The organism is Rhodomicrobium sp. R_RK_3 (assembly GCF_002198715.1).
In the GTDB taxonomy this organism is placed as follows: Bacteria; Pseudomonadota; Alphaproteobacteria; order Rhizobiales; family Rhodomicrobiaceae; genus R-RK-3.
This window is the reverse complement of sequence record NZ_MWLK01000037.1, coordinates 55,322-112,992: the sequence shown is the minus strand read 5'-3', so window position 1 is coordinate 112,992 and position 57,671 is coordinate 55,322. Positions and strand designations below refer to the sequence as shown.

Annotated in this window: 49 protein-coding genes (2 of these 49 running past the window's edge); 22 read left to right on the top strand and 27 right to left on the bottom strand. The window is 65.4% G+C overall.

All coding sequences use genetic code 11. The features are described 5' to 3' along the window. The 9 genes from BLEFHOIH_RS24045 to dapF all read right to left on the bottom strand — a co-directional run. Positions 1-103: the beginning of an ABC transporter ATP-binding protein gene (locus BLEFHOIH_RS24045; RefSeq protein WP_088348593.1), read on the bottom strand. It extends 1,451 nt beyond the left edge of the window; the window shows 103 of its 1,554 coding nt (coding positions 1-103); it begins with the start codon at positions 101-103; its stop codon lies off the left edge, out of view. Between the two features lie 12 nt (positions 104-115). After that, positions 116-1,066: a BMP family protein gene (locus BLEFHOIH_RS24040; RefSeq protein WP_245297181.1), complete on the bottom strand. Its 951-nt coding sequence runs from the start codon at positions 1,064-1,066 to the stop codon at positions 116-118. Between the two features lie 343 nt (positions 1,067-1,409). Beyond that, entirely contained in the window at positions 1,410-2,471 is a 1,062-nt protein-coding gene (gene nadA / locus BLEFHOIH_RS24035) for a quinolinate synthase NadA (protein ID WP_088348591.1), read from the bottom strand. Positions 2,472-2,628: 157 nt separating this feature from the next. Further along, the gene (locus tag BLEFHOIH_RS24030; protein ID WP_088348590.1) at positions 2,629-3,165 is read right to left on the bottom strand and encodes a MarR family winged helix-turn-helix transcriptional regulator; all 537 of its coding nucleotides are present in this window, start codon (positions 3,163-3,165) and stop codon (positions 2,629-2,631) included. A gap of 177 nt (positions 3,166-3,342) precedes the next feature. Beyond that, positions 3,343-3,903 (bottom strand): septation protein A, encoded by a 561-nt coding sequence (locus BLEFHOIH_RS24025; protein WP_088348589.1) that lies wholly within the window; start codon positions 3,901-3,903, stop codon positions 3,343-3,345. 23 nt (positions 3,904-3,926) lie between these two features. Further along, positions 3,927-4,577 (bottom strand): inner membrane-spanning protein YciB, encoded by a 651-nt coding sequence (locus BLEFHOIH_RS24020; RefSeq protein ID WP_088348588.1) that lies wholly within the window; start codon positions 4,575-4,577, stop codon positions 3,927-3,929. Positions 4,578-4,722: 145 nt separating this feature from the next. Continuing rightward, positions 4,723-5,793, bottom strand: a complete 1,071-nt coding sequence (ftsY, locus tag BLEFHOIH_RS24015; RefSeq protein ID WP_088348587.1) for a signal recognition particle-docking protein FtsY — start codon at positions 5,791-5,793, stop codon at positions 4,723-4,725. Beyond that, the gene (gene mtaB / locus BLEFHOIH_RS24010; RefSeq protein WP_088348586.1) at positions 5,790-7,049 is read right to left on the bottom strand and encodes a tRNA (N(6)-L-threonylcarbamoyladenosine(37)-C(2))-methylthiotransferase MtaB; all 1,260 of its coding nucleotides are present in this window, start codon (positions 7,047-7,049) and stop codon (positions 5,790-5,792) included. The genes ftsY and mtaB overlap by 4 nt, the downstream gene beginning before the upstream one ends. An 18-nt stretch (positions 7,050-7,067) precedes the next feature. Further along, positions 7,068-7,931: a diaminopimelate epimerase gene (gene dapF / locus BLEFHOIH_RS24005; RefSeq protein WP_088348585.1), complete on the bottom strand. Its 864-nt coding sequence runs from the start codon at positions 7,929-7,931 to the stop codon at positions 7,068-7,070. A 131-nt stretch (positions 7,932-8,062) separates the two neighbouring features. Between dapF and BLEFHOIH_RS24000 the strand changes: the two genes are divergently transcribed. Together BLEFHOIH_RS24000 and BLEFHOIH_RS23995 are read left to right on the top strand one after the other, a co-directional pair. Then, positions 8,063-8,287, top strand: a complete 225-nt coding sequence (locus tag BLEFHOIH_RS24000) for a hypothetical protein (protein WP_088348584.1) — start codon at positions 8,063-8,065, stop codon at positions 8,285-8,287. 451 nt (positions 8,288-8,738) lie between these two features. After that, complete coding sequence (locus tag BLEFHOIH_RS23995; RefSeq protein ID WP_170937355.1) at positions 8,739-12,929, top strand: CheR family methyltransferase; 4,191 nt, start codon at positions 8,739-8,741, stop codon at positions 12,927-12,929. A gap of 20 nt (positions 12,930-12,949) precedes the next feature. Here BLEFHOIH_RS23995 and BLEFHOIH_RS23990 read toward each other — a convergent pair whose 3' ends face one another. After that, positions 12,950-13,441, bottom strand: coding sequence for a pyridoxamine 5'-phosphate oxidase family protein (locus BLEFHOIH_RS23990; protein ID WP_170937354.1), 492 nt, complete (start codon positions 13,439-13,441; stop codon positions 12,950-12,952). Between the two features lie 139 nt (positions 13,442-13,580). Here BLEFHOIH_RS23990 and nthA point away from each other — a divergent pair, with 139 nt between their 5' ends. The 3 genes from nthA to BLEFHOIH_RS23975 are packed head-to-tail and all read left to right on the top strand — an operon-like array spanning position 13,581 to position 15,248. Then, positions 13,581-14,225, top strand: coding sequence for a nitrile hydratase subunit alpha (nthA, locus tag BLEFHOIH_RS23985; protein ID WP_088348581.1), 645 nt, complete (start codon positions 13,581-13,583; stop codon positions 14,223-14,225). Beyond that, positions 14,222-14,881 carry a nitrile hydratase subunit beta gene (nthB, locus tag BLEFHOIH_RS23980; RefSeq protein ID WP_088348580.1) on the top strand — a complete coding sequence of 220 codons (660 nt, stop codon included), beginning with the start codon at positions 14,222-14,224 and terminating at the stop codon, positions 14,879-14,881. Before nthA ends, nthB begins: the two co-directional genes overlap by 4 nt. Continuing rightward, complete coding sequence (locus BLEFHOIH_RS23975) at positions 14,868-15,248, top strand: nitrile hydratase accessory protein (protein WP_170937353.1); 381 nt, start codon at positions 14,868-14,870, stop codon at positions 15,246-15,248. The genes nthB and BLEFHOIH_RS23975 overlap by 14 nt, the downstream gene beginning before the upstream one ends. 264 nt (positions 15,249-15,512) lie before the next feature. On the opposite strand, the gene BLEFHOIH_RS23970 is transcribed toward BLEFHOIH_RS23975, so the two are convergent. The 5 genes from BLEFHOIH_RS23970 to ybaL all read right to left on the bottom strand — a co-directional run bounded on the left by BLEFHOIH_RS23970 (position 15,513) and on the right by ybaL (position 19,852). Continuing rightward, positions 15,513-16,214 (bottom strand): SDR family NAD(P)-dependent oxidoreductase, encoded by a 702-nt coding sequence (locus BLEFHOIH_RS23970; protein WP_088348578.1) that lies wholly within the window; start codon positions 16,212-16,214, stop codon positions 15,513-15,515. Between the two features lie 12 nt (positions 16,215-16,226). Continuing rightward, positions 16,227-16,511 (bottom strand): DUF6510 family protein, encoded by a 285-nt coding sequence (locus tag BLEFHOIH_RS23965; RefSeq protein ID WP_088348577.1) that lies wholly within the window; start codon positions 16,509-16,511, stop codon positions 16,227-16,229. Between the two features lies 1 nt (position 16,512). Continuing rightward, the gene (locus BLEFHOIH_RS23960) at positions 16,513-17,277 is read right to left on the bottom strand and encodes a ferredoxin reductase (protein ID WP_245297174.1); all 765 of its coding nucleotides are present in this window, start codon (positions 17,275-17,277) and stop codon (positions 16,513-16,515) included. Continuing rightward, positions 17,270-17,890 carry a molybdopterin-dependent oxidoreductase gene (locus tag BLEFHOIH_RS23955; protein WP_088348576.1) on the bottom strand — a complete coding sequence of 207 codons (621 nt, stop codon included), beginning with the start codon at positions 17,888-17,890 and terminating at the stop codon, positions 17,270-17,272. Before BLEFHOIH_RS23955 ends, BLEFHOIH_RS23960 begins: the two co-directional genes overlap by 8 nt. A gap of 183 nt (positions 17,891-18,073) precedes the next feature. After that, positions 18,074-19,852: a YbaL family putative K(+) efflux transporter gene (gene ybaL, locus BLEFHOIH_RS23950; RefSeq protein WP_088348575.1), complete on the bottom strand. Its 1,779-nt coding sequence runs from the start codon at positions 19,850-19,852 to the stop codon at positions 18,074-18,076. Positions 19,853-20,360: 508 nt separating this feature from the next. Here ybaL and BLEFHOIH_RS23945 point away from each other — a divergent pair. The 9 genes from BLEFHOIH_RS23945 (at position 20,361) to xsc (ending at position 31,201) form a co-directional block, all read left to right on the top strand. Further along, positions 20,361-21,326 (top strand): tripartite tricarboxylate transporter substrate binding protein, encoded by a 966-nt coding sequence (locus BLEFHOIH_RS23945; protein WP_088348574.1) that lies wholly within the window; start codon positions 20,361-20,363, stop codon positions 21,324-21,326. Between the two features lie 46 nt (positions 21,327-21,372). Continuing rightward, on the top strand, positions 21,373-21,897 hold the full coding sequence (locus tag BLEFHOIH_RS23940; RefSeq protein WP_088348573.1) for a tripartite tricarboxylate transporter TctB family protein: 525 nt from the start codon (positions 21,373-21,375) through the stop codon (positions 21,895-21,897). A gap of 42 nt (positions 21,898-21,939) precedes the next feature. Then, entirely contained in the window at positions 21,940-23,472 is a 1,533-nt protein-coding gene (locus BLEFHOIH_RS23935) for a tripartite tricarboxylate transporter permease (RefSeq protein WP_245297173.1), read from the top strand. Then, positions 23,469-24,881, top strand: coding sequence for an aldehyde dehydrogenase family protein (locus tag BLEFHOIH_RS23930; protein WP_245297172.1), 1,413 nt, complete (start codon positions 23,469-23,471; stop codon positions 24,879-24,881). Before BLEFHOIH_RS23935 ends, BLEFHOIH_RS23930 begins: the two co-directional genes overlap by 4 nt. Then, a complete protein-coding gene (locus BLEFHOIH_RS23925) occupies positions 24,878-26,005 on the top strand; it encodes an ATP-grasp domain-containing protein (RefSeq protein WP_088348572.1) in 1,128 nt (375 codons plus the stop codon). Before BLEFHOIH_RS23930 ends, BLEFHOIH_RS23925 begins: the two co-directional genes overlap by 4 nt. Continuing rightward, entirely contained in the window at positions 26,002-26,883 is an 882-nt protein-coding gene (locus tag BLEFHOIH_RS23920; protein ID WP_088348571.1) for a CoA-binding protein, read from the top strand. The genes BLEFHOIH_RS23925 and BLEFHOIH_RS23920 overlap by 4 nt, the downstream gene beginning before the upstream one ends. A 255-nt stretch (positions 26,884-27,138) precedes the next feature. Further along, positions 27,139-28,323, top strand: coding sequence for a TAXI family TRAP transporter solute-binding subunit (locus tag BLEFHOIH_RS23915; protein ID WP_088348570.1), 1,185 nt, complete (start codon positions 27,139-27,141; stop codon positions 28,321-28,323). 186 nt (positions 28,324-28,509) lie between these two features. Further along, positions 28,510-29,313 carry a hypothetical protein gene (locus BLEFHOIH_RS23910; RefSeq protein ID WP_088348569.1) on the top strand — a complete coding sequence of 268 codons (804 nt, stop codon included), beginning with the start codon at positions 28,510-28,512 and terminating at the stop codon, positions 29,311-29,313. 115 nt (positions 29,314-29,428) lie between these two features. Then, a complete protein-coding gene (xsc, locus tag BLEFHOIH_RS23905; protein ID WP_210191673.1) occupies positions 29,429-31,201 on the top strand; it encodes a sulfoacetaldehyde acetyltransferase in 1,773 nt (590 codons plus the stop codon). Positions 31,202-31,360: 159 nt separating this feature from the next. On the opposite strand, the gene BLEFHOIH_RS23900 is transcribed toward xsc, so the two are convergent. From BLEFHOIH_RS23900 to BLEFHOIH_RS23890, 3 genes are all read right to left on the bottom strand, one after another. Further along, on the bottom strand, positions 31,361-34,966 hold the full coding sequence (locus BLEFHOIH_RS23900) for a hydantoinase B/oxoprolinase family protein (protein WP_088348568.1): 3,606 nt from the start codon (positions 34,964-34,966) through the stop codon (positions 31,361-31,363). Between the two features lie 236 nt (positions 34,967-35,202). Continuing rightward, on the bottom strand, positions 35,203-35,820 hold the full coding sequence (locus tag BLEFHOIH_RS23895) for a histidine phosphatase family protein (protein WP_088348567.1): 618 nt from the start codon (positions 35,818-35,820) through the stop codon (positions 35,203-35,205). Continuing rightward, positions 35,817-36,845: a class I fructose-bisphosphate aldolase gene (locus tag BLEFHOIH_RS23890; RefSeq protein WP_210191630.1), complete on the bottom strand. Its 1,029-nt coding sequence runs from the start codon at positions 36,843-36,845 to the stop codon at positions 35,817-35,819. Before BLEFHOIH_RS23890 ends, BLEFHOIH_RS23895 begins: the two co-directional genes overlap by 4 nt. A gap of 476 nt (positions 36,846-37,321) precedes the next feature. On the opposite strand from BLEFHOIH_RS23890, the gene BLEFHOIH_RS23885 reads away from it, so the two are divergent. Both BLEFHOIH_RS23885 and BLEFHOIH_RS23880 read left to right on the top strand, forming a co-directional pair. Beyond that, a complete protein-coding gene (locus BLEFHOIH_RS23885) occupies positions 37,322-38,020 on the top strand; it encodes an HAD family phosphatase (RefSeq protein ID WP_088348565.1) in 699 nt (232 codons plus the stop codon). After that, complete coding sequence (locus BLEFHOIH_RS23880; protein WP_088348564.1) at positions 38,017-40,377, top strand: glycosyl hydrolase family 65 protein; 2,361 nt, start codon at positions 38,017-38,019, stop codon at positions 40,375-40,377. The genes BLEFHOIH_RS23885 and BLEFHOIH_RS23880 overlap by 4 nt, the downstream gene beginning before the upstream one ends. A 28-nt stretch (positions 40,378-40,405) precedes the next feature. Here the strand turns inward: BLEFHOIH_RS23880 and lpdA are convergent, their stop codons facing one another. From lpdA to mdh, 8 genes are all read right to left on the bottom strand, one after another. Next, positions 40,406-41,815, bottom strand: a complete 1,410-nt coding sequence (gene lpdA, locus BLEFHOIH_RS23875; protein WP_088348563.1) for a dihydrolipoyl dehydrogenase — start codon at positions 41,813-41,815, stop codon at positions 40,406-40,408. 122 nt (positions 41,816-41,937) lie between these two features. After that, positions 41,938-43,215 (bottom strand): 2-oxoglutarate dehydrogenase complex dihydrolipoyllysine-residue succinyltransferase, encoded by a 1,278-nt coding sequence (odhB, locus tag BLEFHOIH_RS23870; protein ID WP_088348562.1) that lies wholly within the window; start codon positions 43,213-43,215, stop codon positions 41,938-41,940. 66 nt (positions 43,216-43,281) lie between these two features. After that, positions 43,282-46,233 carry a 2-oxoglutarate dehydrogenase E1 component gene (locus BLEFHOIH_RS23865; RefSeq protein WP_088348561.1) on the bottom strand — a complete coding sequence of 984 codons (2,952 nt, stop codon included), beginning with the start codon at positions 46,231-46,233 and terminating at the stop codon, positions 43,282-43,284. Positions 46,234-46,345: 112 nt separating this feature from the next. Further along, positions 46,346-47,221 (bottom strand): succinate--CoA ligase subunit alpha, encoded by an 876-nt coding sequence (gene sucD, locus BLEFHOIH_RS23860; protein ID WP_088348560.1) that lies wholly within the window; start codon positions 47,219-47,221, stop codon positions 46,346-46,348. Positions 47,222-47,234: 13 nt separating this feature from the next. Then, positions 47,235-47,666, bottom strand: a complete 432-nt coding sequence (locus tag BLEFHOIH_RS23855; RefSeq protein WP_245297171.1) for a PIN domain-containing protein — start codon at positions 47,664-47,666, stop codon at positions 47,235-47,237. Continuing rightward, positions 47,635-47,982, bottom strand: coding sequence for a DUF6364 family protein (locus tag BLEFHOIH_RS26455; RefSeq protein ID WP_125461877.1), 348 nt, complete (start codon positions 47,980-47,982; stop codon positions 47,635-47,637). Before BLEFHOIH_RS26455 ends, BLEFHOIH_RS23855 begins: the two co-directional genes overlap by 32 nt. Further along, positions 47,979-49,181 carry an ADP-forming succinate--CoA ligase subunit beta gene (gene sucC, locus BLEFHOIH_RS23850; RefSeq protein WP_088348558.1) on the bottom strand — a complete coding sequence of 401 codons (1,203 nt, stop codon included), beginning with the start codon at positions 49,179-49,181 and terminating at the stop codon, positions 47,979-47,981. Before sucC ends, BLEFHOIH_RS26455 begins: the two co-directional genes overlap by 4 nt. Positions 49,182-49,272: 91 nt before the next feature. After that, positions 49,273-50,247: a malate dehydrogenase gene (mdh, locus tag BLEFHOIH_RS23845; protein WP_088348557.1), complete on the bottom strand. Its 975-nt coding sequence runs from the start codon at positions 50,245-50,247 to the stop codon at positions 49,273-49,275. Between the two features lie 311 nt (positions 50,248-50,558). Between mdh and BLEFHOIH_RS23840 the strand changes: the two genes are divergently transcribed. After that, positions 50,559-51,326: a DUF1194 domain-containing protein gene (locus tag BLEFHOIH_RS23840; RefSeq protein ID WP_088348556.1), complete on the top strand. Its 768-nt coding sequence runs from the start codon at positions 50,559-50,561 to the stop codon at positions 51,324-51,326. A gap of 45 nt (positions 51,327-51,371) precedes the next feature. Here the strand turns inward: BLEFHOIH_RS23840 and BLEFHOIH_RS23835 are convergent, their stop codons facing one another. After that, positions 51,372-52,649, bottom strand: a complete 1,278-nt coding sequence (locus BLEFHOIH_RS23835) for a peptidoglycan-binding protein (protein WP_170937352.1) — start codon at positions 52,647-52,649, stop codon at positions 51,372-51,374. 208 nt (positions 52,650-52,857) lie between these two features. Here BLEFHOIH_RS23835 and BLEFHOIH_RS23830 point away from each other — a divergent pair, with 208 nt between their 5' ends. From BLEFHOIH_RS23830 to BLEFHOIH_RS23810, 5 genes are all read left to right on the top strand, one after another. Then, complete coding sequence (locus tag BLEFHOIH_RS23830) at positions 52,858-54,405, top strand: Do family serine endopeptidase (protein ID WP_245297170.1); 1,548 nt, start codon at positions 52,858-52,860, stop codon at positions 54,403-54,405. A gap of 169 nt (positions 54,406-54,574) precedes the next feature. Beyond that, complete coding sequence (locus tag BLEFHOIH_RS23825; RefSeq protein ID WP_088348553.1) at positions 54,575-55,255, top strand: response regulator transcription factor; 681 nt, start codon at positions 54,575-54,577, stop codon at positions 55,253-55,255. Next, positions 55,239-56,657 carry an ATP-binding protein gene (locus BLEFHOIH_RS23820; protein ID WP_088348552.1) on the top strand — a complete coding sequence of 473 codons (1,419 nt, stop codon included), beginning with the start codon at positions 55,239-55,241 and terminating at the stop codon, positions 56,655-56,657. Before BLEFHOIH_RS23825 ends, BLEFHOIH_RS23820 begins: the two co-directional genes overlap by 17 nt. Before the next feature lie 163 nt (positions 56,658-56,820). Then, positions 56,821-57,423 (top strand): energy-coupling factor transporter transmembrane protein EcfT, encoded by a 603-nt coding sequence (locus tag BLEFHOIH_RS23815; protein WP_088348551.1) that lies wholly within the window; start codon positions 56,821-56,823, stop codon positions 57,421-57,423. Positions 57,424-57,438: 15 nt separating this feature from the next. Beyond that, a protein-coding gene (locus BLEFHOIH_RS23810) for a biotin transporter BioY (protein ID WP_088348550.1) crosses the window boundary here: on the top strand, positions 57,439-57,671 show its beginning. 334 nt of this gene lie beyond the right edge of the window; the window shows 233 of its 567 coding nt (coding positions 1-233); its start codon is at positions 57,439-57,441; its stop codon lies off the right edge, out of view.

Sequence of the window (57,671 nt, the reverse complement as noted above, 5' to 3'; positions counted from 1 at the left end):
TCTCTCCCGCGGCCACGTCGAGATCGATGCCGTCATTGGCAATGAGGTCGCCGAAGCGCATGCCGATGCCACGGAGGCGCAGGAGTGGTGGTGCGAGCGCCATCCGTGCGCTCGGCTAAGCGGTGGATTTCGGCGGCGCGTCGTTGATGTTTACGCGGAAGGCGCCGTCCAAAATCTCTTTCTCCTTGGCCTTGACCAGATCGAGCACCTCTTTCGGCACCAGCTTTTCATCGACGGCGAGGCCCGCCCCGCCATGCGCCATGTAGCTGTAGGGGCCGTAATCGGCGGGCTCGAAGCTGCCGCCGCTCACCGCCTTCAGCACCCGGTCGATGGTCGGCTCCATGTGCCAGAGGGCCGAGGCGAGGATGACGCCGGGATATTGCGCCGAGGTGTCGATGACGTTGCCGATGGCCTTGACGCCGCGTTCCTTGGCCGCGTCCGAGACGCCGAAGCGCTCGGCATAGAGAATATCGGCCTTCTTATCGACCATGGCGAAAGCGGACTCCTTCGCCTTCGGCGGGTCGTACCAGGAGTTGATGAAGGTGACGAGGAATTTGACGTCGGGATTGACCGAGGTCGCGCCCTCGATGAAGGCGTTCATCAGCCGGCTGACCTCCGGGATGGCGTAGCCGCCGACCATGCCGATGACGTTCGACTTGGTGGTCTTGCCCGCGATCATGCCGGTGAGATAGGACGGCTCGTGGATGTAATTGTCGAACACCGAATAGTTCGGCTTGGTCGGCCCGAAGGACGAGCCCATCAGGAATGCGATTTTGGGAAAATCCGCCGCGACATTGCGGGCGGCGCGTTCCACGGCGAAGGACTCCCCGACGATCAGATCGCTGCCTTCGGTCGCGAACTGGCGCATGACGCGCTCATAGTCGGTATTGGCGGTGTTTTCCGACCATTTATAGGTGATCTCGCCGCGATCCTTGGCGGCATTCAGCGCCTTGTGGATGCGCGACACCCATTGCTGCTCGACCGGCACGGTGTAGACGGCCGCGACCTTGATCGGCTTTGCGCCCTGCGCCGATGCCGGGCGTCCGGCGGCGAGAGCGAGGGCCATGCCGCCGCCAAGCTGAAGGACGCGGCGGCGGCCGATCAGACCGATGCCGCTGGCTCTGCTCTGCTTATCCATGGCTCTCCCCTGCCCTGATGCCGATGGCGGAGTGTAGCTTGACGGATTTCCCCATTCAAGCGCGCGCGCTGCCGCTTTTTCAGACTAAGTGCCTGATATTTAAGCTAAACAAAATACGGCAACTCGGCAGGCTGTGCCGGTGTCATCCCCGCGAATGCGGGGATCCCGTAAAGGCAGAACTCGCCGCTCGGCATGGCCTGAACGCGGTTGCTGCGGAATACCGGATTTCCGCTTTCGCGGGAATGGCAACGGTCGTCCGGCGAGCCCGCGCCTAGTTCGTCAGGTTGATCATCCGCTCTACCGCCCGGCGCGCCCTCTCAGCGATCACGGGGTCGACGATAACTTCCTCTTCCATGGTCAGGAGCGAGTCCAGGATCTTGGGCAGGGTAATCCGCTTCATATGCGGGCAAAAATTGCAGGGGCGGATGAACTGCACGCCGGGCGTTTCGGCCTCGACATTGTGGCTCATCGAGCATTCCGTCACCAAGAGCACCTTGGGCGGGTGATGGTCCTTGACCCAGCCGATCATGCCTTGGGTCGAGCCGGTGAAATCGGCCTCGCCGATCACGTCGGGCGCGCATTCGGGATGGGCGATGATCTTCAGGCCGGGGTGCGCCTCACGGAAACCACGCAGCTCGGCCCCGGTGAAGCGCTCATGCACTTCGCAGTGCCCGTGCCAGGCGATGATCTTCACCTTGGTCTGGGTCGCTACGTATTTCGCCAGATATTCGTCCGGGATCATGATAACCGCCGGCACGCCCAGGCTCTCGACCACCTTCACCGCGTTGGACGAGGTGCAGCAAATGTCGCTCTCGGCCTTCACCTCGGCGGAGGTGTTGACATAGGTGACGATCGGCACGCCGGGATAGGCTTCGCGCAGCATCCGCACATCGGCGCCGGTGATCGAGGCGGCGAGCGAACATCCCGCGCGGCTGTCCGGGATCAGCACCGTCTTGTTCGGGTTGAGGATCTTTGAGGTCTCGGCCATGAAATGCACGCCGCATTGCACGATGACGTCGGCATCGGTCTTGGCGGCTTCCTTGGCGAGTTGCAGCGAGTCGCCGACGACGTCGGAAATGCAGTGGAAGATTTCCGGCGTCATGTAGTTATGCGCCAGAATCGAGGCGTTGCGCACGACCTTAAGATCGTTGATCGCCTTGACGTAGGGCGCGAAGGCCGGCCACTCGACCGGCGGGATGACCGACGATACGCGCTCGTAAAGATGCGCCGTCTCGCGGGCGACCTCCTTCGTATATTCCAGGCCGGGCCTCGGCAGGGGCTGCCGCGCATCTTCGGGGATGCGCCGGGCTAGGTTCAGGCTGAAGGTCCCCATGTCGTCCTCCGCTGCTCGCCCTCGGCGAGCGATTTATTATGCTCCAACTGAGCATATCTTGGGACTAAGCGGGCCCCATGCATATACTCAGTCTGACCATAAGATAAGGTAAGTGAGGGGGGATTGCTAGACCCCCACCAGTAAAATGAGTTGCGACCTAAGCGTCGCCCGGCTCGCCCTCGCCGGAGAGCGTCTGCACCATCTGCGCCAGCACGCCGAGGACCAGCGCCCGGTGCTCGCTCGGGATGGCCGCGACGATGCGCCGGTCCACCTCTTCCGCAAAGGGGCGGATTTTCTTCAGCATGTTGCTGCCCTTACGGGTGAGGCGCACAGCATAGGCGCGGGCATCCTCGGCGGTGCGCTCGCGTTCGACGAGGTCCTTCTCCAGCATCCGGCGGACGATGTCGGCCAGCGTCGAGCGGTCAATGCCGGTCTTTTGCACCAGCCCGGTCTGGCTGATGCCCTCATCGGCCTCGATCGCCGCGAGAATGGCAAATTGACGCGGAGTCAACAGGCCGGGCGGCGCGATGCGGGTGAAAATGTCCCCGGCGCATTGCTCGGCCCGGTGCAGAAGATGCGTCGCGGAGCCTTCGAAACGGGGAATCGGGGTGGCGGTTTTCGAGGCCGTGGTGGATTTGGCGCTCTTGCCCTTGGCCGGGGCCTTACTCGGCGGCTTGGTGCTGCGTGTGCTCATGAACAATGGACAAAGGGTCTTACGGTTACGGGAAGGCGGAGCCCCGTCGAAAAGCTCCGCGCGGCGGCAGGCAGCGTCGCGCAAGAGATGCGCGGGCGCAGCCATGCAACCCCCGCAAAACTCACGGTCAAAGCTAATGCTATGAATAATCTGAAAATATACCAGGATTATCGCAAATTAACGTGAAGGCGCGTCGGCTGTATCTTCTGGTATCTGATATTTTTGCAACAGTCCGATCTGGCACATCATAAACAGGAAGGTGATCGGCATGATGCCAAAGGTCTTGAAGGCCGCCCAGGTCGAAGTGTCGAAGCTGCGCCAAACGAATTCATTCAAAATCGCCAGGAAAACGAAGAAAATGGCCCAGCGAAATGTGAGTTTTTTCCAGCCTTCATCCTGAAGCTTGATGGCGTCCTCGAGCACGATCTTTATCAGTGAGCGGCCGAAAAGCAGTCCGCCACCGAGCGCGGCCGCGAACAGCAGATTGACGATGGTCGGCTTGACCTTGATGAACATGTCATTCTGCAGCCAGATGGTCAGCGCGCCGAACACCAGCACGAACCCGCCCGTGACGAGCGGCATGATCGGCACTTTCTTAAGGATCAGCTTGCTCGCGATCAGCGAAAGGATCGTCGCCGCCATGAACACGGCCGTCGCCGTGAAAATGTCGAAGCGGTTGTTGGTCAGGAAAAAGACCAGCAGCGGGCCGAATTCGAGTACCAGCTTGAATAGGGGCATCAGGGTCTCCCGCGCTCAGGCGGTCAGGGTGTGGTGCTCTCCAGCGGACGGGCCTTCAGGGGCGGCTGCTTCGCCTCCGGCTTGGCTGCCGTCTCGGGCGCCGGCTCGTCGGCATCCTCCGTGCGGTAGCGCTTGAGCAGGTACATTTGCGGTACCGCGAACAGCACCGTCAGCGGCATCAGTCCGAAGGCCTTGAACGCGGCCCAGAATTCCCAGCTATGCGTCCGCCAGATATATTCGTTCAGGCCGGAAATAAACAGAAAATAGCCGAACCAGAGCCAGGTCAGCACGCGCCAGCCGTCCTCGTTCAGATGCAGCGCCTGACCGAGCAGCAGCTTGAACAGCGGCTTCTCGAAGATCAGCCCGGCGAGCAGGATGGCGGCGAAGATCAAGCTGACGACGGTCGGCTTCATCTGGATATATTTCGGGTCGTGCAGGCCGAGCGTAACGGCGCCGGCCAGGATGCCGGTGGCGGCCGTGATGATGGCCATCAAGGCAAGCTGGCGGAACAGGTTCCAGGTGACGATCAGCGAAACGACGGTCGCCACCATCAGAACGGCGGTGCTGGTGGCGAAGCCATATTTGGTGCTCGCCAGAAAGAACAGAGCCAGCGGCATGAACTCAAGCGACAGCTTGATAATGAGCTTGGTCGAGGAAGAGTAGCCTTTTAACACATTACGCCCTTTGAATTGCCTTTAGCGCCCTATCCGGGTTCCGTAGCAGACGGAACCTGCCTCCACCTTGTCCGAACCGAATCTGTTCCAGGGCCGGTTCCCTATCCGTGTTCTGCGGGCTTCCCCGCATTTACGGATCATGCTTTTAAAGTCCGGCAATCGCCCGGGCGAAGTCGCGCGCATCGAACGGCTGTAGATCTTCCGCGCCCTCCCCCACGCCGATGGCATGAACGGGCAGCTTATATTTATCGGCAATTGCGACGAGAATGCCGCCGCGCGCCGTACCGTCCAACTTAGTCATAATAAGGCCGGTCACGCCCGCGACCTTACCGAAAATTTCGACCTGGTTCAGCGCGTTCTGGCCGGTCGTCGCGTCCAGCGTCAACAATACAGTGTGGGGGCCGCTCGGATCGAACTTCTTGATGACGCGGACAATTTTTTCCAATTCCGCCATCAGATTGGCCTTGTTCTGCAAACGGCCGGCCGTGTCGATGATCAAAATGTCGCGGTCGTCCTCGCGGGCGCGGCGCAGCGCGTCGAAAGCGAGCCCGGCGGCGTCGGCTCCGGTTTCTCCTGCGATGACCGGCGAGCCGGTGCGCTCGCCCCAGATCTTGAGCTGCTCGATGGCTGCGGCGCGAAACGTGTCGCCGGCGGCCAGCATGACGCGCTTGCCCTCGCCGGCGAAGATGCGGGCGAGCTTGCCGATGGTGGTGGTCTTGCCGGTGCCGTTGACGCCGACGACGAGGATGATGTGCGGCTTGTGCCCGCCCGCGATCACCAGCGGCTTGGCGACCGGGCGCAGCGCCGCCTCGACCTCGTCGGCCAGCACGGCGCGGACTGCCTCGGGCGTGATGTTCTTGTCGAAGCGGCCTTCTGAAAGCCGGTGGCTGATGCGGGTGGCGGCGCGCACGCCGAGATCGGCCTGGATCAGCAGATCCTCCAGCTCCTCCAGCGTCGAAATATCGAGTTCGCGCTTGGTGAAGACGCCGGTGATGCCCTGGGTGAGCTGAGTGGAACTTTTCGACAGGCCCTGGCGCAGGCGCTGGAACCAGCTTGATTTCGGCGGCTCGCTGACGGGCTCCTCGACGACAGGCTCAGGCGGCGCGGCTTCGATGGGGCCTTCGAGAACGGGCGCGGCGGGCGGCGGGGCGGGAGCGTCGTCCAGACCGAACAGGCGGCCGAACAAGCCTCTGCTTTTGGGCTCGTTCCCGCTCACGGCAGCACCGTCCCCGTAAGACGCCCGGATTCGTACCCCGTGACCGAGGCGGCGATCAGGCGCCCGGAGGCGGCCGGTTCATCGAGCGTCATCTCAGTGAATTGCGGCGTGCGCCCGACATTGCCCTTTTCCATCAGCACCTCGATGCTCCGTCCACGACAGGACTGTAAATAGGCATCCAGAGCCGATTTCCCAACACGACGCAACCTCTGCGCGCGCTCTTTCACTTCGCGGCGGTCGAGCTGTGGCATACGCGCGGCAGGCGTGCCGGGGCGCGGTGAGAAGGGAAAGACATGCAGGAAGGTCAGTCCGCATTCCTCGACCATCCTCAGCGAATTGGCGAACATATCCTCGCTCTCGGTCGGGAAGCCGGCGATGATGTCCGCGCCGAAGACGATGTCCGGACGCAGGCGGCGCGCCTCCGCGCAGAAAGCGACCGCATGGGCGCGCGAATGGCGGCGCTTCATGCGCTTCAAAATCATGTCGTCGCCGGCTTGCAGCGAGAGATGCAGATGCGGCATCAGCCGCTCTTCCTCAGCAAGGGCGCGCATCAGCGGCGCATCGGCCTCGATGGTGTCGATGGAAGAGAGGCGCAGGCGCGGCAGCTCCGGCACCAGCTTCAGGATCTTGGCGACGAGGCGGCCGAGTGTCAGCTCGCCCGGCAGGTCGGCACCATAAGCGGTGATGTCGACGCCGGTCAGCACGACTTCGCGGAAACCCTGCTCCGCGAGCTTGCGGATCTGATCGACGACGACGCCCGCCGGGACGGAGCGCGAATTCCCCCGGCCGTAAGGGATGATGCAGAAGGTGCAGCGGTGATCGCAGCCATTCTGGATCTGCACATAAGCGCGGGCGCGGCTGCCGAAGCCGGTGACCAGATGCGGCGCGGTCTCGCGCACGGACATGATGTCGTTGACCAGGATGCGCTCGCTCGGCTCGGCGGCGGCAAGACCTGCGAAGGTCGCGGGCCGCAGCTTCTCCTCATTGCCGATGACATGGTCGACCTCGGCCATGGCGGAAAAGCCCTGCGGGTCGGTCTGGGCGGCGCAGCCGGTGACGATGATGCGGGCGCCGGGGTTCTCGCGGCGCGCCTTGCGCACAGCCTGCCTTGCCTGACGGACGGCCTCGGCGGTGACGGCGCAGCTATTGATGATGATGGTGTCGCCGAGCCCAGCGGTCCGGGCATGCTCCGCCATCGCCTCGCTCTCATAGGCATTCAGGCGGCAGCCGAAGCTGATGATCCGGGGCTCGTTCATGACTTTCGACAGATTCGTTCAATTCGCCGGCGCCGGCTCGCCGAACTCGAAGACGCCTTCATAGTCCAGATGCCACGGTCCCGTCATCAAAATGTGACCATCGGCCACGCGCCAGTCGATCATAAGGTTACCACCCGGCAAGCCGACGGTGACGCGGCGCCCGGTCAGCCCTTTGCGCGCCGTCGCGACGGCAGCGGCGCAGGCGGCGGTGCCGCAAGCCCGGGTCAGCCCCGCGCCGCGCTCCCAGACATGCAGGCGGATCTCCTCGGGCGATATGAACTCCGCCAGCGAGACATTGACGCGCTCCGGGAACAGCCGGTCATATTCGATGCGCGGTCCGATCTCGGCCAGATCATAGGCGGCGGCGTTATCCACCACAAAAATGCAATGCGGGTTGCCGACATTGACCACGCCGGGCGAGCGCAGGCTCGGCGCGCCGCGCGCATCGAAGCTGACGTCGAGATTGGCGGTGTCGCCGAAGGGGCGCGCCAACGGGATCTCATTCCAGCCAAATCGCGGCTCGCCCATATCGACCGTGACCAGCCCGTCCTCGCGGACGGCGGCATTCAGAATTCCCGCGCCGGTCTGGATGCTGACCTCCGGGCGTCCTGTTTCCCCTGCCAGCAGCGCGGCGACGCAGCGCGTTGCATTTCCACAGGCATTCACTTCCGAGCCGTCGGCATTGAGGATGCGCATGAACGCGTCGGCGCCGTTCGACCGCTCGATTACTATGACCTGATCGCAGCCGACGCCGCGCTCCCGGTCGGCGATCCGCCGCGCGGCCTTGGCATCGAGCCGCAACCCCGAAACGCGTGCGTCGAGCACGGCGAAATCGTTTCCAAGGCCGTTCATCTTGCGGAAGCTATGCTCGGTTTTTGTCATGCCGGTTTATATGGCGATGCCCCCGGACGACACAAATGAATTTCGTAATCTGGAATGAGACCAGCTAGGGTAGTTGTATCGGTCTCGCTCGCCCCTAAATCATTCATTCAGGAAAGGGCAAGGGTAGAACCATGAACCCAGGGCTCCTGATCACCTTGATATTGTCCGCCTCGCTGACGGCCAGCGTCATTGCGGGCGTTGCTGCGCCGGCGAAGCGCCGTCACCCGGGCTATTGGACCATTGCCGCGTTCCTGTTCCCGCCGAGCGTGATCCTGCTGCTGCTGCTGCCGGTCGGGCGCGGCGTCTACCACCAGAACGACCCCTATATCGACCGCGACGATCATGACGAGCTTTAGCGGCGGGTTGCCGGTGCGTCCCCGACCCGCTCGGCTTTCCGGCTTTCGTGACAAGTCATGCGTGGCGCGCTGAAGCTGCGCGCACATTCGAGTTTACCGGGCGGGAACTTCACCGGGCGCGCCGTGTTTTGCGTCGTTGGCATCCAGGTGGGCGGGGCCAATGCGGGGGCGGACCAGGTGCGACGGGCAGAATCGAGGGTAGGGGCTTGACCGCGGTTGAAATTACGCGGAGTTTCGCCGCGGAGGGTAACGCGGCGATACAGGTAGACGGCCTTCCCTTCGTTGTGTCACCAAACGCGGCGCCGTTTGTTTCCGCTCGACCTTGCCGGACCGATGTCAAGGATGAGCTTGGACGCTATTGATATTGCGGCATTATTTTCGGCCCCTGTCGATCCCCACAATTGCGGGGCAGGCGGATCGGAATGATGCCGACACCTGAAAGTTGAAGCCGGTGGAAGAATTCATCACCGCGCAACGGCCGCCATTCGTCATCGGGCTCTGCGCCACGGCGGGCAGTCTTGACGCGATCAAACGGTTCCTGAGCGCGCTCGGCCGGAACAATGAGCTCTGCGTCATCGTGATCCAGCCCGCTCGCCCGGATCACGATGAACTGCTATCCGCCAGCCTCGGCGACAGCGCCACGATGCCGGTCATCGAGATCGAGGACGGCCAGTTGCTGAAGCCCGGCCACATCCACACGGCCCTTCCCGGCGCCGTTTTCACGCTGCAGAATGGCGCGGTGCGCTACGCGGCGAACGGCGCGCGCAACCCGCGGCAATCCGTCGATCTGTCATTGCGGGCCATCGCCAAATCGGCCGGCCGGCGCGCCGCCGGCATCGTCTTCTCGGGCGATGGCTCGGACGGCCTGCTGGGATTGGAAGACCTCGCCCGGGTCGGCGCGCTGACGCTGGCGCAGGATCCAAGCCTTGCCGATGAGCGCACGATGCCCGAGGCCGCGATCGCCATGAGCGTCGTCGATGTCGTGGCGTCGCCCGAGCGGCTGGCCGAAGAGGTGCTGGTCTATTCCGCCCGCGTCGAGGACGAAAAGCGCAACGCCCCGGCGCCGGAAATCGACATCCACAATATCCGCGAAATCTGCACCGTGCTCAACGAGCTGACCGGCCACGATTTTCGCCACTATAAGACCAGCACGCTCGCACGGCGGGTGCTGCGCCGGATCAATGTCCTGCACTTGCCCTCGGCCGACGATTATCTCGTGCATCTGAAGGACAATCCGGACGAGGCGCGCGCGCTGATCCGCGACCTGCTGATCGGCGTCACGGCGTTTTTCCGCGATCCGTCCGCCTTCGAGGCGCTCACTGAGAACGCGCTGCGGCCGCTCATCGAGGCCGGTCCCGGCCCGATCCGGATCTGGACGCCCGGCTGCGGCACCGGCCAGGAAGCCTATTCGATCGCCATGATCGCCGCCGAGCTCGCCGCGCAGCAGAGCAAGCCGCCGGAAGTGCAGATCTTCGCCACCGATCTCGACGAGCGCGCCCTGAACATCGCCCGGCGCGGCGTCTATCCCGCGGACATTGTCCGCGATGTCAGCCCGGCGCGGCTTGAACGGTTTTTCGAGCGCAGCGGCCGGCGCTTTCAGGTCACCAACGAGCTGCGGCGGCTGATCACCTTTTCGCCGCACAACCTCATCTCCGACCCGCCCTTCTCCCGCCTCAACCTGATCTCCTGCCGCAACCTGATGATCTATCTGGGGCCGCATCTGCAGAAAAAGCTGATGTCGCTGTTCCATTACGCGTTGAAGGAGGACGGCTATCTCTTCCTTGGCTCGTCTGAATCGGTTGCCGGGCATGGCGAGCTGTTCCGCGTGGTCGATTCCAAGCACCGCATCGCCCAGCGCAAGGCGACCGGCGCCAAGGCCGTGGGCACGGCGCGCAATTCCGGGCACTCGCCCTTCGCGCTCGCCTCGCAGCCCCGCGAGAGCGGCGAGTTCGATCTCGGCGCCATGGGCCAGCGCATCATCCTGGACGAGTTCGCCCCGCCCTACGCCATCGTCGATGAGGACGCCCAGGTCGTCTATCTTTCGCAAAAGGCCGATGTTTTTCTGCAGGCGCCGGAGGGGCGCTTCATCAACAATATCCTGCGCATGGTCCGCAGCGGCCTGCGCGTCGGGCTGCGCGCGGCCTGGGGCGAAGCGCGCGAGACGCGGCGCAAATCAGTCTATGAGGGGCTGTCGGTGGAGGTCGACGGACGGCCCCACCGAATGCGCCTTACCGTGCAGCCGATGCCGGAGGCGGGGTATGAGAACGGCCTCTATATGGTGGTCTTCGACGCCAGCGACGTCGGCGCCGACGGCGTGCCGAGCGCCGTCGCCCATGGCGACACGGAACGCCTCGTCGAACAGCTCGAAGCCGAGCTTTTGCGCACCCGCGACGAGCTGGAGCGCGCCGTCCAGGATTTGGAAGCGGCCAATGAAGAGCTGAAATCCTCGAATGAGGAACTGCTCTCCATGAACGAAGAGCTGCAATCCTCCAATGAGGAGCTGGAAAGCTCCAAGGAGGAGGTCGAGGCCGGCAATCAGGCGCTTGCCGCCGCCAATGCGGACCTGCAGAACCTTCTGCGCTCCACGGAGATCGCCGCAATTTTCATGGACGGCGAGGGCCGGATTCGCGGCTTCACCCCTGCCGCCTGCACGCTCTACAATCTGGTCCCGGGCGATGCCGGGCGCCCGCTCAGCCATTTCACCCATCATTTCGAGCGGCTGGAGCTGCCAAGCCTGACCGATGGCGGCGCACGGGTCGAGAGCGAGGCCGTCACCACCGAGGGCCGCACCTTCCTCGTGCGCGTGACACCCTACCGCAATGCCGACGGCGTGCCCGACGGCACGGTGCTGACCTTTATCGACATCACCGAGCAGAAGGCCGCGCAAAAACGCCTCGCGCGCGCCGAAGCCGAGGCCGCAGCGCGCCTTGCCGAGCTGGAGAGCATCTACGCCGCCGCGCCCGTGGGCCTTGCCCTCTTCGACACCGAATTCCGCTATACCCGCGTCAACGAGGCGCTGGCCGAGATCAATGGCCGCCCCGCCGCCGAGCATATCGGCCGCACCATCTACGACATGGTGCCCGAAATCGCCGCCCAGATGGAACCTATCCTTGCCCGCGTGCTGGACACCGGCGAGCCGGCCGGCCCCCTGGAGATCGCCGGCGAAACCGCCAGATTACCGAGCAAGGAGCGGGTGTGGCTCGCCAATGTCTCGCCGATTCTCGATGCGCCCGATCGGGCGAGCGGCATCAGCTTCTCCTGTCTCGAAGTGACCGACAAGCGCGAGACCGAGGCCGTTCTGAAACGCACCCGCGACCAGCTCCGCGTTGCCCAGGAGATCGCCAATGTCGGCACCTTCGAATGGAACATCCGCGATAATGTGAATAGCTGGAGCCCCGAGCTCGAACGGCTTTACGGCGTTGCCCAGGGCCGTTTCGGCGGCACCTATGAAGCCTGGACCGCCGCCGTCCATCCGGACGATCTCGCCTCGACCGAAGCGCTGCTGCAAGCGTCTCTGCGCTCGGGCCATTTCGAGGCGGAATGGCGGGTCAAACGGCCGGGCGGCGAGACAATCTGGGTCGCGGCGCGCGCGCTGGTTGAGATGGACGAGTCGGGTCTGCCCTTCCGCATGATCGGCGCGCAGTTCGACATCACCGAGCGCAAGAAGGCCGAGCAGGCGGTCGTCGGCAGCGAGGCACGGCTGCGGCGCCTGCTCGACAATCTCTTCGCCTTTGTCGGCGTCTTGTCGCTGGACGGCGTGCTGCTCGAGGCCAATGCCGCGCCGGTCGACATCGCGGGCATCAAGCGCGAGGACGTGATCGGCAAGCCCTATTGGGATACCTATTGGTGGAATTTCTCCGAGGAGTCGCGCGAGCGGCTGAAGGGATCGTTCCAGCGCGCCCTGGCCGGGGAGACCGTGCGCTACGACGTCGAGATCCGCATTGCCGACGAGCGCATCATCATCATCGATTTCCAGCTCGCGCCGTTGCGCAACGAAACGGGCGAGATCGTCGAAATCATCCCCTCCGGCATCGACATCACCGAGCGCATCCAGGTCGAGCGCCAGCGCGAATTGCTGCTGAAGGAGCTGAACCACCGCGTAAACAACACGCTGACCACCATCCAGGCCATCGCCGTGCTGTCGGCGCGCGACGAGCAATCGCCAAGAGCTTTCCGCGATGCGTTTCTCGGCCGGTTGCAGGCGATGGCGCGCGCGCATGACACAGTGATCGGCGAGACGGTGTCGGGATCGCTGACCGACCTCATCATGCGCCAGGTCCGTCCTTACGCTTCACATGACGAAACGGCGCTCTGCCTTGGCGGCCCGGAAGTCCCTCTCAGCCCAACCGAAGCGCACGGCCTCGGCCTCGTGCTGCACGAGTTGGCGACCAATGCCACCAAATATGGCGCGCTCTCGACCACGGGCGGCACGGTGTCGCTGTCCTGGACCGTCACCCTGCCGGAGCGGCTGCTGACGCTCGAATGGGTGGAAAAGAACGGACCGGCGGTGAAGGCGCCCTCGCGCAAGGGTTTCGGTTCGCGGCTGATCGAGCAGACGATGAAGGGCCTCTCGGGCCGCTACACGCCGCGATTCGACAATGGCGGCTTCCACGCCGAGCTGGAATTCCCGCTCTCGGAATAGGCCGGCCGAGCGCCCGATCTCTAAAGCGCGACCTTGGCATGCTGCCCGGCATCCGTCTCGGCCTTCTCGCCTTGCAAAATCGCTTTCACGCCCTCGAAGGCGTAGCGGAGGCCGTGCAGGCCGGAATTGTCCCAGAACTCGCCCTCGAGCGCTTCCAGCTTGATGATGCAGAGCGAGGGATCGTCCTTGCCCTTCGGAAACCAGGCCTGCCAGGCATTCGACCACAGCCGGTCGATCAGCGCGCGGTCGCGCAGCACGCGGGCATTGCCGGTGATGTAGGCGAATTGCGTGGCGCTCTGGAAGGAGATCATCGCCTGCGGATTGGCCTCGATCTCGGCGATCTTGGGGGAATCCAGGCTGGTGGCGAAATAGGCGTCGGCATCGGGCTTCAGCTCAGCCACCGCCATCGGGCGCGCATGAAAGCCGCCGCCGGGCTTGGCGGTGACGAACATCACATTGTGAAAATCCTTCACCAGCTCATAGAGATGCTTATGCGGGTCGGTCTCGGCCATCGGTCCCTCCGAAATCACGCGATCGTTCACTGCGGCAACGTTGCTTGGCCATCGCGAGTTCCGTTTGGGCGAGCCGGGGGATTGCATTTGCTTGCGGAAGCGGCAGTATGAACGGCGATCAGGCCACCGGAGGATTGCCATGGCACATGACGAGCCGCATGGCGCGCATCACCATCATGACCACGAGCACGACGCGCACGGACTGCCGTCCGAGCCGGATCTGAAGGTCCGCGCCATCGAGACGCTGCTGGTCGAGAAGGGATTGATCGACCCGGCCGCGCTCGATGCCATCGTCGACAGCTACGAAAACCGCATCGGCCCGCGCAATGGTGCGCAGGTGGTGGCGCGCGCCTGGACCGACCCGGACTACCGCGAAAGGCTGCGCGCCGATTCCACCGCCGCCATCGCCGAGCTTGGCTATAGCGGGCGAGGCGGCGAGCACATCGTCGCGGTCGAGAACGCGCCAGGCGTCCACAATCTCATCGTCTGCACCCTGTGCAGTTGCTATCCCTGGCCGGTGCTCGGCCTGCCGCCGACCTGGTATAAATCCGCCGCCTACCGCTCGCGGGCGGTGATCGATCCGCGCGGCGTTCTGGCCGATTTCGGCGTCACCCTGCCCGCCGACACCGAAATCCGGGTCTGGGATTCGACCTCCGAAATCCGCTATATCGTCATCCCCGAGCGTCCCGCCGGCACCGAGCATCTGGGCGTCGAGGAACTTGCCGCGCTGGTGACGCGCGACTCGATGGTCGGCATGGGATTGCCGAAGGCGGTGGCGGCATGAACGGGCTGCACGATCTCGGCGGCATGCACGGCTTCGGGCCGGTCATCCCGGAGCCGGAGCGACCGGTTTTCCACGCCGAATGGTACAAGCGGGCGCTCGCGATGACCGTGGCGATGGGCAATTGGGGCCGCTGGTCGATCGATGAATCGCGGCACGCGCGGGAAACGCTGCCGCCGGCGGATATGGTCAATCTCAGTTATTATGAGCGCTGGACGGCCGGCCTGGTGACGCTGCTGCTGCGGCATGGCTTCGTGACGCGGGACGAGCTGCGCGAGGGGCGGGCTGATGCAAATGCCGCCCGCGAGACCCCCGCGCTCACCGGGCCTGAGGTCGCGGCGGTGCTGGCGCGCGGATCGCCGAGTGCGAGGGATCTGGACCGCCCGCCGCGCTTCCAGCCGGGCGACCGCGTGCGAACGATAAACGCGCATCCGCCGACGCATACGCGGCTGCCCCGCTACGCGCGCGGCCATGTCGGCGAGATCGTGCTCTATCACGGCCCGCATGTCTTCGCCGACGCCCGCGCGCACCGCAAGGACGCGCCTGCCGAGCCGCTTTACGCCGTGCGCTTCGCCGCCCGCGAGCTTTGGGGGCCCGGCGCCGAGGCCGGGCATAGCGTGACGATCAATCTGTGGGAGCCGCATCTTGAGCCGGTCTGAGCCAGAACCCGAGCGCCCGTTCGAGGAGCCATGGCAGGCGAAGGCTTTTGCGCTCGCCGTGCATCTTTCGGAGCGCGGCATGTTCGGCTGGAAGGAATGGACGCAGTGTTTCGCCGAAATCGCCCGCGCCAATGAGCGGGCGCCGGGCATCTCCGAGGCCACGGCCTATTGGCGCAATTGGGTGCTGACCCTGGAGCGGATGCTGGTCGCGCATGGAGTCGCCTCGGACGATGTGCTGCACATGCTGACCGACGCCTGGGACGAGGCCTTCCACACGACGCCGCACGCCCAGCCCGTCCTGCTGCCGGAGGAGGTCACGCGCGGCCTCGCGGCGCCGACTGTCGTCCCGGGCACCGCGAAGCGGTGATTGGGACCCAATGGCCGATCCGCGAACGCTGCGGCAAGGGAATTGGCGAGCAGGCCTCGCCTCTTGCGGCCAAATTTCGGGTTTATGACTACTGGATCTCCGCCTTCCCGGGGATCTCGAAAACTGGGTCGACCTAATCTCACCGGGCTCTAGCGGTGAGTCCGCAACCCCTGATCGGCAAACTTCGCGTGCTCACCCTCTCGCCTTGGCGAGGGTTGGGCTGCGGCAACCGGCTGCGTGTTGCTCCATCAGAATGATCCCGCTCTAAAACCTTTCCACCCAGGGCCGCAGTTCGATCTCCCAGCTCCAGGCGCTCCGGTCTTGCTGCAGGACATGCAGATAGCTCTCCGCGATCGCATCGGGGTCGAGCAGCGAATCCGGGGCGTCGGCTGGCTCCGTCCGACCCGGATTGCGGATGCCGCCGTCGATGACGAAATGGGCGACGTGGATGCCTTGCGGCTGCAATTCGCGGGCAAGGCTCTGCGCGAGGCCCCGCAGCGCGAATTTGCCCATCGCGAAGGGCGCTGAGTTCGGATAGCCCTTCACGCTCGCCGAGGCGCCGGTGAACAGGATCGCGCCGTGTCGGTTGGGCAGCGCGCGCTTGGCGAAAGCCTGCGCCACCAGGAAGCCGCCATAGGCCGAGACCGCGATCGTGTTGGCGACGGCGGCGGGCTCCAGCTCGATCAGCGGTCCGCGCGTGCGGCCGGAGGCGTTGTACACCACCACATCCGGCGATCCGCCGAGCGCGCCGTCCATCGCCGCGAACAGTGCCTCGACCTGATCCGACCGGGTCGCGTCGCAGGCGTGCACGGCGGCGCCGGTCTCGGCGGCAAGCGCTTTCAGCTTGTCCGTATTGCGGGCGGCGACGCCGATTTTGAGCCCTGACTTGGCAAAGAGCCGCGCCACGGAGGCGCTGAGCCCATCGCCCGCGCCGACGATCAGCGCGCGTCGATATACCGGTTTCATATGCGGCCTCGTTCAGTTGGCGTCCGGGGTCGGCGTGAAGGTCAGGCTGCGGAAGCCCTGCATGTCGAGCCAGACGCCGCGCGGCGTACGGGCGGCGCGGAGCAAAACATTATCGCAATGAGGGCAGCGCAGGACGGAGCCCATCGCGCTGGCGAACAGCCGGGCCTCGGCGAACGGGCCTTCGCTGCCACAGCCGGCGCAGATGCCGGTGGCGGTGGTCATGTCGCGCCAGAACATTTCGCCGAGCAGACCGGCGGCGGCATTGCCGTCGAGCGGCTGAAGATCACTCTCGCTCATCCTATCCTCCTGACGGGCCGAAACGCTCGGTCTTGATGCGTGCGGCGTCGATGCCGAGCTCGACCGACGCCTGCGCGGCCGTCTCGACCATCGGCGTGGGACCGCAGATGAAGAGGTTCGGCGAGGCCAGCGCCGGCACGCCCAATTCCTCCAGCATCGCCTTGTCGACGCGCCGCCGGAAGCCTTGCCAGCCCTGGGGCTGCGCACGCGTCAGCGTGTGGACGATGCGCAAACTCGGATCGGCTGCCGCCAGCCGCTCAAGTTCGTCGCGATAGATGATCTCGTCCCAATTGCGCGAGGAATAGACGAGCAGCGCCGGCTGCGTGGGACCGGCGATGGCGCGGTGGCGCAGCATCGCCATCAGCGGCACGACGCCCGAGCCGCCGCCGATCAGCACCAGCGGGCCGGGCTGCCGCTCCGACCAGACGAAATAGCCGCCGATGGGGCCGCGCAGCTCAAAAATGTCGCCGGGGCGGAGTTCGCCGGTGAGATAGGGCGACACCTCGCCGTCGCTGATGGTCTCGACGGTCAGCTCCAGCAGGGGCGCTTCGGGCGGCGAGGCGATGGAATAGCTGCGCTGCGCCTGGTAGCCGTCCTCGGCGGTCAAACGGACATCGACATGCTGGCCCGCGAGATGGCCGGGCCAATCAGCGACCGCCAGCGTCAGGCTGCGGACGCGCGGCGTGTCGTCCCTGAGGCTGACGACCTCCGCGCGGCTCCAGAGCAAGCGGCGCGGCACGCCCGCGACGGGCTGCGCCTCAGTCACCGGTATAGCGCTGCTCGCGCCACGGATCGCCGTAAATGTGATAGCCGAGCGATTCCCAAAAGCCGGCCTCGTCCTTCTCGATGAAGCGGAGGCGGCGCACCCATTTGGCGCTTTTCCAGAAATAGAGATGCGGAACCAGCATCCGCGCCGGTCCGCCATGCGAGGGCGCCAGCGGCAGGCCGTCATATTGCGTGGCGACCATGCCCATCCCGTCTTTCAGATCGGCGACCGGGACATTGGTGGTATAGCCGCCGTCGCAATGCAGCATGGTGTATTCGGTCGGCGCTTCGCTGAGCCCGGCGGCTTCGAGCAGGGTGTCGAAGCTGACGCCGCGCCACTGCGTGTCGAGCTTGGACCATTTGGTGACGCAGTGGATGTCGGTCTTGAGGTCGGTCTGCGGCAGCGCCTGGAACTCGGTCCAGTTCCATTTCGCCAGCAGCGAACCGCCGAGCTGGAGCGCAAAGCTCCAATTGTCGACGCTGATCGACGGCGTCGGCCCGGCCGACAGCACCGGGAAATCGGTGGTGAGGTACTGGCCGGGCGGAACGCGGTCGCGCTGCTCGGTCTGCGGCTTGCGGGAGCGGAACCCCCGGGAAATTGGCGGCTCGGTCATCGGGACTCCAGAGAGCGAAAGGCGTTGCAGCGCGAAGGCTAACATAAGCCTAGGCTCTCCCGCCAATGCCAAGCTTTTGATGCGGCCACCGCCGTTAACGAAGCGGAAACGACACGGCGATGGCGGAGGTTACCAGATACGTCTCGCGATCCGCGCGTCCGCAGCCTAAATTTACGATCCCGTCTAAGCCGAATCCGCCGCGGGCGCGGCTCCCACCATCGACTGGATGAGCGCCAGCGCGATCTCACGTTCGCCCATGATGACGCTGTCGGCGCCCAGCTTGGTCAGGTGGTCGACCTCGGCGTCGGAATGGGCGCGGGCGACGATCATGATGCCAGGATTGGTCTCTCTCGCGCTCTCGGTAATCCGCCCCGCCTCGAAGGCGTCCGGAATGGCGATGATGAGGCTTTTCGCGCCGCGCAGATTGGCCAGCTCCAAAACCGATGTCTCGGCCGCGTTGCCGGCGATCGCCTCGATGCCCAGCGCCCGCGTCGAGGCGACCCGCATATCGGCATCCTCGATCACCAGGAACGGCGCACCCGCGGCCTTCAGCTTCCGCGCCACGATTCCGCCGACGCGGCCGAAGCCCACCAGCACGGCATGGCCGCTGAGCCGGGTCGGTTTGGCCTCCTGCTCGCCGGTATCGTCGGCGCTCGACGTTACCACATCCGGCGCGGGCTCGATGGGCGCGGGGCGGACCGGCTCGGCGGCGGGCGCGGGCGACCGGCCCAACGCCGCCTCGAGCGCGGGCCGCATCCGGTCACAGAGATAGAACACCAGCGGGTTCAGGATGATCGACAGGATCGCCCCGCCCAGGATCAGGTCGCGCCCCTCCGGCGGCAGCAATTTCAGCCCGACGCCGAGTTCGGCCAGGATGAAGGAGAATTCGCCGATCTGCGCGAGGCTCGCGGAAATGGTCAGCGCCGTCGACACCGACTTGCCGAAGGCCAGCACGATCAGGAAGGCCACCACCGACTTGCCGGCCAGGATGATGAACAGCACGCCCAGCATCGGCAGCGGCTCAGTCCACAGGATCGCCGGGTCGAACAGCATGCCGACCGAGACGAAGAACAGCACCGCGAACGCATCGCGCAGCGGCAGGCTCTCCTGCGCCGCGCGCTGGCTCAGCTCGCTTTCGGCCAGGATCATGCCGGCGAAAAACGCCCCCAGCGCCAGCGACACGCCGAACAGCTTCGCCGCCCCGAAGGCGACGCCGAGCGCGATGGCCAGCACGCCGAGCCGGAACAGCTCGCGCGAGCCCATATTGGCGATGCGGTGCAAAACCCAGGGAATGAATTTGCGCCCGACCAGCAGCATCAGCGCCACGAAGGCCGCCACTTTCAGCACGGTGAAGGCGAGGACGCCGGCGATGCCGAGATCGAAGCCGAGCACCGCATTGACCGGCGCGCCGGACGCCTGGGCGGCGCCGTTGCCATTGGCGATGCTGGCGACCGCCGGGATGATTACGAGCGCCAGCACCATGGCGAGGTCTTCGACGATCAGCCAGCCGACCGCGATCCGCCCGCGCTCGGTCTCGACGAGCCGCCGGTCCTGCAGCGCCTTCAGCAGCACCACGGTCGAGGCGACCGACAGCGCCAGCCCGAACACCACGCTGCCGCCATGCGACCAGCCCATCGCCATGCCGAGCGCCCAGCCCATCAAGGTCGCGAGGCTGATCTGCGCGATGGCGCCGGGCACGGCGATGCCGCGCACATTGAGCAGGTCCTTTAGCGAGAAATGCAGCCCGACGCCGAACATCAAAAGGATGACGCCGATCTCGGCGAGCTGCGGCGCAAGGCTCTGATCGGCGACGAAGCCGGGCGTGTAGGGACCGCACAGCACGCCGGCGACCAGATAGCCGACCAGCGGCGGCAGCTTCAGCCGGTGCGCGGCGGCTCCGAGAACGAATGCCAGAACGAACCCCACGACGATGGTGGAAATCAGCGGGGTGTCATGCGGCATGGTCCAATGCTCCGATCGATTTTGCCTCCTTGCGGGTTTTCAGATTACATCCATTAAGATGAATAAGTCCGGAACCGCCGTCCCATTCACGTCTGCGTGAGCTTTCTCACAGCTATGCATCGTCAGGAGCGGCAATCCGGGCCGCATGACTATTGAGTTGTTTTACAACATATTTCACTAAAACCTGCGTAAAATACGTATATCCAGAAACGAGAAATATTTTGGATGAACACTCTGAAAGCTCATCTGCCGATTCCCCTCCGCGCGAGCTCAGCCTATTCGGGCAACGGTGAGCAAACTAAGCTAATTTTCGCTTGCGGACCGCTGTGGCGCGTATACATACCCTGTCCGTGTATATGCTGATACTCCACGAATCCGGGTGGACAACTGATTCCAGAAGCAGCAGCATTGCCGCCGGCGCGCTCAGCAGAGCTTGTCCTCGCGTTTTCTCAAGCGCCCCGTCGGGGCTCGGAACGCCAATCCCAATCGGTTTGGAGGAGTCTGGATCATGTTTCGTCACCCGAGAACGGCAATCGCATGGGGAGGCGCACTGCTCGCCGCGGCAGCGTTGGCGGGCGCACCCGCGGTGGCGCAGGACAAATATCCCTCCCGGCCGATCGAGCTCATCGTGCCGTTCGGGCCCGGCGGCGGCGCCGATCAGCTCGCGCGGCTGACGGCCAAGCTCGTCGAGCCGGTCATCGGGCAGGGCGTGCCGGTCATCAACGTACCCGGCGCGACCGGGGCGACCGGCATGGCCAAGCTGATCGCCGCGCCCGCCGATGGCTATTCCGCCGCCATCTATATCGCCGACACCCACGCGCTGCTGGCCGGACCGGACCCGCGCTGGAAGGTGGAGGATCTGAAGCCGCTCGCGGTGATGATCCAGCAGCCCTCCGCGATCCTGGTCGCCAAGGACAGCCCCTATAAGACCTGGGCCGATTTCGAGAAGGCCGCCAAGGACAACCCCGGTAAGCTGAAGGTCGCGACGGTCGGCTTCGGCAGCGTCGACGACTTCACGCTGAAACATCTCGAGGTCAAGGGCGGGGTGAAGGTCGTGCAGGTGCCGTTCTCCAAGCCGAATGAGCGCTATGTCTCGATCCTCGGCGGCCATGCCGATGCCCTCTACGAACAGCCGGGCGATGTCGCGCAATTCCTGAAGAGCGGCGAAATGCGCCCGATCCTGATCTTCGGCGACAAGCGCCTCGACGGCTTCAAGGACGTGCCCGCTTCGGCCGAGCTCGGCTATACGGTGTCGCTGCCGCAATTCCGCTCGATCGTGGTGCGCTCCGACACGCCGGCCGCCGAGATCAAGACGCTCTCCGACGCGCTGACCAAGGTCGCCGAGAACCCGGAATACAAGAAATTCCTCGAGGACAGCTATGCCGATCCGGACAGCTTCATGCCGGCCGACAAGAGTGCCGGATTCCTCGCCCGGCAACTCGACGACATGAAGAAGGCGGCGACCGGAAGCTGAGCCCCGCGCCTTCCGGCCTGGCGTTCCCGCGTAAGGGAGGTGACCCATGTTCTCGCAGCGACTGTCGATGGCGCTCCCTTACGCGATCCTGTTCGCGATCGCGGCCTGGTTCTTCTATCTCGCCGGGCAATTCCGCTTCACGCCGCGCGGCGACAATATCGGTCCCGATTTCTGGCCGCGCCTCGCGCTCGGCGCGATGATGGCGATCTGCCTCGTCCAGGGGGTGCGCCTCGTCCTAACCGGGCGCGATGACGAGCCGGGGCTGACCGAAGGTTTTGCCGCCGAGGACGGCGCGGCGCCGCGCTCGTCCCTCCTGCTCGCCGCCGGCGTGACGCTGACCCTCGCCTATGGCGCGCTGGTCACCGTGCTCGGATTCCTCATCGCGACCTTCGCCTTCATGGTGCTGTTCAGCTATGCCGGGCATTTGCGCGCGCATCGCACCATCTGGCTGTCGAGCGCGCTCGGCGCCGGGCTGATCGTCATCCTGTTCCAGAAGGTGGTCTATGTCTCGCTGCCGCGCGGCATTCCCCCCTTCAGCCATCTGACCGACCTGTTTCTCGGACTGTTCTGATCCGGCAAGGCCCGCCCCGGCGCGCCATCCTTGGGAGGTTTTGTGGATACGCTGCTTCAGCTCGGTCACGGCCTTTTGGTCTGCCTGCAGCCCTTCAACCTGTCGATGCTGATGATCGGCATCGCGCTCGGGATGCTGGTCGGCGTGCTGCCGGGGCTGACGCTGGTGATGGGCGTGATCCTGGTGCTGCCCTTCACCTACCAGATGGACGTCGCCTCCGGCATCATCCTGCTGACGGCGATGTATGTCGCAGGCACCTATGGCGGCGCGTTCACCGCGATCCTGTTCGGCATCCCCGGCGAGCCCATCGACGTGCCGCTCCTTTGGGACGGCTACAAGATGGCGCGCGCGGGACAGCCGGCGGAAGCGCTGGGCTGGACGCTGATCGCGGCGGGCGGCGGCGGCATCATTTCGGCCATCATCATGGTCGCCCTGACCGAGCCGCTTGCGGAAGTGGCGCTCAAATTCTCCTCGCCCGAATATTTCGCGGTGATCCTGTTCGGCCTCGCCTCGGTCGTCGCGCTCGCCCAATCCTCGCTGGCGAACGCGCTGATCAGCCTTTGCCTCGGCCTCGTCATCGCGACCGTCGGCACCGATACGACCTATGGCACCAGCCGCTTCACCTTCGGCCTGCCGATCCTGGAAGACGGCATCGAATTCCTGGTGGTGATGGTCGGCGCCTATGGCGTCGGCGAGGTGCTGGCGCGGCTGGAGCGCGGCTATGCGGGCGCGCCGGTGACGCAGACCGCGACCGCGCGCACCGAGCTGCCGTCCTGGCGCCAGTTCGCCGCGATCAAATGGACCTTCATCCGCAGCACGCTGCTCGGCAATATCATCGGCATCATCCCGGGCGCGGGCGCGACGGTCGCTTCCTTCGTCAGCTACGGCGTCGAGGGGCAGGTCGGGCGGCGCAAGGCGCAGCTCGGCACCGGCATCCCGGAAGGCATCGTCGCACCGCAAAGCGCGGCGACGGCCTCGGTCGGCGGGGCGATGATCCCGCTTTTCGCCATCGGCATTCCCGGCAGCGGCGCGACAGCGGTCATTCTCGGCGCCTTCATGCTGAAGGGCATCCAGCCGGGCCCGCAGGTGCTCCTGCATTCGGGCGAGCTGATCTACGCGATTTTCGCCTCGGTCTTCCTCGGCATTTTCATTATGTGCGTACTCGGCTATTTCGCCATCCGCCCGCTGGTGCGCATCCTGGATTTTCCCGAAGCGGTGGTCTCGTCCTTCGTCATGGTGTTCTGCTTCATCGGCGCCTTTTCGATCCGCTCCAGCGTCGTCGATCTCTGGCTGATGATCGCCTTCGGCCTCGTCGGCTATCTCTTCGACCGGCTAAGATTCCCCATCGCGCCTTTGGTGCTCGGCGTCATCCTCGGGCCGCTGGCGGAGGAATCCTTCCTCAACACCATGATCAGCTTCGGCAATGACTGGACCGTGTTCTTCACCCGGCCGATCTCCGGCACGCTGATGGCGCTGACATGCCTCGCGCTGGTGCTGCCGCTGCTCGGCGCGCTGCGGCACTGGCTATGGCCGCACGATTTCGAGGAAACACCGCATTCGCAAGGCTCGCCATGAGTTCAGTCGCCGGGATCATCGCCGAATTGATGCAGCGGGCGCGGGCGGCGCAGGGGCCGTTCGGCACGGCGAGCCAGGAGCGGGCGGACGACGCAGTGCGGGCGCTGGCATGGTCGCTCTACGATCCGGCCCATGCGCGCGAGCTGGCGGAACTCGCCGTCGCAGATACAGGGCTCGGCAATGTCGCGGACAAGATCGTCAAGAAGCAGCGCAAGACCTTCGGCACGCTGCGTGATCTGCTTAGGCAGAAATCGGTCGGGATCATCGAGGCGGACCCGGCGAAGGGCATCGTCAAATATGCCAAGCCGATGGGCGTGATCGCCGCCGTGACGCCATCGACCAATCCCGGCGCGACGCCCGTCAACAAGGCGATGATGGCGCTGAAGGCCCGCAATGCGGTGATCGTCGCGCCCTCGCCGCTCGGCTATAAGACGACGGCGCGGGCCGTCGAATTCATGCGAGATGAGCTTCGGGCTGTGGGATTGCCTGCCGATCTGGTGCAGGTGATCCCGCAGCCCGTCACGAAGGAGCTCACCGAGGCGCTGATGCAGGCCGCCGATCTGGTCGTCGTCACCGGCAGCCAGGACAATGTCCGCCGCGCCATGGCGAGCGGGACGCCGGCCATCGGCGTGGGCGTCGGCAATGTGCCCGTCATGATCGACGCGAGCGCCGATCTGGCCGACGCGGCGCGGAAGATCTGCGCCTCGAAGATCTTCGACAATGCGACGTCGTGCTCGTCGGAAAATGCGGTCGTCATCGTCGACAGCGTTTATGAGGCGGCCATCGCGGCGCTGAAGGACGCGGGCGGCTATCTCTGCTCGCCGGCCGGGAAGCAGGCGGTGCAGCGGACGCTCTGGCAGAACGGCAAGCTCAACCGCCACCTGATCGCCAAGCCCGCATCGCTGCTGGCTGAAGCCTTCGGCCTGCCGCCCGAGGCGAGTGAGGCGAAATTCTTCATGGTCGAGGAGAGCGGCGTCGGCCGCGATTTCCCGTTGTCGGGTGAAAAACTGTCGCTGTTGCTGACGGTTTACCGCGTGCCCGACTTCCAGGCCGCCAAGGCCAAGCTGCGCGCCATCCTCGAGTTTCAGGGCAAGGGCCATTCCGTCGGCATCCACACCCGCAAAGAGGACCACGCGCGGGAGCTGGCGGAGGATCTTGATGTGGTCCGCGTGCTGGTGAATTTCGCGCACACCTTCGGCAATGGCGGCGGCTTCGACGGCGGGCTGCCGTTCACGCTCAGCATGGGCTGCGGCTCCTGGCAGAAGAACACAATTTCGGAGAATCTGAGCCTGAAGCATTTCCTCAACATCACCCATCTGGTTACCCGCATCCCGGAGGACAGGCCGTCCGAGGCGGAGCTGTTCGGACCGCATTGGCGGCTCATCGGCCAAAAGGAGGATGAGCGCTGAATTTCCTCGAACACATCGCCAAGGCGCATGTGCTGGCGCCTGCGGGCATCGCGGTTCCGCGCTCGGTGCTGTGCGCTTCGGCGGAGGAGGCGCGCACCGCATTTGCCGAAATCGGCCCCTGCATGGTCAAGGCGCAAGTGCCGGCCGGCAAGCGCGGCAAGGCCGGCGGCATTCGCAAGGCCGACAGCCCGGAGCAGGCCGCCGACGCCGCAGCCGCGAGCCTCGGCATGGAGATCGACGGCCACCGCGTGGACAGCGTCCTGCTCGAAGCGCGGGCGGAGGTGGCACGCGAATTCTACGCCGCCATCATGACCGATTTCCCCGCCGCCCGGCCGCTGGTCCTGTTCTCCGCCGAAGGCGGCATGGACATCGAGGAGGTCGCCGCCGCCCACCCCGGCGCGCTGCGCCGGCTGCATGTCCCGCTGTCGCAAGGGCTGACGCAAGCGGCGGCGGACGCCATGCTCGGCGGCCTCGATCTCGGCCCGGCCCGCGCCGCCATCGCCGATGCGCTGACCAAGCTCTACCGCGCCTATCGCGACACCGACGCCGAACTCATCGAGATCAACCCGCTCGCTTTGCTGGCGGACGGCTCCATCGCCGCACTCGACTGCAAGCTCATCATCGACGACGCCTCCGCCGAGCGCCAGCCGCAGCTCGCCGCCCTCGCCGCGCCGGAAAATCTCACCGCCCTCGAACGGCGCGGACAGGCCGCCGGGCTGAAATTCATCGAGCTCGACGGCGATATCGGCCTGCTCGCCAACGGCGCCGGGCTGACCATGACCACCATGGACGTGATCGCCCATCTCGGCGGACGCCCGGCCAATTTCCTCGAAATCGGCGGCGAGGCTTACACCAAGGCGGAGATCGCCCTCGGCCTCGTGCTGGCGCATCCGCGGATCAAAAGCCTCGTCGTCAATTTCTGCGGCGCCTTCGCCCGCACCGACGTGATGGCCGACGGCGTCACCGCCGCCTGGCAAAAGCTCAAGCCGGACATCCCGGTCTTCTTCTCGATCCACGGCACCGGCGAGGACGAGGCTGTGCGCATCGTCCGCGACCGGCTCGGCCTCGAACCTTACGACCTGATGGAGGACGCCATCCAAGCCGCCATCGAGGCCGCGCGATGATCTACCGCAAGGGCCAGCGCGTGCTCGTGCAGGGCATCACCGGCAAGCAGGGCAGCTTCTGGACCGGCAAGATGGCCGAGTGCGGCACGGTCATCGTCGGCGGGGTCAATCCGAAGCGCGCGGGCGAGACGCATCTCGGCCTGCCCGTCTTCGCCTCGGCGCAGGAGGCGATGGCGCGGGCGCCGTTCGACATCGCCGTCATGTTCGTACCGCCTGCCGGGGCGCGCGATGCCGCGCTCGACGCCATCGCGGCGCGGGCCGCCGGCCTCGTCATCCTGACCGAGCACATCCCGGCGCAGGACGTGCTCGCCATCCGCGAAGCGGCGGCGGCTTCGGCCACGCGCATCGTCGGCCCGAACACCGCCGGCATCGTGACGCCCGGTGCGGGCTTCGTCGGCATCATGCCGGGGCATAACCCCAACATCTTCCAGCCGGGCCGCATCGGCGTCCTGTCCCGCAGCGGGAGCCTGGGCACGCTGATCTGCCTCAACCTCACCCGAGCGGGGCTCGGCCAATCCGCTTTCATCGGCATCGGCGGCGACCCGATGATCGGCACCACCACGCGCGAAGCGCTCGCCGAACTCGACGCCGACTCGGCCACCGAGGCCGTGGTGCTGGTCGGTGAGATCGGCGGCGGCATGGAGGAAGCGGCGGCGGACTATGCCGCGCGCATGAGTAAGCCGGTCGTCGCCTTCATCGCCGGACGGGTCTCGCCGCCGGGCAAGAAGATGGGGCACGCCGGCGCCATCGTCACCGGCCATGCGGGCAGCTACGCCGGAAAGCGCGCCACGCTGGAGGCGTCCGGCGTCTCCGTCGCGGACACGCCATCGCAGATCCCGGCACTGCTGCGGTCGCGCCTCTCGACATCTTGCCGTTAAGCATTGTCTATCCAGAATATCCCGTATTCGTAGTTTTACGAATGGTACTCCCGCCAATTTCGCGCCCTTTTCCGCGAATATATTGAATTCATACAGAAATACTTCGAAAAATCCGCGCCGGAGCAATCTGTTAGCCTGCGCGCGTGCGGCGCATTGCTAGAAATAACGCAATTTAACCTGCTTTCACCGCACGAATTCTGCCTCATTTCGAACAAATTAAACTAATCCTTTAAGGTTTCGAGCGAGGAACTCCCCATGAATTGGCTGAATAGAGTATTGCGTGGCGCCGTCTTTGCGCTCACGGCGACTACCTCCTTGTCCTTGCAGCAGCAGGCCTTCGCCCAGCAGCAGCCAGCGCCCTCGGCCTATGAGGACCGCAAGCGCGAGGTGAATGAGAACGTCGTCACGATCATGGCCTCCGGCACCGCGAGCCCCTACACCATCTTCGCCGAGGACATGCAGAATGTGCTCGACCAGCAGGGCACGCCCGGCGGCCTGCGCGTGCTGCCGATCCTGGGCCGGGGCGGCGGCGCCAACGCGCTCGACACGCTGCTGCTGAAGGGTGTCGACATGGGCATCCTCGAGCAGAGCGACCTCGACATCGCCAAGAAGAAGGACCCGGCGGTTTTCGCCAATGTCGAGAACCGGCTGCACTACATCGCCAAGCTCGCCAATTCGGAATTGCAGCTCCTCGCGCGCAACGAATTTAACAGCCTGCGCGATCTGGAAGGCAAGAAGGTCAATTGTTTCAAGAAGGGCAGCTCGACTCAGATCGTCTGCGAGAAAATCTTCGGCCTGCTGAAGATCAATATCGAGCCCGTCTATCTCGACCAGTCGGAGGCCAATGCCAAGCTGAAGACCGGCGAGATCGCCGCCGCCATTCGTTTCGCCGGCGCGCCGCACAACGCCTTCACCGGCTTCAAGGCCGCCGACGGCCTGCATTTCCTGCCGCTCGACGCCGAGACGCTGTCGCCGGACGATTTCGCCAAGCTGATCCAGCTCTATTCGCCGGCTCTGCTCAAGAACGAGCACTATCCCGAGCTGATTCCCGCCGACAAGCCGGTGCCGACCATCGCAGGCGCCATGCTGCTCGTCGTCTATAACTGGCCGCCCGAGACCGAACGCTACCGGCGCGTCGCCACCTTCGTCAACGAGCTGTTCACCAATATCGATAAGTTCAACGGCCCCGGCCGCCATCCCAAGTGGAAAGAGATCAATCTGGCCGCCAACGTCCCCGGCTGGAAACGCTTCCGCCCGGCGCAGGAATGGCTCGACAAATGGGCGCTGGCCGAGAAGAGCGCGACAAGCGAGATGCGCGTCGCCTTCGACCGCTTCCTGAAGACCAAGGGGCCGATCGAGAACAGTTCCCCGGAGCGGCGCGAGGCCCTGTTCTCGCAATTCGTCCAATGGTGGAATTCGCAGAAGACATCGCAGCGCTGAAGCATTGACGGCAAGGCGAGTCGGCTTGTCCCGCCCTCGCTCAAAATCGAAAAATGTCCATTCGTTTTCATAGCGCAAGGCAGCGGCCCCTGATCCTTCCTCTTCCCGGAGAGCATCGGTCAGGGGCGGCCGCCTTCCGCCCGCAAGCCATTGATTTTCGCCCCCTCTCGCAGAGAAAGAGCCCTTGTGCATAGCCCTCGACGGGAGAAGGCCGCATTTTGGCCCCGCGCCCTGATTGTCTCGATATTTCTGGCGAATGCCGGCCTGGCTTTCGCCGCGCCCGTGGACCGGATGCCGCCGGTCATGCCGCCCGGCATCCTGCACAAGGTGCAGGCCACGCCGGCCGGCTTCAGCGTCAGCGACGTCTCGGGGCTTCCGGGGCGTCCGATCCCGCTAAAGATCCATGTCGAGGGCGTCAGCGAAAAGAGCCCCGGACAATTGTTCATCTTCACCGGCATCCCCGATGGGGTGATGCTCAATCTCGGCGGTTTCCTCGGCGATTTCTGGGCCGTGAACTCCAAGATCGTCGACCAGCTCACGTTGACGGCGCCGGAGAACTTCGCCGGCACCTTCACCATCCGCATCAAGCAATCGGGCGGCAAGGCCGGCAGCGCCCCCCGCGTCGCCAGCTTCACCGTCACCGTCGGCGAATTCCGGGCGCAGCAGACCTCTGCCACCACCGCCGACCCGCTGCCCAGCGCCGCCGCCAAGCGCAGCCCAAACGAGCAGATGCTGCTCAGCCGGGCGCGCGACAAGTTTCAGAATGGCGACGTCTCCGGCGCGCGGCTGATCTTCGAATATCTGGCCTCGCAGGGCAGCCCGGTCGCCGCCATGGCGACGGGCGAGACCTATGATCCCGAGGTGCTGAGCCAGATGGCGGTGATGGGCCTCGAAGCAGACGCCGGACGGGCGCAGCTCTGGTACCAGAAGGCCGAACAGCTCGGCAGCGCCGAGGCGCGCTCCCGCCTCAAATCGCTGGCGACGCGCTGAGGCTGGACGATTTTCCGCGCGGAAATCGCCCCGCCTTGCCGGCAATCGGCTAGCATGGGCGCAACGGGCAGAAGCGAAAACGCCCCCGTCCAACGCCCAACCCAAGGAGCCAGACATGACCGTGACCGACCGCGCCGCACCCCGGCCGCTCTTGGAGACGCAATCCCGGCAGATGGCCATGTCGGCCTCGGAAGCCTTCGTCGAAACGCTGGTGGCGCAGGGCGTCACCCATGTTTTCGGCATCGTCGGCTCGGCCTTCATGGATGCGCTCGACCTGTTCCCCGCAGCCGGCATCCGCTTCGTCCCGGTGGCGCATGAGCAGGGCGCCGGGCATATGGCGGACGGGTTTTCGCGCGCCTCGGGAACGCACGGCGTCTGCATCGCGCAGAACGGGCCGGGCGTCACCAATTTCGTCACCGCCATCGCGGCGGCCTATTGGGCGCATTCGCCGGTCGTCTGCATCACCCCGGAGACCGGCTCGAACACCCAAGGGCTCGGCGGCTTCCAGGAGGCGGAGCAATTGCCGTTCTTCGAGAAAATCACGAAATATCAGGTCCATTGCGGCAACCAGCCCCGCATTCCCGAACTGCTTAGCCGTTGCTTCGACTACGCGATGATCGAGCGCGGGCCCACGCAGTTCAACATCCCGCGCGACCTGTTCTACGGCAATATCGACACCATCATCCCCCGGCCCATCGAGGCCGATCGTGGCCCCGGCTCCGCCGCCAGCCTCGCCGCCGCCGCCGACCTGATCGCCGAGGCCGAATTCCCGGTGATCCTTTCCGGCGGCGGCATCGTCATGGCCGATGGCGTGGAGGAGGTCCGCCGCCTCGCCGAGCACCTGCAGGCGCCCGTGGTGAACACCTATCTGCACAATGACAGCTTTCCCAAAAGCCACCCGCTCTGGACCGGGCCGATCGGCTACCAGGGCTCGAAAGCGGCGATGAAGCTGCTCGCCCAGGCCGATGTGGTGATCGCGCTCGGCACCCGTCTCGGGCCGTTCGGCACGCTGCCGCAGCACGGCATCGACTATTGGCCGAAAGCCGCCCGGCTGATCCAGGTCGACATCAACCCGCGCAAGATCGGGCTGGTGAAAAAGACCGATGTCGGCATTTGCGGCGATGCGCGGCTGGCGGCGGTGTCGCTGCTCGAATTGCTGCAGGCGAGCAACCGCACCGTCCGCGCCCATGCGACGCGGGACCGGCGCCTTGCCGAGATCAAGGCGCAGAAGGACGCCTGGGAAGCCGAGCTCAACGAATGGGGCCAGTCATCCGGCTCGCCGATCGGACCGCGCAGGGCATTGCGCGAGCTCGAGAAAGCGATGCCGGATGGCGCCATGGTGACGACCGACATCGGCAATATCTGCTCGGTCTCCAACAGCTATCTGCGCTTCGAGGCGCCGAGCAGCTTCTTCGCCGCGATGAGTTTTGGCAATTGCGGCTATGCCTTCCCGACCGCCATCGGCGCCAAGGTCGCGCGGCCGGACCGCCCGGCCATTGCCTATGTCGGCGACGGCGCCTGGGGCATGAGTTTCGGCGAAACGCTGACCTGCGTGCGCGAGAACATTCCCGTTGTCGCGGTGGTGTTCAACAACCAGCAATGGGGCGCGGAGAAGAAGAACCAGATCGATTTTTATGCCGACCGCTTCGTGGGCACCAATTTGGAGAATCCGAGCTTTGCCGGAATCGCCAGGGCGATGGGCGCGGACGGGGTGACGGTCGATCATCCGGACATGATCGGCGACGCTCTGAAGGCGGCGGTGGCGTCGAACCGGCCGACGGTGCTGGAGCTGATGGTGACGCAAGAACTCGGCGATCCGTTCCGCCGCGACGCGCTGAAGAAGCCGGTGAGGCTGCTGGACAAGTACAAGGCGCTGAGCGTGGAGTAGCGGCTCCGTCGACGCGACCGTCAGAGCCGGAGCCTTGCTGCCGCGTTGCCGCGCAAAAGAAACCGGACATGCGGTGCATGTCCGGTTCACCGGGGGCCGGGACGACAAAGGGGGAGCCTTGGGTCGACCGGCGACGGCATTCAGAGCGGCGCTTCGAGGTCAAACCGCGCCGTAGCCGCCACCCCCGGGGGTCTCGAGGATGAAGATGTCGCCGGGCTGCATCTGGCGCTGATCGTTGCCTTTCAGCTCTTCGGTGGCCCCGTTGGCGCGACGCACCGCATTGCGGCCGGATAAACCCGCCCCGCCTCCCGCGACACCCTGCGGCCGCGTCCGCCGGTTGAGCGCGAGCACAGTCGCCGTCATCGGCGCCAGGAACCGTACCCGCCGCACCACGCCGTCGCCGCCGCGATGCCGGCCCGCGCCGCCCGAGCCTTTGCGGATCGAGAACTCTTCCACGATCACCGGAAAACGCTGCTCCAGCACCTCCGGGTCGGTCATTCGGGTATTGGTCATGTGGCAATGCACGGCGGAAGCGCCATCGAAATCCGGCCCGGCGCCGGTGCCGCCGCAGATGGTCTCGTAATTCTGGTAAGTCTCGTTGCCCCAGACGAAATTGTTCATCGTTCCTTGCGAGGCCGCCACCACGCCGAGCGCCTTGTACAGCGCCTCGCCGATGCTCTGCGACACCTCCGTATTGCCCGCGATGACGGCCGCCGGATAGACCGGGTTAATCATGCTGCCGCGCGGCGCGATCACTTTGAGCGGCTTCATGCAGCCCTCGTTGAGCGGGATGTCCGCGCCGACCAGCGTGCGGAAGACATAGAGGATCGCCGCGTGGCAGACGGCGAGCGGGGCGTTGTAATTGCCCGAATGCTGCGCCGAGGTGCCGGTGAAATCGATGGTCGCCGAGCGCTCGGCCCGGTCGACACGGATCGCCACCCGGATCGTCGCGCCGTGATCCAGCTCGTATTCCGCCTCGCCGTCCGACAGCCTGTCGATGACCTGCCGCACGGACTCCTCGGCATTGTCCTGCACGTGCCGCATATAGGCATTGACCGTCTCGACGCCGAACTGGGCGATGATCTTGCCGATCTCTCGCGAGCCGGTTTCGTTCGCCGCGATTTGGGCGACGAGGTCGGCGATGTTGTGGTCCGGGTTGCGGCAGGGATAGCGGCCCGAACCGAGCAGCGCCCGCGTTTCGGCCTCGCGGAAGCGGCCCTTCTCGACGATCAGGAAATTGTCGATGACGACGCCTTCCTCCTCGATATGGGTGCTGTCGGGCGGCGAGGAGCCGGGCGTCTTGCCGCCGATATCGGCGTGGTGGCCGCGCGAGCCGGTGTAGAACAGGATGGTCTCGCCAGCCGCGTCGAAGACGGGGGTGATGACGGTCACGTCGGGCAGATGCGTGCCGCCGTTGAAGGGCGCGTTCAGCATGAAGACGTCGCCGGGATGCACGTTGCCCGCATTCTCGCGGATGACGGTGCGCACGCTTTCGCCCATGGAGCCCAGATGCACCGGCACATGCGGCGCGTTGGCGACCAGATTGCCGTCGCCGTCGAAGATGGCGCAGGAGAAATCCAGCCGCTCCTTGATGTTGACGGAGTAGGAGGTGTTCTGCAGCGTCACGCCCATCTGCTCGGCGACCGACATGAAGAGGTTATTGAACACCTCCAGCATGACCGGATCGGCCGAGGTGCCGATGGCTTCGGTCTTCGGGCGCGGCACGTAGCGGGTGAGCACCAGCGCGCCGCCTTCGCGGGTCGCGGCCTCCCAGCCATCCTCGACGATATTGGTCCCGGTCCGCTCGACGATGATCGCCGGGCCGCGAATAACCGAGCCGGCGGTCAGCCCGTCGCGGTCATGCACCGGGACGCTGCGCCATTCACCGCCGACCCGCATGGTGGCGCGGCCGAGCATCGGCTGGGCATGGGCGGCGGCGGCGAAATCCTCCGGCGCGGTCGGCTCGTCCGGCCGCCCGACGGCCTCGACCGAGACCGCCTCGATCAGCAACTCGCGATCCTCCGGCACGAAGCCGAAGCGCGTCTTGTGCTGCGCTTCGAAGGCGGCTTTCATCGAGGGCACGTCGCTGAGCTTGACCAGGAGCGCCTGCTGGCTGCCGTCATAGCGGATATGCGCCATGGCCCGGCGCGCGATGCGGTTGGCGTCGATGCCCTGCCCAGCAATTTCCGCCTTGGCCGCCTCGTACAGCGCATCGACGATGCCGGCCACCGCCGCGACGCCCTCATCCGAAAGCGGCCGGTCGATCTGCTGCTCGCGCATGGCGGCGAAATCGGCAAGGCCCATGCCATAGGCCGACAGCACGCCGGCGAAAGGATGCAGGAAAATCGTCTCCATGCCGAGCGCGTCGGCGACGAGGCAGGCGTGCTGGCCGCCCGCGCCGCCAAAGCAGTTGAGGGCGTAGCCGGAGACGTCATAGCCGCGCTGCACGGAGATTTTTTTGATGGCATTGGCCATGTTGAGGATGGCGATGCGCAGAAAACCATCGGCGACGCTTTCGGGACTCATCAGCGGCTGGCCGGTCGCCTCGGCGACATCCTGCGCCAGCGCCTCGAATTTCTCCCGGACGGCGGCAACGTCCAGCGGCTCGTCGCCATCGGGACCGAAGACGCGCGGGAAATAAGCCGGGTTCAGCTTGCCGAGCAGCACGTTGCAATCGGTCACGGTGAGCGGACCGCCGCGCCGGTAGCAGGCCGGCCCCGGATTGGCGCCCGCCGACTCCGGCCCGACGCGGAACCGCCCGCTCTCAAAAGCCAGGATCGAGCCGCCGCCCGCCGCCACCGTATGGATGTTCATCATCGGCGCGCGCAGCCGGACGCCCGCCACCTCGGTCTCGAAGGAGCGTTCATATTCGCCCTGGAAATGCGTTACGTCGGTCGAAGTACCGCCCATGTCGAAGCCGATGACCTTATGGAAGCCGGCTTGCTGGGCTGTCCGCGCCATGCCGACGACGCCGCCCGCCGGGCCGGACAAAATCGCGTCCTTGCCCTGAAACAGCGAGGCGTCGGTCAGGCCGCCATTCGACTGCATGAACATCAGCTTGGCGCCGGTGCCGCGCTTCGCCCCGAGTTCGGACGTCACCTGCCCGACATAATGTTTCAGGATCGGCGAGAGATAGGCGTCGACGACGGCGGTGTCGGTGCGCGAGACCAGTTTGATCAGCGGGCTGACCTCATGGCTGACCGAAATCTGCGTATAGCCGATCACCCGCGCGGCCTCGGCGACACGCTGCTCGTGCTCGGGATAGCGGTAGCCATGCGCGAAGGCGATGGCGACGGAGCGGATGCCAGCCTCGTAATGGCGCTCCAGCGCCGATGCGGCGGCGTCGATATCGAGCGGGATCAGCAGCTTGCCCTGCGCATCGACCCGCTCGGCGCATTCCTCGACCTCGGAGAACAGCATTTCCGGCAGCCGGATATCGAGGTCGAACAGGCGCGGCCGGTTCTGGTAGCCGATGCGGGGCAGATCCTTGAAGCCTTGCGTGATGAGCAGCAGCGTGCGCTCGCCCTTGCGCTCGAGCAGCGCGTTGGTGGCGACGGTGGTGCCCATCTTGATGGCGCCGATGGCGTCGGGCGGGATCGGCTGGCCCGCCGCGAGGCCGAGCAGCTCGCGGATGCCCTGCACGGCGGCGTCCTGGTAGCGCTCGGGGTTTTCGGAGAGCAGTTTGCGCGTCACCAGCGTGCCGTCGGGACGCTTGGCCACGATGTCGGTAAAGGTGCCGCCGCGATCGATCCAGAACTGCCACATGGAAACATCCCCTTGCCGCTGCGATGGCTTCGGGCTGCGTTGGAAGCGGCGTCACAAGCCCTTCACGACCATATAATACATTCACAATTTGTCAACGTTTTACCGACGTGACGCCGAGCGGCTGTCGAGCACGGAGTACCGCGCGACTAGGTTTGCCGTTGCGCTGCCTTCACCCATGGGAGGGGGGGCGGGTTGCCGCGAGGTGCGGCGTTTTGCTTCCGACCTAAACGGCCCGTCTAAGCGCCGCCCGCCAACGAAGCCGGGCTGGCATTCCAGAGTGCGATCACGCGCAGCTCGGGGCGTGAACGATGATGGCCCAAAATATTGAGGGACGCGGTGCCCAGCGAGAGATGCTGCCCCTCGGCCACCGGCAGTCCGATCCATCGGGCGGCCAGGGCCGGTCCGAATTGCCCGTGGGAGAATAGCGCGATGTTTCCGGTCATGCTGCCGAGTCGCGCGATCAGCCGGTCGGCGCGGGCGGAAATCTGCTCGGGCGTTTCGCCATGCGGGCAGCCGTCGCGGAAGACGTCCCAATCCGGGTGCTGCTGGCGGATGTCCACGGTGCGCTTGCCCTCGTAATCGCCGTAATCCCATTCCGCCAGATCGGGCTCGACTTCCGCCCGCGCCCCCAATCCGGCCAGTTCGCAGGTGCGCTTCGCACGCTGCATCGGGCTGGTGAAGACGCGCTCGAAGGCGACGAAGCCGAGCCACGGCGCGAGCGCGCGCGATTCCTCCTCGCCTTTGGCGGTCAGGGGCAGGTCCGTGCGGCTGGTATGCTGGCCGGTCAGCGACCATTCGGTCTCGCCATGCCGGACGAGATATAGGCGCGGTTGCGTCTCGGAAGAGGTGCTCATCTCCGCTCCATCCCGGCATCGTATACGCCCTGGCGCGCGGCCCGATTGCAGCGTGCGCGATGGGCGAGGGCGTCCTGCGCCGCCTCCACATTGGCCTCCTCGCCCCGCCAGATCTCCAGCGCCGGCTGCTGAATGGCGCGCGAGAAGGAAAAGGTCAGCGGCCAGGGCACGCGCGGCGCTCGCGACCTGGCCAGGAGGGTCATGGCGTTGAGCCGGGCGGAGGCGAGTTCGGCGGATTGCCCGCCCGACAGGAACGCTATCCCCTGAACGGCCGCCGGAACCGCTTCGAGAAAGCTGTCCACGGTGGCGGCGGCCACTTGCTCCACAGTCTCCTGCACCGGGGCGTCCAATCCCGGCAGCACCATGTTGGGCTTCAGGATCATCCCCTCCAGCATGACGCGCTGCGAACGCAGATGAGCGAAGACGCTCAGCAATGTCTCGCGGGTGACTTTCCGGCATCGCTCCAGGCTGTGATCGCCATCCATCAGCACCTCCGGCTCGACCATGGGCACCAGTCCCGTTTCCTGGCACAGCGCGGCGTAGCGCGCCAGCGCATCGGCGTTGGCCTCGATGCAGCCCTCGGTCGGGAGGCCATCGGCGGGTGAAATCACCGCGCGCCATTTGGCAAAGCGGGCGCCCATCACAGCATAGTCCCGCAGGCGTTGCCGCAACCCGTCGAGCCCTTCGGTGATCTTCTCGCCCGGATGGAGCGCCAGATCCACGGCGCCGGCATCGACCTTGATGCCGGGAACGACGCCGGCCGCAGTCAGAATCTCGATGAAGGGCGTGCCGTCTCTTGCCTGCTGGCGAATGGTCTCGTCATAGAGGATGGCGCCGCTGATGCTGTCGCCGAGACCGGGCGTGGTAACGATCAGCTCCCGGTAGGCGCGCCTCGCCGCCTCGGTCTGGGGAATGCCCAAGGCCGCGAATCGCTTGTTGCAGGTCGGATTGCTCTCATCCATCGCGAGCAGGCCCTTTCCCTCGCCGAGCAGCCTCCTCGCGGTTTCGATAAGCTGGCGCTCGATTGTCCGGCGGTCCTGATCCTCGTGTTTCGGGTTGGGTGTGTCGATCATCCCGGCTCCTTCTGCTCGGTCGCGAGCGTGCTTGGCGGGCGGTGGCGCAACGCGAAATGCCCGTCACCATAGCCGCCGGGCGATCGCCGCAAGCAGGCCCGGAAATTGCTCATGCCGCGTCGCCGGGCCCAATCGGACATCCCGATAACCGCCTTTGGCCCTCAAGGCCTCCCGCAGCCGGCGCAAAACCGCCCGGGATGGTTAACGCAGTCTGCCTTGCGGGGCGGTGCAGGCGCAACCCCGGCCGACGGGGATCGTTTCCGATCAAATCAACGCGATGGCCGGCCCAAGGTGCGAACCCCTTCCGCGCTGGGCGGGTTGATGATCCGGAAGGCGGCGGCCAGATACGTCTTTTACACATCGCGGAGCGATGATTACCGGTCCGTGGCGAGCATCATCGAGCAGGCGAACCCCAGGAGCCAGAACCCATGCTGACCGCCGCAATTTTCGACGTCGACGGCGTGCTGCTCGAATCGCCTCACCAGCAGGCCTGGAGGGAATCGCTGCAAGGCTTCGCCGACCCGGAGCGCTTCACCACGGCGATGTACCAGGCAACCGTGGCGGGGAAACCGCGCCTCGCCGGGGCGGTGGCCGCGCTCGAGGCATTGGGCGTACCAGATGCCGAGGGGCGTGCGCCCGCCTATGCGGAGAAAAAACAGAGGCGGCTGCTGGAACTCGTCCAAGCTGGAGGCGTCACCGCATTTCCCGATGCGCTGCGCTTCGTCCGGGCGGTTCGGGCGCTCGGTTGGCCCATGGCGGTGGCGTCCTCGTCCAAGAATGCGAGTGCGATGATGCGCGCCATTCCGATGGGCGACGGTCTGAGCCTTCTCGATATGTTCACCGCCGATGCCTGCGGCCGCGATGTCGCCCATGGCAAGCCGGACCCCGAGATTTTTCTGGTGGCCGCAACCGAGCTGGGCATCGAGCCGGCGCGCTGCGTCGTGATCGAGGACGCCCCCGCCGGCATCGAGGCGGCCCGCGCGGGCGGCATGGCTGGATTGGGCGTCGCCCGGCTGGACGACGCCGCCGGCCTCTGGGCAGCGGGGGCGAACCTCGTGGTGACGAGCCTGGACGATGTCGCCCTGGATGCGTGGGCAGAAGGGCGGCTTAGCCCGCGAACCGCATGAAAAAGCAAGACACCATGGCGCAAGTGCTGATTCCCACCGCAGATCCCGCCTGGGTTCTGTGCACCCATGGCTATGACCCGCTGCGGCAGACCAGCGTCGAGTCGCGGTTTGCCATCAGCAACGGCTTCCTGGGCATCCGGGGCGCGCGGTCGGTGACGAGGGGCGCCTGCTGGGCGGTCCCGCCGAGCACCTATGTCGCCGGCCTGTTCGATACGGCGTCAGCGGAATCGGCGGTGCCGACGCTGGTGCCGGCGGCCGATTGGCTCCGGCTCAAAATCCTGCTGCCGGGCGGCCCCATGGTGCATCACCCCGGCCATGTGTCATCGCATTGCACGACGCTCGACATGAAACGCGGCGCGCTGCTGAGCGAGTGGCACCGGCTGAAAGCGGCGGGCCAGGATGATGCCGACGCCGCCTTTCACATGCGCACGATGCGCCTCGTATCGCTCGACGAGCGCGCGATCGGGCTGCAGCTCATCCAGTTCGAGGTCAAGGACGGCGGCATGGAAACGACGCTCGAAGCCTCGTTCGAAGGGGTCGATCGCGGGCTGGTCGTCGAACGGCTCGAACATGAGCTCGGCCTGTGGCGCACGCATAATTCCGGCAAGCGGCTTGCCATCGCCACGGCATCGCGCCTGCTGATCGACGGGCGCGAGCTGGAACCGATCGCGCGCGGCGAACTCAAGAGCACATGGAAGTGGAGCTGCAGCTCCGGGCAGGTGGGATGTTTCGAACGCCTCGTCGCCGTGGTCCGGGCCGACACGCTAACCGGGGATCCGGGCAAGGAGGCCACGGCCAAGCTCGCCGGGGCGCGGCGGCTCGGGGCGCTCGGCCTGGTCGCCCGGCATGAAGCCGCCTGGGCGAGCCGCTGGCGGCTCAGCGATGTCGAGGTCGAGGGCGATCCCGCCGCGCAGCAGGCCCTGCGCTTCGCGCTTTATCACCTGAACAGCGCCGCCAATCCAGCCGACGAGCGCGTCTCCATCGGTGCCCGCGCGCTGACCGGCGAGGACTATCGCGGCCATGCCTTCTGGGACACCGAAATCTATCTGCTGCCCTTCTACAGTCTGACATGGCCGGAGGCGGCCCGATCGCTGCTGATCTACCGCTACCGGACGCTGGACGGCGCGCGCGCCAAGGCCGCCCGCATGGGCTGGCGCGGCGCGCTCTATGCCTGGGAATCGGCCGACACGGGCGAGGAGACGACGCCGGATCACGCGGTCGGGTCCGATGGACAGATCATTCCCATCCTGAGCGGCAGGGAGGAGCAGCATATCAGCGCCGATGTGGCCTACGCCGTCTGGCAATATTGGCAGGCCAGCGGGGATGACGGGTTCCTGCTCGAAGCCGGCGCCGAAATCCTGTTCGAGACGGCCCGGTTCTGGTTGAGCCGCGCCACCTTGGAGGCCGACGGCCGAAGCCATATACGCGGCGTCATCGGGCCGGACGAATATCACGAACATATCGACGACAACGCGTTCACCAATGTGCTGGCCCGCTGGAATATCTTGCGCGCGCTCGACGTCGCGGCGCTGCTCCGCGAGCGCTGGCCGGCGCGGTGGGCGGCCCTCTCGGCCGATCTCGGGCTCGGCGATGACGAACTCGCCGAATGGGCGCGCGCGGCCGAGACGATGGCGACGGGATTCGACCCCGAAACCGGCCTTTACGAGCAGTTCGCTGGCTATAACCAACTCGAAGAGATCGATCTTGCAAGCTATGCCGGCCGCACAGTGCCCATGGACGTGGTGCTCGGGCGGGAGCGGACGAGCGCGTCCCAGGTCATCAAGCAGGCCGACGTGGTGGCGCTGCTGGGGCTGCTGCCGGACGCTTTCCCCGGCGACACGGGGCTAAAGAACTTCCAGTATTACGAGCCACGCTGCAGTCACGGCAGCTCGCTCAGCCGGGCCATGCACGGCTATGTCGCGGCGCGGCTGGGCTTGTCGGACCTCGCCCTGCGCTATTTCCGACAATCGGCGGCCATCGACCTCGGCGACATGCATGTCGAAGCGGATGGCGGGGTGCATATCGCGGCCCTGGGCGGCATCTGGATGACGGCCGTGCTCGGCTTCGCGGGCTTGGCGCTGACGGAAGACGGCCCCGGCCTCGATCCTCGACTGCCGCCCGGTTGGACCAGCCTCGGCTTCGGTTTTCAGTGGCGCGGACGGAGCCTCAGGATCCGCATCGGGCAGGCGGCCCAAGAGATCGAAGCGTCGCTCGAAGCGGGCAAGCCGATGGTGCTGCAGGTCGGCGGCCGGCCGCATAAGTTGCGGGCCGGCAAAACGGTGAACATCCCAATGGGACGTCCCGCCGCCGCCCGGCGCGGCGTTTCTCCCCGGCCGGAAGCAGCCGGGGAGGTTTGACGGCGCGAGCGGCTTCGGCTGCGCGGACCTACATGTGGATGGCGCGCTTGCCGACCGCCAGAGCGGCTTCCTTGATGGCCTCGGTCAGCGTCGGGTGGGCGTGGCAGGTGCGGGCCAGATCCTCGGCCGAGCCGCCGAATTCCATCAGCACCGCCGCTTCCGCGATCATGTTGCCCGCATCCGGGCCGACGATGTGGACGCCGAGCACGCGGTCGGTCTTGGCGTCGGCGAGGATTTTTACGAAGCCTTCGGTCTGCCGGTTCACCTTGGCGCGCGCATTCGCCGTGAACGGGAATTTGCCGCTATTGTAGGTAACGCCCGCTTCCTTCAGCTCCTCCTCGGTCTTGCCGACGGAGGCGACCTCCGGATAGGTGTAGATGACGTTCGGGATGACGTCGTAATTCACATGGCCAGCCTGTCCGGCCAGGATTTCGGCCACCGCGACGCCCTCATCCTCGGCCTTATGCGCCAGCATCGGTCCGGCGATCACGTCGCCGATGGCGTAGATGCCGGGAACATTGGTCTGGTAGTGCGGATCGACGACGATGCGGCGGCGGTTGTCGAGCTTGACGCCGAGGTCTTCGAGGCCGAGGCCGTCCGTGTAAGGCACGCGGCCGACGGCGACCAGCACCACGTCGGCTTCGAAGGTCTCCTTCTCGCCGCCCTGCGCGGGCTCGATAGTCGCCTTCACCCCGGCGCCGTTCGGCGTGACCGACGTCACCTTATGGCCGAGCTTGAATTCGATGCCCTGCTTGCCGAGCAGGCGCTGGAATTGCTTCGCCACCTCGCCGTCCATGCCGGGGATGATGCGGTCCAAGAATTCAACGACCAGCACCTCAGCGCCGAGACGCCGCCAGACCGAGCCGAGTTCCAGCCCGATGATGCCGCCGCCGATCACCAAAAGCTTCTTCGGCACGGCGTTCAGGTCGAGCGCGCCGGTCGAGGAGACGACGCGCTTCTCGTCGATCTCGATGCCCGGCAGGCGCGCCACGTCCGAGCCGGTGGCGACCACGATGGCCTTGGCCTCGAGCAGCTTGGCGCCGGCGCCATTGTCGCCGGTCACTTCGACCTTGTTCGGCGCGGTGATGCGGGCGGTACCGCGATGGCTGTCGATCTTGTTCTTCTTGAACAGGAAATCGATGCCCTTGACGTTGCCGTCGACGCCCTCGGCCTTGTAGGCGAGCATTCCCGGCAGATCGAGGTCGGGCTTCACCTTGATGCCCATATGGCCGAGGCCGCCATTCGCCGCTTCCTCGTAAAACTCGGAAGCGTGCAGCATGGCCTTGGACGGAATGCAGCCGACATTCAGGCAGGTGCCGCCATGCGTCGCCCGTTTCTCCACCACCGCCACCTTCATGCCGAGCTGCGCCGCGCGGATGGCGCAGACATAGCCCCCCGGCCCCGTGCCGATGACGATCAGGTCGTATGCGTCTGCCATAGCTGCCTCTTTTAAGGTCGTTTGCAGCGGGCGGGCCGCTCAAGGCCACGCCGCCGTCTGTTATCGAAGATGATGTGGGGTGGAATGCGCAGAATTCACCGGCGGCCGCGGCCGCCGGGTTATCAGAGGTCCAGCACCAGGCGCTGCGGGTCTTCCAGGCTCTCCTTGACGCGGACGAGGAAGGTCACGGCCTCGCGGCCGTCGACGATGCGGTGGTCGTAGGTCAGCGCCAGATACATCATCGGCCGCACCTCGACCTTGCCGTCGATCACCACCGGGCGGTCCTGGATCTTGTGCATCCCAAGAATGCCGGACTGCGGCGAGTTGAGGATCGGCGTCGACATCAGCGAGCCGTAGATGCCGCCATTGGTGATGGTGAAGGTGCCGCCCTGCATGTCCTCGATGGCAAGCTTGCCGTCGCGGGCGCGGCGGCCGAAATCGGCGATCGATTTCTCGACCTGGGCGATGTTCTGCTGGTCCGCGTCGCGCAGCACCGGCACCACGAGGCCGCGATCCGTGCCGACCGCAATGCCGATATTGTAGAAATTCTTATAGACGATGTCCTCGCCGTCGATCTCGGCATTGACCGCCGGGACTTCATGCAGGGCGTGGATGCAGGCTTTGACGAAGAAGCCCATGAAGCCGAGCTTGACGCCGTGCTTCTTCTCGAACAGGTCCTTGTACTGCGCGCGCGCCTTCATGATGCCGCTCATGTCCACCTCGTTGAAGGTGGTGAGCATGGCGGCATTGTTCTGCGATTCCTTCAGCCGGCGCGCGATGGTCTGGCGCAGCTTGGTCATGCGCACGCGCTCCTCCCGCGCCTGATCGGCGGGGCGGACGGATCGGGCCATTGCGGGGGCGGGGACCGGCGCCGGGGCGGGGGCCTGCGCGCCGCGATCCAGCACGGCGAGCACGTCGCCCTTCAGGATGCGGCCGTCCTTGCCGGTGCCGGGGATGGAAGCCGGATCGAGGCTGTTTTCGGAGACCGCCTTCAGCACGGCCGGCGACAGCGTCTCGGCGGCGACGGCGGCCGTGGGCGCGGACTTCACCGCCGGGGCGGGCGAGCCCTGCTCGGCGGCGGGCTGCTGGCGGCCGTTCGGCGCGGCTTGCGAGACTTTTTCCGGAGCCGGAGCCGCAGCGGGCTTCGCTGCCGCCGCGCCGGACCCTTCGCCGATCGAGCCGAGCACGGCGCCGACCGCGACGGTTTCGCCTTCCTTGACGACGATCTCGGAGATCACGCCCGCAGCCGGCGCGTTGACCTCCAGCGTGACCTTGTCGGTCTCAAGTTCGACCAGCGGCTCGTCCGCCTTCACGGCATCGCCCGGCTTCTTGTACCATTTGCCGACGATCGCCTCGGTGACGGATTCGCCCAATGTGGGCACGCGTATTTCGGTCGTCATAGCCTGTAAAACCCCTTCTTTGGCAAGGCGGCGCGGCGCGTAGGGTCGCGGCCTGCTCCCTCTTTTCTAGACTGTCAGTGCCTCGTCGACGAAGGACCGGAGTTCGGCCAGATGCTTGCGCATCAGCCCGGTCGCCGTGGCGGCGGAGGCGGCCCGGCCGACATAGCGCGGCCGGCGGTGTTGGGCGCCCAAATGGTCGAGCACCCATTCGATGTTGGCTTCGATGAAGTTCCAGGAACCCATGTTCTTCGGCTCTTCCTGGCACCAGATCATCTCGGCCTGCGGGAAGCGCCCGAGTTCCTGGATCAGCGCGCGGGCCGGGAACGGATAGAGCTGCTCGATCCGCATCAGATAGACATTGTCGATCTTGCGGGCCTCGCGCTCCTCGAACAGGTCGTAATAGACCTTGCCCGAGCACATCACGACGCGCTTGATCTCATTGTCCGGCACCAGCTTGACGTTCTCGCTGAGGCCGACTTCGGCGCCGTCCCAGAGCACACGGTGGAAGCTGGTCTCCGGCCCGAAATCGGCGATCTCCGAGGTGACGCGCTTGTGGCGCAAAAGCGATTTCGGCGTCATCAGGATCAAGGGCTTGCGGAACTTGCGGTGCATCTGCCGGCGCAGGATGTGGAAGTAATTGGCCGGGGTAGTGACGTTGGCCACCTGCCAATTGTCCTCCGCCGAAAGCTGCAGGAAGCGCTCCAGCCGGGCCGACGAATGCTCCGGCCCCTGGCCTTCGTAGCCATGCGGCAGCAGCATCACGAGGCCCGACATGCGCAGCCACTTGCGCTCGCCCGAGGACAGGAACTGGTCGATGACGACCTGGGCGCCGTTGGCGAAGTCGCCGAACTGGGCTTCCCAGAGCACCAAGGCCATCGGCTCGGCAAGGCTGAAGCCATATTCGAAGCCGAGCACCGCCTCTTCGGACAGCATCGAGTTGATGATCTCGATCTTGGCCTGTCCCTTGGCGATGTGGTTGATCGGGGTGTATTTCTTCTCGGTCACCTGGTCGACCAGCACGGCGTGGCGCTGTGAGAAGGTGCCGCGCTCGACATCCTGGCCGGAAAGGCGGACGGGAAAGCCCTCGTTCACCAAGGTTCCAAGCGCCAGCGATTCCGCCATCGCCCAGTCGATGCCCACGCCGTCCTCGATCATCTTGCGGCGGTTGACGAACAGCCGCTCGATGGTGCGGTGGGCGTTGAACTCCTTCGGGATGGTCGTGAGCTTTTCGCCGACCTTACGCAAAGTTTCCAGCGGCATGCCGGTTTCGCCCTTGCGCGGGCCTTCCTCGGCGCGGGCAAGACCCGACCAGCGGCCGTCCAGCCAGTCCGCCTTGTTCGGGCGGTAATTGTCGCCGAGCTCGAACTCGCTTTCGAGATGCTTGCTGACGCTCTCGCGCAGCTCGTCGACCTCGCCCTTGGCGATCAGGTTCTCGTCGGTGAGGCGCTGGCCGTAGAGATCCGTCACCGAGCCGTGCTCGCGGATGCGCTTATACATCAGCGGCTGGGTGAAGGCCGGCTCGTCGCCCTCATTATGGCCGAAGCGGCGGTAGCAGAACATGTCGATGACGACGGGCTTGTGGAACTGCTGCCGGAACTCGGTGGCGATCTTGGCGACATGCACCACGGCTTCCGGGTCGTCGCCATTGACGTGGAAAATCGGCGCCTCGATCATGCGGGCGACGTCCGACGGGTAGGGCGAGGAGCGGGCAAAGCGCGGCGCGGTGGTGAAGCCGATCTGGTTGTTGACGATGAAATGGATCGAGCCGCCGGTGCGGTGGCCTTTCAGTCCAGAGAGGCCGAAACATTCGGCGACCACGCCCTGGCCGGCGAAGGCCGCATCGCCATGGATCAGCAGCGGCAGCACCGTGGTGCGGTCCTTGTCGCCGGCCTGGTCCTGCTTGGCGCGCACCTTGCCGAGCACCACCGGATCGACGATCTCCAGATGCGACGGGTTGGCGGTCAGCGACAGATGCACGTTGTTGCCGTCGAAATCGCGGTCGGAGGAGGCGCCCAGATGGTACTTCACGTCGCCCGAGCCCTCGACATCGTCCGGATTGGCCGAGCCGCCCTTGAACTCATGGAAGATGGCGCGGTAGGGCTTGCTCAGCACGTTGGCGAGCACGTTGAGGCGGCCGCGATGGGCCATGCCGAGCACGATCTCACGCACGCCGAGCTGGCCCCCGCGCTTGATGATCTGCTCCAGCGCGGGGACCATGGCTTCGGCGCCGTCGAGGCCGAAACGCTTGGTGCCGGTGTATTTCTTGTCGAGGAACTTTTCGAACGTCTCGGCTTCGATCAGCTTGGCGAGGATGGCCTTCTTGCCGAGGTCGGTGAAGACGACGTCCTTGTCGTGGCCTTCGATCCGCTCCTGAATCCAGGCTTTCTGCTGCGGCACCGAAATGTGCATGAACTCGACGCCGATCTTGCCGCAATAGGTGCGGCGCAGGATTTCGACGATCTGGCGGATGGTCGCCATTTCGAGGCCGAGCACCTTGTCGATATAGACCAGCCGGTCCATGTCCTCGGGGCCGAAGCCGTAAGTTTCGGGCTGCAACTCGGGATGCGGCTTGCGCTCGGTGAGGCGGAGAGGATCGAGATCGGCGGCGAGGTGCCCGCGCACGCGGTAGGAGCGGATCAGCATGAGGGCGCGGATCGAATCGCGTACCGCCTTCATGGTCTCGGCCGGCGTCAGCTCGACGCCCTTGACCTGCGCCTGCTCGGCGATCTTCTGCTCGATGCGGCGCTCGGCGGCGTCGGCCCAGTCGCCCGCCAATGCGGTGACCAGTTCGCCATTGGCGGCCGGCGGCCAGTCGGGGCGCTTCCAGGAGGGGCCTTGCGCATCCGCGATCACCGTCTCCTTGCGCTCCTTCAGCCCGCCGAAAAAGGCGCGCCAGTCGGAGGTCACCGAGCCGGGATTGTCCTGAAACCTGGAATAGAGATCCTCGATATAGGCGGCGTTGACGCCTTGAAGGAAGGAGGTCTGCTCGAAAAAGTCGTTCTGGCCTTGCTTGCTCATGATTTAACCACCCCAAGGATCGAGGCGCTGATCTCCGTTACGAAAGAATATGGCCCGCCTACAGCGGACCATATGGGAAGACTCGCATCGAATTGCGACTAAGCAATTAGCATCAGCCGCGCAAAACCTCCACCAGCGTCGTGCCGAGGCTGGCGGGAGAATCGGCGACTCTGATGCCGGCAGAGCGCATCGCCTCGATTTTGCTGCCGGCGTCGCCTTTGCCCCCTGCAATAATCGCACCAGCATGACCCATGCGGCGGCCGGGAGGCGCCGTGACGCCGGCGATGAAGCCGACCATCGGCTTCTTTACCTTCGACTTCGCTAAAAATTCGGCTGTCTCCTCCTCAGCCGAGCCGCCGATTTCGCCGATCATGATGATCGACTGCGTCTCGGGGTCGGCCAGGAACAGCTCCATCACGTCGATGAATTCGGTGCCCTTGACCGGATCGCCGCCGATGCCGACGCAGCTCGACTGGCCAAGGCCTGCCGCCGTGGTCTGGTGGACGGCTTCATAGGTCAGCGTGCCGGAGCGGGAGACGATGCCGACCGAGCCGCGCTTATGGATGTGGCCCGGCATGATGCCGATCTTGCATTCGTTCGGGGTGATGACGCCGGGGCAGTTCGGCCCGACCAGCCGCGTGCGCGAACCTTCCAGCGCCCGCTTGACGCGGACCATGTCGAACACCGGGATGCCCTCGGTGATGCAGACCGCGAGCGGGATCTCGGCGTCGATGGCTTCCAGGATGGCGTCGGCGGCGAAGGCCGGCGGCACGTAGATGACGGTGGCGTTGGCGCCGGTCTTGGCGATGGCCTCCTCGACGGTGTCGAAGATCGGCAGGCCGAGATGGGTCGAGCCGCCTTTGCCGGGGGTGACGCCGCCGACCATCTTGGTGCCGTAGGCGATGGCCTGCTCGGTGTGGAAGGTGCCTTGGGAGCCGGTGATGCCCTGGCAGATCACCTTGGTGTCTTTATCGACGAGAACCGCCATTCAAGAAAGCCTTTCAAAAACTCGTGTTTCGCTGATCGGACCCGGCCCCCGGCGCGGCGGCGGCGTCCTCGTGAAAGCCGGATTTCGGCACATCCTTGAAGGGATTGCAGACCTTGACGTCGCCATAGGTCTGGCCGTGATTGAGATCCTCGCTATAGACCACCGGCGCGCCCAGCGCGCTCGCCGCTGCCAGGATCGCGCCGTCCCAATAGGACAGGCCGTAGCGCGAGGCCATGACGGCGGCATTCTTGACGAGGCCCATATCGATCGGATGACAGGGGAACTCCTGAAAATTCTCCAGCCATTCCATCGCCTTTTCGCCGGGCATCTTGAAGTCCGCCTTGCGCGTGGCGACGGTGTAGAATTCCTGCACGACCTGAGCCGAGAGTCCGAAGAAGGTCTCCTGGATCAGCTCACTTGCTATCGTCTTCTTTCTTGCGTCCATCGGGTTCCGCGAAGCCGCGTACAGAAGGATGTTCGTGTCGAGGAAGCATTCCACGATCATAGAGCTCCTCCCGGTTCCACTTCCATTCTCCAAGGTCCAGCGTGGCCTCCTCGGCCAGTTCCTTCAGACGGCTGCGGGCCTTGGCCGCCCGGTCCTCCTGGTCGGAGAGCCGGGTCAGATAGTCCCGCACGAGGCCGTTCACCGTCGTATTCCGCTCGGAGGCGTAGCGCCGCACAGACGCCAGCACACGCTCGTCCACGCTCAAAGTGATGTTTTTCATGCCACACAGTTTATGTGTGGCTGTGTAGCCGGTCAAGCCGCGATTCTACGTACCTCTTTGACGATCTTGTCCGCCGCGTCAGCCAGATTGTCGGCCGGAATGACCGCCAGACCGGAGTCGCGCAGGATCTGCTTGCCGAGTTCGACATTGGTGCCCTCGAGCCGGACGACCAGCGGCACGGCCAGATTCATCTCGCGGGCCGCCGCGATCACGCCTTCCGCGATGATGTCGCAGCGCATGATGCCGCCGAAAATGTTGACCAGGATGCCCTTCACGTTCGGATCGGACAGGATGATCTTGAACGCCTCGGTCACCTTCTCCTTCGAGGCGCCGCCGCCGACGTCGAGGAAGTTGGCCGGCTCCTCGCCATAGAGCTTGATGATGTCCATGGTCGCCATGGCGAGGCCGGCGCCGTTCACCAGGCAGCCGATGGTGCCGTCGAGCTTGACGTAGGAGAGGTCGAATTTGGAGGCTTCGACTTCGGCCGGGTCTTCCTCGTCCAGATCGCGCAGGGCGACGATGTCGGGATGGCGGAAGAGGGCGTTGCTGTCGAAGTTCACCTTAGCGTCGAGGCAGAGCAGGTCGCCGCTTTCGGTGACGATCAGCGGGTTGATCTCCAGCAGCGCGACGTCCTTCTCGGTGCACATGCGGACGAGATTGCCGATCAGCGCCACGCATTGCTTGACCTGGTCGCCGCTGAGGCCGAGGCCGAAGGCGATCTTGCGGCCATGGAAAGACGAATAGCCGGAGGCCGGGTCGATGGTCAGCGTGTGGATGCGCTCGGGCGTGTCATGCGCGACGTCCTCGATGTTCATGCCGCCTTCGGTCGAGGAGATGATGGCGAGGCGGGAGGAGGAGCGGTCGATCAGCGCCGACAGATAAAGTTCGCGCTTGATGGCCGAGCCGTCTTCGATATAGAGCCGCTTGACCTTCTTGCCTTCGGGGCCGGTCTGCAAGGTCACCAGCGTGTTGCCGAGCATTTCGGCGGCGAATTTGCCGACCTCCTCGATCGACTTGGCCAGACGCACGCCGCCCTTCTCGCCGGCGGCGGCTTCCTTGAACTTGCCCTTGCCGCGTCCGCCGGCATGGATCTGCGCCTTCACCACCCAGACCGGGCCGGGCAGCGATTCCGCGACGCGCATCGCCTCATCCGGCGTGAAGGCGACGCCGCCGCGCGATACCGGCACGCGATAATCGCGCAAAATCGCCTTGGCCTGATATTCATGGATGTTCATCTGCGCGCTCTCCAGCCTTGCTGTTCGATATGGCGTCGTCTCTATGGTCAAGAGGCGCGGGAGTTTGGCTCCCGCGCCTCCTAAGTCATTGTTAGGATCCCAGCGTGGACAGGCCCGGCGCGATCCGCATGCAGGCCTCGACCAGCGACTGCACCGCGCCGACCGAGCGGGTGAATTCGGAGCGTTCCGACGAGTTCAGCTCGATCTCGACGACGCGCTCGACGCCCTTGGCGCCGATGACGACAGGCACGCCGATATAGAGCCCCTTCACACCGTATTCGCCGTTCAGATAGGCGGCGGCGGGCAGCACCCGCTTCTTATCCTTGAGGTAGGATTCCGCCATGGCGATGGCCGAGGCAGCCGGCGCGTAGAAGGCCGAGCCGCTCTTCAAGAGGCCGACGATCTCGGCGCCGCCGTCGCGGGTGCGCTGCAGGATTTCGTTCAGCCGCTCCTGGGTGATCCAGCGCATCTTGACGAGGTCGGTCAGCGGGATGCCGGCGACGGTCGAATAGCGCGGCAGCGGCACCATGGTGTCGCCATGGCCGCCCAGCACGAAGGCCGTGACGTCCTCGACCGAAACGTCGAATTCCTGCGCCAGGAAATAGCGGAAGCGGGAGCTGTCGAGCACGCCCGCCATGCCGACCACCATGTTGCGCGGCAGGCCGGAAATCCGGTGCAGCGCCCAAACCATGGCGTCGAGCGGGTTGGTGATGCAGATCACGAAAGCGTCGGGGGCGTATTTCTTGATGCCTGCGCCGACCTGCTCCATGACCTTGAGGTTAATTTCCAGAAGGTCGTCGCGGCTCATGCCGGGCTTGCGCGGCACGCCAGCGGTGACGATGACGACGTCGGCGCCCTGGATGTCCATATAGTCGTTGGTGCCGCGCAGATTGGCGTCGAAGCCGTCGACGGGCGAGGATTGGGCGATGTCCAGCGACTTTCCCTGCGGCATGCCCTCGAGGATGTCGAACATCACGACATCGCCGAGCTCCTTGAGGCCGATCAGATGCGCCAATGTGCCGCCGATCATGCCCGCGCCGATGAGCGCAATTTTTTTGCGCGCCATGAATCGCTCCTTCGAGTTGGTTGCGCTGGATTGTCGCTCGTGACTAACGCGAAAGGTCCAGGGCCGCAAGACAGCAGATAGGCGAAGCCCATCATTTGTGCCATGGCAGCCTTGCGCTGCCCAGCGAGGAGGCAAAAACCGCGCCGATTGGACGCGGCGGCCATTTGCCGCCCAGCAAAGCAAGGGATGCACGGCTGCGGTGAGCCGCCTGTCGTGAGCGGCGGGCGGGCTGGCACCCGAGTTGCATGGTCACTCACGCATAATGTGCTATCGTCGCGGAAGCAACGACATGATCAACCGGATTTTGGGGGATGCTCTTGCGCGTTCTGCTGTCGCTCTGCCTGTCCGCCATGGCCGCCGCCGCGACGCCCGCAGGGGCCGAGGATGTGGATATCGAGCTGGTCTTCCTCGCCGACAGTTCCGGCTCCATCGATAGCGCCGAAACCGCCTTCCAACGCCAGGGCCATGCCGAAGCGCTCAACCACCCCGACGTGCTCCGGGCCATCCGGCAGGGTCCGCTGCAGCGCATCGCAGTGACCTATGTGGAATGGGGCGATGCGCGCCATCAGGACGTCGTCGTGCCCTGGATGCTGATCGACGGTCCGGAGAGCGCCAAGGCGTTCGCTGCCGCCCTCGCCGCCGCGCCGAAACGGGCCTTCGGCTACAACGCCATCGGCAGCGCACTGGCCAGGGGCCGCGAACTCATTCAGGGTAACAGCTTTCGCGGCGCCCGGCTGGTGATGGACCTGTCCGGCGACAGCGCCAATAGCTGGGACGGCATCTCGATCCGCGAGGCGCGCGATACGGCGGTTGCCGCCGGCATCGTCATCAACGGCCTGCCGATCCTGTGCCGCGAGCCCGATTGCGGCGGCCGCCCGGTCGGCTATGACCTCGAGCGCGCCTTCGAGGAGCAGATCATTGGCGGCCCCGGCGCCTTCGTCGTCACCGCCAAGGACCGCGAGAGTTTCGAGCTCGCCGTCCGCCGCAAGCTGATCCTGGAAATCGCCGGCCTCACGCCTTCAGGGAAGACGCGGCTGGGATTTGCCCCTGGCCCGGCGGAGCCGGTTTCGCTGCGTTGATTGGCGACCAGCCAGACGCCTGGCAACGCCAGGGGTCTTTTTTACCTATCGGCTAAACGGATTGAACGGCCTCAGGTCCAGCGCCGGGCGGCGGGGGGCTTGCGCCTGCGTCGGTGTCGGCGGCGTGACTTGCGGCGGCGGCGTGGGGTCCGGCTGAGCCGGAGACACAACGCCGGTGCCGTTGCTGTAGGTGTGGGCCGACTTGATACGGTCCTCGCCGAAGCGGTGAAGCAGCGCCACCGTCGGCAGGCCCGTCGGCATCTGGCCGACCGAGCTTTCGAAGGCGATGATCGCCGAACGCGTCGCGCGTCCAAGCTGGCCGTCGAGCGTGCCGGTATAGAGCCCGCGGATGGTCAGCTCGCTTTGCAGGCGCACCATGTCCTCATGGCTGACGATCATGTCCGCGCCGGCGAGTTCAGGGATGACATGCGCGAAGGCGGTGCCGTTGACCGCCGTGTTGGCGATGATGTCCGGCGCCAGCCGCTTCACGACTTCGCCCTTCTTCAGCAGAATTCGGGTTCGCGTATAGGTCCCGACATTGATCGCCACGGCGACCGGCGCATTGGGCGGACCCGCCTCCATCAGGATCGGCGAGCCGGAGGATGCGCCGCCCGTATCGCAATTATGCAGCAGCAATTGCTCGTGGTCGATGAAGTGCTGCTTGATGAATTTCCAGCGAATTTGCTCGTAATCACGTTGAATGCGGCAGGGCATGGAATAAGCAAGCTGCCAATGCTTGTAATCCCAGTGATAGGCGATCTGGAAAATCTTGCCTTCTTCGGATCTTTTCATCAGCTCCGGGACGGGCCTGGTCTCGACTCGCAAGGCCCCGAAGCGGCAGATCGGGCGCTCCAGCTTCACCACGGCCCAGTCGCGCGGCGCCGAAAGCGGCGGTTCGTTGTTGAACGCGGTCGTGCCGACGGCGATGTAATGCTTGGTGAAGGCCGTGCGCCGCGCATAGATGCCGGCATTGAGCTGCATATTGCCGTAGCTCAGCCGGAAGGTGACCTCGCTGAGATCGGGCAGCCGGCCGTTCTTGGGCTGAAACAGGCAATGCGCCGCCGTGGCGATGACGTCCCGATCGACGCAAAAGGCCGTGCACAGCGTTTGCGTCGACTGCTCATAGAGCATGCCGATCTTGCCCTCGAGCGGGCTCATCGAATCGGGCAGGTCGCGCCGGTCATCGGTGCCGAAGATCGCCACCGGCACCAGCGCCGCTTCATCCCGCGAGGCCTCGCGGGAGGGCACTAGCGGCCCGGCGAGGGCGGCGTTCATCGTGGCTGCGCAGGCAACGATCTGACATAGGAGGACGATTACGCGCATGCCCCACCCCTGAAACGCTTGCATTCGCGCTCAGGTCCCCCCGGCCATGAAATCTGTCTAGTTCTCAAGTGCCAAAACCGACATTAACAAGTTGTAACCTGCCGGAAAGTTCCAGGTAACGCCACGGCGTCTATATTCTCCGTCACCACGTCTCTAGATGCAACAATTGAAAGGTGACGGGATGTCCATCCCCCAGAAAAATGATCAGGTGAGACCGGACAGCCGGCTCGCCAAGACCACCCGCGCCCGTGCGCTGGTCGCGGTCGGTTGCGCAGGCGCGCTGAGCCTCGCCTTTCTCGGTACGACAGGAACGGGCATTTTGCAAACGCAGCCCGCTTTCGCCCAGGACGCGGCGAACCGCGCTCCGGTCAGCTTCGCCGATGTGGCGCAGAAAGTGCGCCCGGCGGTGGTCAGCATCTTCACCAAGGGCACGGTCGCCGAAGGACCGAGCGGCGGCCCCGGTGGCGGCGGCGGCGGTGGGCGCGGCTTCAACTTCCCGGATCTTCCGCCCGAGCACCCGTTCCATGATTTCTTCGACCAGTTCAAGCGGAACATGCCGAACGATCAGCAGCAGCAGCGCCGTCCCGAGCGGGCGCAGGGCTCCGGCTTCCTGATCTCGGCCGATGGCTACGTCGTCACCAACCATCATGTGGTAGACAAGGCCTCTGAAATCTCGCTGACCTTCGAGAGCGACGAGAAATACACCGCCACCGTGGTCGGCACCGACCAGCGTACCGATATCGCTCTACTCAAGATTCAAGGCGATAAGAAGTTCACCAACTACCTCGAGTTCGCGACGGTCGAGCCGCGCGTCGGCGACTGGGTGCTGGCGGTCGGCAATCCGTTCGGCCTCGGCGGCACGGTCACGGCCGGCATCGTCTCGGCGGGTGGGCGCAGCATCGGCGCTGGACCTTATGACTTCCTGCAGATCGACGCGGCCGTGAACCGCGGCAATTCCGGCGGCCCCTCGGTCGACCTGAGCGGCAAGGTCATCGGCGTCAACACCGCGATCTACAGCCCGTCCGGCGGCAATGTCGGCATCGCCTTCGCCATTCCGGCGAAGCTCGCGCAGTCGGTGGTCGATCAGCTCAAGAGCTCCGGCAAGGTCAGCCGCGGCTGGCTGGGCGTCACCATCCAGGACGTCAGCGACGACATCGCCGAAAGCCTCGGCATGAAGGAAGCCAAGGGCGCGCTGATCACCAAGATCATGGATGACGGCCCCTCCGCCAAGACCGAGTTGAAGGTTCGCGACGTCGTCACCCGCGTCAATGGCGAAGCGGTCAACAATTCGCGCGATCTCGCCCGCAAGGTCGCCGAGCTGCAGCCGAACTCGCAGGCCAATCTGATCGTCGTCCGCGACGGCAAGGACACCCCGCTGACGATCAAGCTGGGCACCTTCCCGAGCTCGGACAAGCTCGCTTCGCTCGGCGAAGAGCGCAGCGGCCCCAATCAGGACCGCGGCGCGCCGATGAAGGAACTCGGGCTGACCATTTCGCCCGCCGCTGAAGTCGAAGGCGCCGGCGAAGACGGCGTCGCCGTTACCGAAGTCGATCCGACCTCGGAAGCGGCCGACAAGGGCCTCAAGGCCGGCGACGTGATCCTAGAGGTTGGCGGCAAGGCGGTGACCAAGCCGGCCGACGTCACCGAAGGCATCCGCGATGCGCGGACCAAGGGGCGCAAGGCCGTGCTGATGCAGGTCCGCTCGGACAACCAGTCGCGCTTCATTGCTCTGTCGCTGAACGCGCCTAAGAATTAGTTCGACGACGTGGTGGCGGCGGCGTGGCTCCTGACAATCCGGGTCACGCCGCCGCTTATGCATGCCCAGAAACGCAAGCTCTTATTGGTTATCCAACCAAAGCCTGATTAGACTGCGACGCGATCGCGCGGAATTTTTCCCCGCACCGGATAATTCGTGGAGACGCGCAATGCGCGTTCTTGTGGTTGAAGACGACGTCAAGGCCGCCTCCTATCTCGCGAACGCGCTCCGCGAGAGCGGTCATACGTCCGAACTCGCGACCGACGGCGAAACCGGGCTCGAACGCGCCCAGACCGACCAGTTCGACGTGCTGGTGCTCGACCGCATGCTGCCGCGCCGCGACGGCCTCTCCATCGTCGAAACCCTGCGCCGCGACGGCAACCGCACACCCGTCCTTATCCTCAGCGCGCTTGGCGCCGTTGATGACCGGGTCGCAGGTCTGCGCGCCGGCGGTGATGATTATCTGACCAAACCCTACGCTTTCTCCGAGCTGCTCGCCCGCATCGAGGCACTCGCCCGGCGCTCGTCGCCGGAGGAGGCCAGCCCCAAATATGTCGTCGGCGACCTCGTGCTCGACCGGCTCGCCCATAAGGTGATGCGCGGCGGCGAAGCCATTTTGCTGCAGCCGCGCGAATACCGGCTGCTCGAATATCTGATGAAGAATGCCGGACAGGTCGTCACCCGGACGATGCTGCTGGAGCATGTCTGGGACTATCATTTCGATCCGCAGACCAATGTCATCGACGTGCATATCTCCCGCCTGCGCGCCAAGATCGACAAGAACTATGAAAGGCCCTTGCTGCACACCGTGAGGGGGGCCGGATATATGATCCGTGACGGGGCTGATTAAATTATTGCGGACCACGGCGTTCCGCTACTCGCTGATCTATTTCGGCTTGTTCGCCGCGGCCGCCGCCGGCGCTGTCTTCTATATTTACTGGCAGACCAACGCCCTTCTCGGCGCCCAGATCGAGAGCGCTATCCAGGCTGAGATCGGCAGCCTCGACCAGCAATATAGGCAAGGCGGCATCGAGACGCTGAAGCGCGCGGTGGTCGACCGCAGCGAAACCCCCGGCAACAGCCTCTATCTGCTCGCCGACGCCGAGGGCCGGCATCTCGGCGGCAATCTGAAGGCCGTGAGCGAGGAGCTGTGGAATTCGACCGGCCGCGTCGCCTTCATCTACCGCCGCGCCTTGGATAACCGCGTCGAGGAACGCTATGCTTTCGCGGTGATCTTTCGCCTCGCCAATGGCTACCGGCTGGTGGTCGGACGCGACATCGAGGACCGCAGGCAATTTGGCGAACTGGTCCGCTCGGTGTTTCTCTGGACGCTCGCCGGCATGGCCATCGTCGGCCTGGGCGGCGGGCTCTTGGTCGGGCGCAGCCTGCTGCGGCGGGTGGAGAGCATGACCGAGACCACCCGCAACATCATGGCCGGGGACCTCTCCCGCCGCGTCCCCGTCAGCGGCAGCGACGACGAGTTCGACCGGCTGGCCGTCAGCCTCAACGAGATGCTGAAGCGCATCGAGGAATTGATCGCCGGCTTCAAGGAAGTCTCCGACAATATCGCGCACGATCTGAAGACGCCGCTCAGCCGGTTGCGCAACCGGGTCGAGACCGCCTTGCGCGAGCCCGCCGATCCGCAGACCTATCGCGACGCGCTGCAGGCGACCATCGAGGACGCCGACGAGCTGATCAAGACCTTCGACGCCCTGCTGAGCATCGCGCGGCTGGAATCGGGGGCGGCGCATCCCAATCTCGAGCGCTTCGACCTCGCCGCCGTCGTCACCGATGTCTGCGAGTTGTACGAGCCGCTGGCCGAGGAGCGCGGCATGGTGCTGGATTTGACGCCTGCGGCAGAGACCATCGTCGAGGGCAAGCGCGAGTTGATCGCGCAGGCGGTGGCCAACATTCTGGACAATGCGATTAAGTACGGCACGCCGGGCGATGGCAGCCCGGGCGCCAATGCGAAAACGATTTCGGTCAGCCTGGACCGGCAGCCGGAGCGTGCTGATATTGTGATCGGCGATCGTGGCCCCGGGGTCCCGCCGGAAGACCGGGAGCGGGTGTTCCGCCGCTTCGTCCGGCTGGAGGCGAGCCGGTCGCTGCCGGGGAGCGGCCTGGGCCTGAGCTTGGCGGCGGCGGTCGCGCGCCTGCATGGCGGTACGCTGACCCTGTCCGACAACGAGCCCGGCCTGAAGGCGACCCTGTCGCTGCGCCGCCTGGCCAGCGCCGCCGAGGGCGGGCGCTAGGGCCGAAAGCAATGGGCACCCCACCACACCCCCATTCGAAATCCCCGCGCAGGCGGGGATCCAGTAATCACAAACCCGGATCAGACTTCTGCCTAACCATTTGCGCTGCGGCCTACTGGATCCCCGCCTGCGCGGGGATTTCGAAGAAATTGGGCGGAGGCTGATGCTCGCGCTCTACATCCACCGCGGGTCGCCCATCCACCGGCTCGGCGCGGGCAGCAAGATCCTTGTCTCTATCGCCGGCAGCTTCGCCATCGTGCTGGTCAAGCCCCTGTGGCTCCTCGCCGGCATCCTCCTCGCCGTCGCCTCGCTCTACCCCGTCGCCCGCCTTCCCCTCCGCGCTATCGCCCGTGCCCTCAAGCCCGTCCTCCTCGTCACCGCCGCACTCTCCGCCCTGCAACTCGCCCTCGCCGGCCCCGCCGAAGCGGCCTCGACCGCTCTCCGCATCCTCTCCCTCGTCCTCCTCACCTCCCTCGTCACCCTGACCACCCGCCTCTCCGACATGCTCGACGTGCTGACCCGCGCCGCCCGTCCCCTCGCGGCGCTCGGCCTCAGCCCGCCGAAGCTCGCCCTGGCCGTCGGCCTCGCCATCCGCTTCATCCCGACGCTGCTCCAGGACCTGCAGGAAATCCAGCAGGCGCGGCTGGCCCGCCGCGCGCGCGGTCCCAGCCTCTTCGGCATCGGGCCGCTGATGGTCAAAATTCTCCGCATGACAGACGCGCTGGGAGACGCTATCGCTGCCAGAGGCTTCGACAACCGGAAATAGGCAGAGCCGGTCTCCATGCGTATCCAAGACGTTGCGTTCATTGCGCTTTTCGCGGCCGTCACGGCGCTGCTCGGCCTCGTCCCGCGCATCGACCTCGCCTTCATCCCGGTCCCGATCACCGCACAGAGCCTCGGCCCCATGCTGGCCGGATCGATCATAGGCGCGCGGCGCGGGGCGCTGTCGCAAGTTCTGTTTCTGCTGCTGGTCGCCGCCGGATTGCCGCTGCTGGCGGGCGGGCGCGGCGGCCT

Excerpts from the sequence above, each read along its gene's own strand:
- xsc (WP_210191673.1), top strand. The coding sequence starts at position 29,429 with ATGACCGTGACCGACCGCGCCGCACCCCGGCCGCTCTTGGAGACGCAA.
- BLEFHOIH_RS23865 (WP_088348561.1), bottom strand. The coding sequence starts at position 46,233 with ATGAGCAAGCAAGGCCAGAACGACTTTTTCGAGCAGACCTCCTTCCTT.
- nthB (WP_088348580.1), top strand. The coding sequence starts at position 14,222 with ATGAACGGGCTGCACGATCTCGGCGGCATGCACGGCTTCGGGCCGGTC.
- BLEFHOIH_RS23885 (WP_088348565.1), top strand. The coding sequence starts at position 37,322 with ATGCTGACCGCCGCAATTTTCGACGTCGACGGCGTGCTGCTCGAATCG.
- BLEFHOIH_RS23880 (WP_088348564.1), top strand. The coding sequence starts at position 38,017 with ATGAAAAAGCAAGACACCATGGCGCAAGTGCTGATTCCCACCGCAGAT.
- BLEFHOIH_RS23855 (WP_245297171.1), bottom strand. The coding sequence starts at position 47,666 with ATGGACGCAAGAAAGAAGACGATAGCAAGTGAGCTGATCCAGGAGACC.
- nadA (WP_088348591.1), bottom strand. The coding sequence starts at position 2,471 with ATGGGGACCTTCAGCCTGAACCTAGCCCGGCGCATCCCCGAAGATGCG.
- BLEFHOIH_RS24025 (WP_088348589.1), bottom strand. The coding sequence starts at position 3,903 with ATGCCCCTATTCAAGCTGGTACTCGAATTCGGCCCGCTGCTGGTCTTT.
- BLEFHOIH_RS23965 (WP_088348577.1), bottom strand. The coding sequence starts at position 16,511 with ATGAGCGAGAGTGATCTTCAGCCGCTCGACGGCAATGCCGCCGCCGGT.
- BLEFHOIH_RS23895 (WP_088348567.1), bottom strand. The coding sequence starts at position 35,820 with ATGAGCACCTCTTCCGAGACGCAACCGCGCCTATATCTCGTCCGGCAT.
- BLEFHOIH_RS24040 (WP_245297181.1), bottom strand. The coding sequence starts at position 1,066 with ATGGCCCTCGCTCTCGCCGCCGGACGCCCGGCATCGGCGCAGGGCGCA.
- BLEFHOIH_RS23970 (WP_088348578.1), bottom strand. The coding sequence starts at position 16,214 with ATGAAACCGGTATATCGACGCGCGCTGATCGTCGGCGCGGGCGATGGG.
- BLEFHOIH_RS23930 (WP_245297172.1), top strand. The coding sequence starts at position 23,469 with ATGAGTTCAGTCGCCGGGATCATCGCCGAATTGATGCAGCGGGCGCGG.
- BLEFHOIH_RS24030 (WP_088348590.1), bottom strand. The coding sequence starts at position 3,165 with ATGAGCACACGCAGCACCAAGCCGCCGAGTAAGGCCCCGGCCAAGGGC.
- sucD (WP_088348560.1), bottom strand. The coding sequence starts at position 47,221 with ATGGCGGTTCTCGTCGATAAAGACACCAAGGTGATCTGCCAGGGCATC.
- BLEFHOIH_RS23920 (WP_088348571.1), top strand. The coding sequence starts at position 26,002 with ATGATCTACCGCAAGGGCCAGCGCGTGCTCGTGCAGGGCATCACCGGC.
- BLEFHOIH_RS23990 (WP_170937354.1), bottom strand. The coding sequence starts at position 13,441 with ATGGCCGAGACCGACCCGCATAAGCATCTCTATGAGCTGGTGAAGGAT.
- BLEFHOIH_RS23840 (WP_088348556.1), top strand. The coding sequence starts at position 50,559 with ATGCTCTTGCGCGTTCTGCTGTCGCTCTGCCTGTCCGCCATGGCCGCC.
- BLEFHOIH_RS23945 (WP_088348574.1), top strand. The coding sequence starts at position 20,361 with ATGTTTCGTCACCCGAGAACGGCAATCGCATGGGGAGGCGCACTGCTC.
- BLEFHOIH_RS24000 (WP_088348584.1), top strand. The coding sequence starts at position 8,063 with ATGAACCCAGGGCTCCTGATCACCTTGATATTGTCCGCCTCGCTGACG.
- odhB (WP_088348562.1), bottom strand. The coding sequence starts at position 43,215 with ATGACGACCGAAATACGCGTGCCCACATTGGGCGAATCCGTCACCGAG.
- dapF (WP_088348585.1), bottom strand. The coding sequence starts at position 7,931 with ATGACAAAAACCGAGCATAGCTTCCGCAAGATGAACGGCCTTGGAAAC.
- BLEFHOIH_RS23955 (WP_088348576.1), bottom strand. The coding sequence starts at position 17,890 with ATGACCGAGCCGCCAATTTCCCGGGGGTTCCGCTCCCGCAAGCCGCAG.
- BLEFHOIH_RS23825 (WP_088348553.1), top strand. The coding sequence starts at position 54,575 with ATGCGCGTTCTTGTGGTTGAAGACGACGTCAAGGCCGCCTCCTATCTC.
- BLEFHOIH_RS23835 (WP_170937352.1), bottom strand. The coding sequence starts at position 52,649 with ATGCGCGTAATCGTCCTCCTATGTCAGATCGTTGCCTGCGCAGCCACG.
- BLEFHOIH_RS23915 (WP_088348570.1), top strand. The coding sequence starts at position 27,139 with ATGAATTGGCTGAATAGAGTATTGCGTGGCGCCGTCTTTGCGCTCACG.
- BLEFHOIH_RS23900 (WP_088348568.1), bottom strand. The coding sequence starts at position 34,966 with ATGTGGCAGTTCTGGATCGATCGCGGCGGCACCTTTACCGACATCGTG.
- nthA (WP_088348581.1), top strand. The coding sequence starts at position 13,581 with ATGGCACATGACGAGCCGCATGGCGCGCATCACCATCATGACCACGAG.
- sucC (WP_088348558.1), bottom strand. The coding sequence starts at position 49,181 with ATGAACATCCATGAATATCAGGCCAAGGCGATTTTGCGCGATTATCGC.
- mtaB (WP_088348586.1), bottom strand. The coding sequence starts at position 7,049 with ATGAACGAGCCCCGGATCATCAGCTTCGGCTGCCGCCTGAATGCCTAT.
- BLEFHOIH_RS23815 (WP_088348551.1), top strand. The coding sequence starts at position 56,821 with ATGCTCGCGCTCTACATCCACCGCGGGTCGCCCATCCACCGGCTCGGC.
- lpdA (WP_088348563.1), bottom strand. The coding sequence starts at position 41,815 with ATGGCAGACGCATACGACCTGATCGTCATCGGCACGGGGCCGGGGGGC.
- mdh (WP_088348557.1), bottom strand. The coding sequence starts at position 50,247 with ATGGCGCGCAAAAAAATTGCGCTCATCGGCGCGGGCATGATCGGCGGC.
- BLEFHOIH_RS23940 (WP_088348573.1), top strand. The coding sequence starts at position 21,373 with ATGTTCTCGCAGCGACTGTCGATGGCGCTCCCTTACGCGATCCTGTTC.
- ybaL (WP_088348575.1), bottom strand. The coding sequence starts at position 19,852 with ATGCCGCATGACACCCCGCTGATTTCCACCATCGTCGTGGGGTTCGTT.